Genomic DNA, 57,671 nt, shown 5'->3' on the forward strand with positions numbered 1-57,671 from the left:
CCGCCGATATCCTGCCTTTTCCAGATTGCCATAGAAATCTGTTGTGCTCCTTGCGTACTCGCCACTCTGGAAACAGATCGCATGGTACTGCTGGTACAGGTCCCCTGATTTTTCTGAATATGACGGATCAACATCGCAGTACTCGTCGATGAACTGACCAAGCCAGTCATTGTCTTCGCGATACTTATCAACGGCATCCCTGACTGCCTTCGGCTCTTCGATCTTGAATCCTTTCTGAATTGCAATTTTTGCGCCTTCAATGATCCACGAAAGAATTGCCGGACCTGCATGCTCAAAGAGATAGTCAGAGTAATTTTTGATGTCGGAGGTTCCGGTGATTTTTGCGTTGAAGGGAATCACGATCAATCTGCGCCAGGTTCCGTCATCATTGGCTGACACCTTTGGCAGGTAGTTTGTGTAAAGGACTAGCGTATGAGAAGGATCAAAATGAAACGGATCTTTATATTTCTTTTCTGCCTCAATCGGATCAACGCTGCAAAGCTGCTTTACCATGCCGGTGTTGAGTCTCTGCCCTTCCTCTAGCTCTGATGCAATGATCAACCTCTTTCCCTTCAGTTCTGCCATCTCTGGCTTCACGTTTCTCTTGCAGTTCATGGTGAGAGCTTCCGCCGAGATTTTTCCTGAGTAGTTTCCAAGGACTCTTGCAATGGTGTTCCAAAAAGTGGACTTACCATTTGCACCACCGCCGTAAGCAATGATCATTTGCTCTGCATATACACGGCCAACCGCTGCCATACCGACGATCGCCTGTACATAAGCAATCAGCTCCTGATCGCCACAAAAGAACAGATTGAGGTTCTGGATCCACAGCTCCTTCCCTTTTTCTCCCGGAGAACATGCCGTGATCTTAGTGATGAGATCATCCGGATCATGTGAATGACAACCAGAGATACCTTTTGTCAGATCGTAAGTGGCATCTGGCGTGTTTAGAAGTTCAGGATCATAATCAAGCTCAGAAACATCCAGCGCCATCATCGGCTTTGCAGCATTCTGGGTGTTGACAATGTTCTTGTAGTTTCGATATTTCATGACAAACTTCTTGTAAGTGTCTGCTCCAACCAGAGCGTAGAAAAGTCCGACTTTGTTATCAGGGACGGATGCCGCAAGATTTTTGCTTCTAGCTTTGACTTCTTCCTCAGGAATTCCGAGCGCGGTCAGATTCTCTTCCGCAATGCGGATTGCTTCCGTTGCATCGAGAAGCTGATCGTCCATGAAGTTTTCTACAATTCCCAGAGATTTCTGCTTGTCTTCATACCAGCGGTCTCCACCGAAGGCAATGAAGTCAGTAGCGCTCGTAAAACGAAGCTGATTCATGCATTCCTTTGCCAGCACTTTTGCTTCACCAATATCGGAGTAATCTTCCGGCTTCAAAAAGCAGGTGCCAAAGGTATCTTCATACTCGTCCGGCGGAACGTAGCCTTCGCTTCTCTCCACCTTGTTCTTGTAAAACTTTAGAGCGCTATGCCAAATGGTGCGCAGCTCTTTCGCGAGCAACGGAGGATCGCATTTACCGGCGCGCTCCAGATAAGCCTCATAGGCTTTTTCCGTTGGTCCGAAACGCTTTAACACCCTGCCGGCAAAGTGAGACATCGTATTGTTACGACTGCCTTCCGGAATAGATCCGCCAGTATATAAAGGTTCCTCCACTTCTTCTGCATCCGGCTTCTCTGGAAGGATCTCATCAATCGTAAGCGCGCCTTCATGCCAGAACACATCTTCCGGATTTACCTTCGTTCCATATAGAAAGCGAGCAGCATCCAGAGCCTTTGAGTCAAAAAACGGAAACTGCTGCATTCCAGCCTTCTTTAGTGACGCAAAAGCAGCGGAATCAGAGCAGATCGTGATTGGTGCAATTAAATGAAATCTCGGCCGAGGGGAGAAATTCTCTTTCCGCAGCATGTTATGCCTGCTTGGAGACGCCGCAAAGGAAACGTCAGCAAGTGCCCCCTTGGCCAGTTTCTCCGGGGTCACCCAGTCATCCGGATTTTCCGAAAAGTCGTTGTCACAGTCCCAGACGATCGCATCAGCGGAAAGGAAGTTGTCATTCGAGCGATAGTTACCCTTGTAAGCGGCTGTCACATGATCCCGTGCAACTGCTGATGCAAATTCCTCTGGGCTATTGATGATGACTTTATGGGGATAGAGGCAGTTAGCCTCATTTCCTGTGCAATCAGCGGTATACAGCGTAAACTTCATCATCAGTCATGAACCTCTCGTGATTCCTCCTCGAGCACTTTGGTAATAAACTTGAGCGCCTTGATCATGGTCTCCAGTTCGCAATCACCACCGAGCGCAACTTCAAATCCCGTTGCGTGTCCATAGCGATCATGGAAAACATGAACGTCCATATCGGTGCATGCCTCATCACAAATCCGGAAATAGGTCCTGCCACCGTTACCTGTATCTCCACCCCGATATCCAGTGGTCCCGGCTTCTACTTCGAGGATATTGGCACTCACAACTTCTCTTGTGAATGTACGCATCGTTTCCCCGCGATCGGTGCGTTCTCTTTCTTTCACCTCGTACATTAAAATGTCTCCTTTGAAAAGCACTTCACCATCACGCTTTTCTTTTTTGCATTGCTAATCTCTGCAGTCATACGACCATTAATTCCGTCTCGGAATACGAATTTTTGTTGATCACGCATCGCTATTTCCTCGCTTTCTAAAGGCCATTAGCCCTTCTAAGTCACAGTCAAAAAAAGCGGAGGTTTGTTAACCCACCGCCTGTAACTTTTTGAACATTAATTATTGGGCTGAAACGCTGACACTAACCTCTTTGTTTAATCCTTCATATAGAAGTTGCACTCGTAGCCATCTGCACGAAGAAGCAATCCAGGAACCCAGGGTGGTGTTCTGCCCATTTGCTTGCAAATCGCATCTACTGCCACATCTTTACCACACTCGATTACAAGTTCGTCATGAATATGAGCGACGATATTACAATCTCGAAGTGTCCGCATTGCATAGCAGAGGATATCCCTGCAAATTGCCTGAGTAATATTCTCAACAATCTTTCCGCCGAAAGATTCGATCCGATTCCAGTGTTTGGTACTATCCAGTCCCAAATAAGTGATCGATTCTCCGCCAAAGCGATTCTCCCCTATCTGTGGTTTTACGTAGGATAGGTGTCGTCCTGACGGCAGCTCAACAAATAACATGCCAGAGCGATACACAAAACGGATACCATGCGTTTCCACACTGCCATGACCTTTGATCACGGTTCTAACAGCCGCGTCCGCGTCGTACCAAAGCTGAACGATATTGGGATTTGCAGCTCTCCAAGAATCCACAATGGGTTGCAGTTCTTCCTCCCTTAACCCCATATCCAGAGCACCCATCGCCTTAAGCGCTCCGACACTGCCGCCATAACCACAGGCCAGCGTTGCTATTTTCCCTTTTTGTCTCAAATCGCCGTTGATGCCATGCTTTACAACCGGCACGCCGAACATGGCGGATGCTGTTGCGCAGTACAAATCCTCGCCTCGGGCAAAAGAGTCGATCGTATGCTGCTCACCCGCTAGATATGCCAATGCTCTTGCCTCAATGCTAGAATAGTCGGCAACAACAAACTTCATTCCCTCTCTTGGCACAAGGGCTGTACGAATCAGCTCCGATAGAACCTGCGGAATGTTGTCGTAGAGCATATCCAGTGATTCTATATCGCCGATTCTAACAAGATCTCGTGCCTGCTCAAGGTCAGGAATGGAGTTTCGAACGAGATTCTGAAGCTGAACAATGCGTCCTGCAAACCGTCCCGATCTCGATGCGCCATAAAACATGAACATGCCGCGAATCCGATCATCGCTACAGACAGCATTCTCCATCGCTTGATATTTTTTCACTGAGGACTTTGCTGTCATCTGCCGGAGCCGCAATACTTCCTTCACCTCTCCACCTGCCGACTTCCGCAGTTCTTCTACATGCTTTTTATCTAGTGAATTTGCATCGACTCCGTGACTTTCAAGCCAGTCAAGCATCTGTACCACACTATTCGGATTGTCGAGATGCGTGATCTCTTTCATTCTCCCAAGCAGCTTCTCTCTTGTTTGAGAATCAATGGAGATAGCATTCCCCACTAGTTTTCGGTCTATGCGTACGCCTCGATCGTTAATTTGCTGATCGATCCAGTACTCTTCCCAAACGCTCTCTGGTACGGGAAACTTGTGCAGTCGTCGTTGAATCTGCATCTCCACCTCTACATCTCTCTTGTTGTACGCCTTAAATGCTGCCCACTTCTCAGGAGCATGCGATGGTAGATTCCTTGTCCTTCCGCCGTTTGTCTTTGTCGGTCGACAAGGCTTACAAAAATAGGCGATCAAGTCTTTGCCTTCGGTCATCTTCTGTTTTTCGAACCCGAGGACAGCGCCTGCTCCGGCAAGTGACATCGGAAGCCCCATATAGGCAGACCACACCATGGAACAGTACCAGCCCTCCGGGTTAAGGTACTTACTACATGGGTCATCCGGAGCACTGTATCCAACGAAATAATCCGGGTGTACTCTTTGTAACCACACCGAAATGCACACCCTTTCAAAGTTTGCATGAAAGGCCCATTTTCTAACAGCCGGATCCGTTAATGCCCTGAGAATATCTTTTGGCAGCTGATCTCCCGAAGCAATATCGTAAACTACAACATCACCGCTATTGATGGATACGCCAAACAGTAATATTTCAAAATCAGTGCTTTCCGCATACTTATACACAGAGCACTTTCCAATATCGACGCTGCTAAACGTCTCAAGGTCAATGCTCATGGTTTCGATCTTTTCCATAAGTCCCTCCAATACAAAGACAGAGCGGAGAATCACCTCCGCCCCATCCACCAATCAGATCAGTGTTCAGCCTTTTCGCTCTGTTCTTTTCTCTCCTGGGCTAACCGATCCTTATGGTCATTGACCATCACAGTGATGATCCAGACAATTTCGACAGCCATAAGAACAATAAAGAAGCAATACAGAATGCTTTCAAGCAGTACATTCATATTCATAGGTTTACCTTTCTGCAAGCGGAGGTTTTCCCACCCCCAGCCTTACCCCGTTTGATTTGCTAAGCAAGGAAATCGTCGTCATCATCAGTAGCAGCAAAGTCATCCTCGGCACTACTACGGCTACCCAGCGGTTCCCCATCTTTAATCTTCTGAAGATTCCCAAGGCCGCAAGCAATCCCACGATTTCCATTGCTGTTGAAGGCGTAAAAATTGACACTCGCTCGACCATAAACGCCTGAGTAAACTTCGCTGTGATCGATGATTTCCTGACGATTTGCATCGACAATCTGCGGTGCATTATTACTATTGGCGTTGATGAAGAAAGAGTTTGCATACGCCGGATCATCCGGTCTTTCCGCATCTCCATCACGCAGCGGAAGCTTGATTGCTGACATAGCAGGCACGCTCTTGCCGTTGCCTTTCAGCTTGCTTTCGCCTTCTTCATAGGCTGCCTTGATGGCGGCACGAACCCTTGCCACAGTCTTTTCATCATCCTTCGGAATAATGAAGGATACGCTGTACTTCGGTTTTGAACCGTTGATACTCTTCGGTTCCCACGCGTTGCAATAGCTCCATCTTGTTCTCGGGCCCAGAATGACCTTTGTCGGAATAGTGTTCTTTGTCATAGTGATTCATCCTCCTTGAATTCTTCTTTCGCTGTTTCGATATCCAGTTCCGGTCTTTTATCGCTTTCCGGTACAAGCGTCGGTTTTCCTGCAGGCTTTTCAACCAGCCTGCCAAGCAACTCATTGAACTGCTTTCTACCAAGTTCCGAAGTCAAGGTAGTGATACCTTTGATTTTCTTTTCGTAAGGGTCGTATCCAGCGGCTTCGACGGCAGCAGCTACAGCTTTCTCGTCCGTATACCGTCGAATGGATCTACCTTCCACAAGTTTCCAGTGATCAAAGTGTTTTCCGCTAAGAGCCTGCTTCAGAGCATATTCTTTGATGTCCGTTGCCCAGGCCGTCAGTTCATCGATTCTTGAAAGGATCTCCGCAATTTCTGCATCATCAAGATGAACTGGATCTTGGAAGTCATACTGGGCTAATTCCAGGTTGTATCTGGCTCTTTCCCGACAATCCTTTACTCGACAGAATTTGCAATGTTCTCCTGCTTTCAGCGCACCGTCGCCACGGAAAGCAAGCTGGGCAGCCGGTTTCAAAACCTCGTCACCCCACCTCAGGAGTTCTTCCTTGGTCATTTCGTTGATGCTGATATTAGCTAGTCTTGGCTGGAAGATCGCCATACGCACGCGCTGGATGTCATAGACACCATCAAACATTGCAATGCATCCAAGTCCATAGCATTTAAGCTGTGGTGATGTGGCCTCTACCTTCACGCCTTTGCCGTGTTTGTAATCGCAAATAACCAGAAGATCATCACCGGCAATCAGCGCATCTGCGGTTCCGAACCCTTGCGGGATCCAGTCTGAAAGATCGAGTTGCTGTTCCACCAGAACGGTCGGATCCTTACAATATTTCTTCACCTCTGCGATTTGCTCCATAACAAATGCGGCATAATCCTGTGCGCACATCTCCATTTCGCCGTCGTACCAAGTGAGATCCTTCGTCGGGTCACGGACCCTTACACCGAGTGCCTGCTTCAGGTGATGTTCGCAAAGCGTATGTGCGTCCGTCCCCTGCTGAGCATATTCGGATGGCGCTTCTCCAGCTTCAAGATTCAGCAGTGCTGATGGCGGACAAGGAATCCACCTTGGACTTGCGGAAGCAGGAAGCTTTGCATGTACCTCAGGCATCGCCGATACCTCTAGCTTCTTCGATCAGGGTTTCATACTCTGACGGATTAATATCTGAGAGTCTTTCAACTCCGTGCTTTGTCAGAAGTTCCTTCACTTCAGCCCTGTGTCCTTTACGAGATTTATCTGCCAGAACAGCGCGAACATCTTCAAGCGAGATCTTCTGTTCTTTTTTTGCTTCCGTCTTATTCAATTCCGGTGCTGACTTGGGCTTTTCGATCAACATACCTTCTTCAGTAAGTTTCTCGATTTCTGATGCAACAGCCTTCAGATGATCTGCAATACTGAGCAGAACTTCTTTATTCATTGTCATTGGCTGCCTCCTTTCCTAATTCATGAACTTCGATTGACTCAATTGACTGTCCCGGTTTCAATACCAGAACCGTGGCTGCATCCCCGAAGAGGAAGTGAATAATCTTTTGCGGAAGCCTACGCGTTCCGGCGTGCATGACGTTCATATTCCCGCCTCCGGGATCCACCACGTTGATGCTGACTCTGTGTTTCAGTCCCATCATTTGCTCCTTTCTGTAAGGGCGTTTCCCTTACATGTCCCAGTCAAAGAAACAGATGGTTTGTTAACTCAGGTCAGAAGTATTTCTTGATTTTCTCTTCCAGACGGTTAACCCGTTGCGTGATATTGGCGCGGCTCGTGTGGTACTTCTCAGCAATCTCCGCCTTGGAGTATTCCTTGATGTAATAGAGCTCATACAGATCAATCTGATCATTTGGAAACGTAGCAACGACCTCATGGATACTTTCGATAGCTAGTCTCTTCTTCAGATCTGGTTCTTTTGACAGATCGGAAAGTCCACGGAATTTATCACCGTAGCCACCCTCGTCTTCATTTGCAGTCATCTGGTCGAGAGAAAGATTCCAGTTCTTTGCTGGTTCCTCTCCGGGATGACTGTTCTTCCATTCCTCGATTGCCTTCTTCTGCCAATCCTCAACTGGAGGACGGGTATTCTTGATGTTGTTGTAGACTTCTGCATCATCCAACGCGTGAAGCATCTTGATGTCGAGTTCTGTAACACCGTCCTTTCCGGGATAAATGGTTACCCTTGTCCCGTCATTTGATTCATATGTGTACGTGCTGCGCTCATTTGACTTTGTTTTTCTCAATTTCATCTTTTTGCCTTTCCGCTGAGTGCCTGCGGCGGGGGCAAAAAGAAAGACCAGTGGTTACGCAATCCACCGGTCAGCATCTGGGCATGCCAAAGTACGGTGGAAGCATAAGAGAGTAGAGATCTCCTGATAGAGATTTCTGGCTTTCTTTATGCATCCCGCCGTCTTATGGCCATCTCAGACTTTGAGATTTATTTGGGCTTTGAACACCCAGATGGCATCACAACTACTTGTGGTGTCATCTCGATGCTCAATGATTGAAACTTCAGTTTTCCGGGCGCTATTTCACTACGTCTATTGCCTTTTTCCTTAAAACATTCATGCATTGAATTGATTGGATCATGCGATGTCTCCAACGCATCCAATAACATCGAGAAATGATTTTTCCCGTGTAGCTTTGTAGGCTCTCTGCACTCGTTTAAGATTACTTGGAACCATCAAACATGTCGTCGAACTGTCAGTTCGTGTTTCGGGCAAAAAAAAGGCTTCACAACCACATCAAATTAATGATGCAGGCCATGAAGCCTTAGAATATATCCACAATTTTTAACGAACTGTCAGTTCGACTTTTCTTCAAAATTATCAATTATTTTTTCATCACATCCCCATTCTGGGTAACCTTGCTTCCGCAAACGAGCATTAACGACTTTCAAAGATTCACGAAAGTGATAATGCAGGATAACCTGAGCATTCAATCCCTCTTTTGTTTGTGGATATTTACCTACTGCTTTTGCAATCATGTCATCGCTAAAAACCGGGTGAAGATGCATACCTTGGCACAGAGCACATACCGTTTCGAACTGAATATTCACATTTTGATGTCGTAATTTTCCGATATAGTCTTTGCTGATTCCCGTCCGGAAAGATAACTCTTCATTTGTCATCTTCTTGCCATTTTCTTTTTTCACTCGTTTCATATGAGCATTGAATGTCCCATAGAATGATCCTGGCAGTGTGTCTAGTTGCTCCAGAACAGACTCATAACTCTCGTCCAGCTCTCTCAGATTTTTCTCCTGATCCTTAACTGACTGATTGCATTCATATTCAATATCACGCGTTTCAGAGAAATCCGCCGAATTGATATCCCGGCTGAGAAAACATTCGTTATAGTACTCTGTGTACGCATTTTCCTGAGTGTAATGCCGAGTGAATTTTAAACAGCATTCATCTACATGATTTCGAGCATATTCTGTAAGTTCAAACCCTTCTGGGCAAGAAGGATCATCCGTCCTTTGAACGTACAGCGGATCCTTAATACAGACAAGGCAACCAGTATAAATAAATCTTTTACTATCAATCAGCTCACGGAATTTCGGGTCACTGTTATACAGCCTGGTACCATTTCTGTTATCCAGAATGAAGGTTTGATAATCACCCAGTGCATCTGTTTGAAACGTAAACGGCTCTCGTTTATATCCTTTGACGCGAATGAAGGCCCCTTCTGCTTGTTTATAACCTAGCTGGAGAGCTCGGAGTTTTGCCTCATATTTGGTAACTTTAAAAACGCCAGCAATCTGTGAGAGCGCCTCCTCCATAATCTGTCCTTCGGATGCTCCACTTCCTTCCAACATTTCTCGATTTTCTTGAAGCATCTTTGGAAAATAGTCAGTGAAAATCCAACGTGGCATCAGATATCGTGGAGCAAGAGCATTTGCTTGCCACTCTGCCCACCAGCGTGCTTTTGCAAGTCCTTCTAAATTTTCCGGTGAATCAACTGGCGATGATTCGCAATGAAGTGATTTCTCGTCTTGATTAAGCAAAGAAATAATCTCAAAGAATTTATCGTGCTTATCCCAATGCACTATTTCATGAGAAATGGTATCAGCTTGGCTTCCATACCCACGAATAAAAAAATGGTCACGGCTAATAAGCATAGTTCCCGGGTCAATAACTCGCTGTACTGTAGTTCTTTTGGGGAGCCTTTCTCCTGGACTCGTGATAAATTCTTCTACTGACTCTACCTGTTTTCTGAAATACATCCGCCCCATTTCACCTTGTGGAAGGTCAGCAACATAACACTTCAACCCCATCTCCTTGAGGATCTGTTTCAAAGGTGAATTCCAACCGTTATATTGTTCTTTGTCACAGCAGAACCGCGTAAAATCATCAGCGATATCCTCGAGTTGCTCTGATTTAATGTAAGGCAACATGTATGCATCTAAGGCGTTTTCGATATCAAATTTACCGTTGTAGTATTCATCAACATTAATGACTTCTTCGTGATGAAGACCATTCTGAAGAACTGCTTCCATGTAGACGGTAAACCATCGCGTTTTTCTTCCGGCTTCTACCTTAGATGTCCCCAGGCTCTGCATTACAATGTCGGCTTTAACATGTACATCAATTTCCACTTTTGGTCCAAGGACTTCATGACAAGATAGGCTCATTACCTGCATGTTCTCAATTTTTTGATCCAGCAGAGAGACTACCCCATATGCATGAAATCCCTGGCCATCGTGACGCTCATCGATGTATTTCTGGATTTTTTCCTGAAGCAGATCACCGTAATTTACTTGGATATAAGACTTGAAATCCTTATACACAGGCAATCACCATTCCCAGCATTAGTAGTACTCCTCGATGTAGCTGTATGCCTTATCAAAGACTTCCTTGTCCTTGATCTTATACTTGATCCAAACAACGCTTCGGAGTGCCTTCTTTATCTCCTGCTGGCCAGTTGTTGTATTCTGCCACCCATCAAAGCGGACAATCTTTACAATATCGTCGATATCATTGACAACACGTTCCACAATAACAGGTGTGTTGTTGTTCTTTACCCCATTGAAGAGCTCCGTCAAAGCAGCTTTTCCCTTGTCGATCTCTTCCTTTGGAACAACCTCTTTCTCGGCCTGAGCAGCTTCTTTCGCTAGTTCCAGTAACATCTTAAGGAACTCAATGCTATTAATAAGTCCCTGTTCATGCTGTTCACGTAGTCTTTCAAGCCGATCGCCAAGCTTCTCAAACTTGGGATCATTACTGTGTTTCTGAATTTTTGCAACCAGATCTATTTCCACTCGCTTTGCTGCATTTTCTGTTCCGTGGCTCTTATTAATGAAATCATCGATCAGATCCGGATCCAGAGAAATAATTTCTTCATCCTCATGAACTTCGCCAACCGTCAGATTCTCATTGACGATGTTTAGTGTCTTTGGCCCAAGTGCTGCCCAGATTAATCCGCCGCTACCATCAGTAGGTTTAATGGATTCGTATACGTTTGTCAGCCAAGTGTAATCTACCTTCATCGGCTCTAGTATCGGATCAGGCGAAACAGCGTTCCATGCGCGGTTCAATACCTGATAATCCGCAGCAAACTTATCTTTCATGTCATTCGTAGGAAGACACTCCTGTGCTGCCATTAAGCCTTCCCAGCCAGTTACCGTTCTATCGATTCCCATAAAATAACTCAGACACTTGCGCAGGAGCGCAGGAACCTGTTTCTTCACTTCTTCAATATTAGTAATGACTTTCTTCATGCTGCCTTCATCGAAATTCAGTGCTTTGGCAACATTATCGAAGATACCAATATAATCTACGATCAGTCCAAATGTCTTGCCTTCATCATAGGTGCGGTTCGTGCGACAAATGGCCTGCAGAAGAGTATGGTCCTTCATCGGTTTGTCCAAATACATGCATTGCAAAATCGGTGCATCAAATCCGGTGAGGAGCTTTGCCGTAACGATGACAATCTCTAACGGGTCATTAGGATCCCGGAAGCGATCGAGCACCTTTGCTTCCTCATCCTTAGTGCGCTTATATGCCTTGTACACATCTGCCTTGTCGTCATTGGTATCCATGACGATCGTCGAGCATTTAGGTCCAAGGAGCTTATCAAGCTCTTCCTTATACTTAATACAGCAAGGGCGGTCATATACAACAACCTCCGCTTTATAGCCGTTCGGCCTAACCTTTTCAGTAAAGTGCTTTGCAATATGAGCACAAACCTTGTGAATTCTCGCCGGATTGTACATGATGGCCTTCATATTTACATGCTTTGAAAGCTCAGCTTTTTGTGTATCAGAAAGATCATCCGTGAGTACATCAAATTCACGATCCATCGTGTCCTTGTCCACTTTAAGATCGATCGGAACCGGCTCAAAATGAAGCGGAAGTGTCGCATGGTCACGAATAGAATCTGAAAATGAGTACTTGCTCATGTATCCACTGCGATCTTCGATTGCCCCGAATGTAACAAATGTATTTTTATCGATACGGTTAATAGGTGTGCCAGTCAGACCAAAGAAGAATGCATTCGGCAGAGCAGTTCTCATTTTGATGCCAAGATCGCCCTCTTGGGTACGGTGACACTCATCAACAAGCACGATGATGTTATCTCTTGCGCTAAGTTCGCCATCAACTTCCTGAAAGCGGAAAATTGTTGTGATGATAATCTTCCTGATGTCCTGACGGAGCATCGTCATGAGCTGATCTCTTGTTGAAGCTGATTCCAAATTACCAACAGCAGAAGAATGGAACTGTGCAGTAATCTGAGACTCAAGGTCAAGGCGGTCATCAACAATAATGACTGTAGGATTTTTCAGATCTGGCAGCATACGAAGCTTCACTGCAGCAAATTCCATAAGGTAGGATTTACCAGATCCCTGGAAATGCCATATCAAGCCTCTCTTGGGATAACCAGTGCGGACACGATCTATGATCATGTTGGCTCCCTCATACTGCTGATACCTGGCAATCACCTTGAATTTTCTATACTTGCTATCTGTCGTATATAGAGTGAAGAACTGAAACAGGTCCATCACCTTGGCAGGTGTAACCATATCGGACACACTGACATTTACTGCAGCCAGACTACCATCCGATTTATCTTCGTTCGTATGCCAAGGCCCCCACTTCTGAGCAGGCATACAAACAGACCCATAGCGATAGCACTTTCCCTCAGTCGCAAAATTGAAGACATTTGTCACGAACATCTTAGGAATACTCTGCTCATACTTGTTTATGTCCTGAGCTCCATCTAACCATGTAATTGCTGCCCGGACAGGGGTCTTCAGCTCGCCAATAACGAAAGGAAAACCATTCACAAGAAGGACAACATCTAGACGTTTGCCGCTTTCCTTCTGGGGATAAACCCATTGATTTGTGACAACATACTCGTTCTTATCGAGCTTTCCGTTAATTTCCGTGCCAAACAGGTCAATAGACACGGACTTCCCATTTTTACCAAACGGGAAAGAGTTCGTTTCAAATACCAGCTTCTTAAACTCTTCATTCTGAGAGACAAGATTGCGGCTATTAGTCTTGTTGATCAGTGTTCTTATTTTAGTAATGACATCATCGGCGCGAGATTCATCTTCTGCGATTTCAGGATTGAGACGAATTAAGGCGTTTTTTACCATTGGCTCTACCATAACATCGTCATAAGAGCGTTCAAGGTTCTCAGCCGGAATATATTTCCAGCCATTTTTCTGAAGAGAGGAAATCAGCATCTGTTCAGTTGTATTATCTTCATTAAACATAATCATGTACCTCCTGGTATAAGTGGTTTCTGGCCTTTAATATCTTTTTATATCATCTAGCTCGTTAGCAATTTTTTAGGCATAGGTTGAAGTATAAATTTTGATTTATCGCTCTGTTGAGCAAGGTTCACAAATCGATTCTGCTTTTCGGCTGATGGAATTGGAATACTTGTATTTTTCAAATACTCATCAAGTCGAAGATTATGTATGCCAGTTGTTTTCCCTTCAAAAAGCTTTGTCCCTCCCCGCTTATAATTCACAAACATAAAGTAAAATGTGTAAAGCCTGCTCAGGTTGTATTTGCCGTTAAGATGAAGCCTTGCGGTGAAATTGTTGTTGAGGTACTTGTTCGGTTCTCGCTCATACAGAACAACACGCCCTACAGGTTTATCCCCGGAGCCACCTGATTTCTCAATGAGAATATCTCCAGGTTGAAGAAACTTGTCCTTCGCTTTATCCCTATCAATATCTCTTGTTGCAACATCTTCGTAGGTTATATACCCGTCGTCAGTGAAATTTGTTGTACGTAACACTGAAACGCCATTGCCATCTATATCATCGTTTCCCCATTCACCTGACTGTGGCTTTTCAAAGACCGCTGATAGCACAGCAGATTCATCTTCGTAGTAATCCGATAGCGGATCGCCAAACATCTCGATAAATTGAGATTTGACCAGCTCATCCGTCTGACGAATCAGATCTTCATATGCCTCTTTTGCATCTACGAAGCTCCAGAGCAGTTTTGCTAATTTTCTCTGCTGTGGCAGGCTTGGCAGATTAAATTCATACTCTTTAAGCCTTGACCATTTCACACGTGGTGATAGGGAACCAGCAGATTTTCCGACAGCAAAATCAAAGAAGTCATCATTCTGTATAACAAACGGAAGGAGCTCTGGCAGAATTTTATCCGGCTTGGCACTGATAACAGTAATATCTCCTGAACAGATTCCGTCCACCGGCGCAACTGCTGCCTTCTTCAGATATGCACGCCGGCGTCCAAAAAGAACCTGTCCCTTGTGAAATGTCTTCGTAAATGTCGTATTGATATCCTCACTCCAATCCTTTAAACGGATTTCACCCGGGATCAAATGCTCCAAACCTACAACAGCTGGATTACCATTAGTCTCCTTGTAATTTTCCCTTACTTCTTCAGCGACATCGCCGAGTAATACTTTATTCATCTTCTGCCGCTCCTTTGCTTATCATCTCATTCAGCGCCTTATAGTAACTGAATGCGCGTCTGGTTCTTCCGTCCCATGATTCATAAATGCTTTCGAGGGGTCTGGTATCTTCTTCGTCTTCATTGATTTCCGGCTTCACATATAACGGAATGCTTAGCGAGTAGTCATTTTCGCTGATTTCTCTTACAGTCACGACTCTAGAAAAATTCTCGATCTCCTCGTATTTCTCATAGGCTTCTGCGATCTTTTTAATATGCTGATCTTCGAGATAGCTTTGCGCATTCTTTCTCGTGACCTCATTCACAGCATTGATGAACAGAATCTTTCCAACATGATCCTTTGGCTTGGTCATCCGGCAAATCACGATGCATGCTTCCATTGGTGAGTTATAAAACAGATTCGCAGCCAGACCGATTACGCATTCCACATAGTCTCCTTTTACGAGCTTTTCTCGCATATCCCGTTCTTCATTACGGAATAATACTCCGTGCGGGAAGAGAATCGCGGAGCGTCCGGTATCCTTTTTAAGACTCTTGATAATATGCTGGAAGAAGGCATAGTCGGCTCTGCCCTGCGGAGGCGTCCCTAAGAAGTTCCTCCCATATGGATCTTTTTCAAACGCATCTCTATTCCATTGCTTAATCGAATATGGTGGATTGGCGAGACAGATATCAAACTGTTTCAACTTCCCACTCTCTAGGAATGCCGGTCTTGCAAGAGTGTCATCATTTACGATATGAAAATCCTGTATACCGTGAAGGAAAAGATTCATTCGACCAATAGCAGCTGTAAGTGCATTGATTTCCTGCCCATAAAGCGAAACATTTCTCCATTCAAGATTATGCTCCTGCAAATATGAAATTGAAGAAATCAGCATGCCAGCGCTGCCACACGTCGGATCATAAATAGACTCACCTGGCTGAGGCTTCAGTATTTCTGCCATCAGATGGACAACAGTACGGTTTGTATAGAACTCCTGAGCCGTGTGGCCACTATCATCTGCAAATTTCTTGATAAGATATTCATATCCCTGACCCAATTCATCCTCCGGACAATTTGCAAGAGATAAAGTTTTTTCACTAAAATGCTCCAATAGATCCTTCAGCAAGGTGTCTGGAAATTTATTTTTGTTAGTCCACGCCCCCTCGCCGAATATCCCAGTTAGTTTTTCAGAGTTTGCTCTCTCGATTGCGCGAAAAGCACTTACGATGGCTTTTCCAACATCCTGTGTTGTATTGCGGACATCATTCCAGTGAGCACCTTTGGGAATGATAAATTTATGGTTTTCTTCAAAAGAGAGGGCTTCCTCCCCATACTCTTTCAAAATTTGCTGATTCTCTTCATCGTATACATCACACAAACGCTTGAAGAAAAGCAGAGGAAAGATGTACTGTTTATACTCACCGGCATCAATATGGGTCCGTAATAACACGGCTGCTCCCCATAAATAGTTCTCAAGCTCATCGAGCGATATCTTACTCATCAATGTATCCTCCCTCTTTAAGCAAATCTTTCAGTTTTTTCTCGGCATCCAATGCGTTCTGGTATGCTTGGAAATACTGTTTCTTCACGACTTCTGGCGGGACAGTCTCCACCGGTTTCTTCTCAATATAAGAATTGACAGCAAGAGTGTAATCGTGGTCACTGATTTCTCTATTCGTGACGATCTTACATTTCTCTATGACGTCTTTGTAATCAGTGTACAATTTGTACACTTCTTCAATGTTCTCTTCTGACATATAGTCCTGCGCTCTTGCAGCAGTGTAGATATTGCTGGCATCGATCATGCAGACCCGTCCAACGTGATCTTTCTCCTTATCCTTTTTTAAGAACAGGATGCATGCTGATACACCGGCGCCATAGAATATCCCACCCTTAAGGGTAATAACAGCTTCGACAAGACCAGATTCGACGAGTTTTTCTCTCATCTTTCCGTCTTTTCCACCACGGAACAAGACACCCTGCGGAAGGACAACAGCGACTCTTCCATTCTTTGAATCCATTGATGAAACCATGTGCTGGATCCATGCAAAATCCGCGTTATTATCAGAAGGGCATCCCCAGATATTTCTTCCGTACTTATCATTTTCAAACGCTGTTGCACCCCAGTGTTTAAGTGAGAAGGGAGGATTAGCAAGAACACAGTTAAAAGTGCGCAACTTGTCGCCAGAAAGGAACTGCGGGTCACGAAGCGTGTCGCCGGTCATAATCTTCACATCCTTTGCGCCATGCAGATATAGATTCATTCGTGCAATGGCGGATGTTGTAAGGTTATTCTCCTGACCAAAAATTCTCCCGTAAGTCAGCTGGTCATCATGAATATGGTGGATTGCCTCAATAAGCATTCCTCCAGTTCCGCATGCGGGATCATATACCGTATCACCGGGCTTTGGATCTAGCAGCATAACCATCAATCTTACGATAGTCCTTGGTGTGTAGAATTCCCCAGCATTCTTCTTGGACAGATCCGCAAACTTCTTGATAAGGTATTCGTATGCATCCCCCATCACGTCCGCTGAGTAGTTCTTATTTCCAATAGTGATCTTGGACATATGTTCAAGAAGATCTTTCAAGCGATCATCATCGAGAACATTCTTATTGGTCCAGTCAGCATCATCAAAACTAGAAAACAAGCCTCCAAGCGTTTCCGGATTTGCACGTTCTATACCTGTCATGGCTTTCGCGATTGCTTTGCCAACGTTTGTCGTAGTATTTCTAACATCATTCCAATGACAGCCATCCGGAATCACAAAGCTATAATTCTCCGGGAAGTTTGCATATTCCTCATCTCCACCGGAAGCAGCAAGCGCAGCCGCATATTCTTCATCATGAACGTCTGAGATTCTTTTAAAGAATAGAATCGGTGTGATGTAGCTCTTATATTCATCCTGATTGATAGGTCCACGCAGGATATCGCAAGCCGCATAAAGGTGGCGATAAAGCTGCTGACTAGAGATTTCCTCAGATGAGGAATCAGCGTTCAAAACATCCTGATCTACTGCATCCATTGAAGACTCCATCAGTTCTTCCCTCGTATTACCTTCCACTTTGACTTCTCCTTTCCGCTGTACAGGAATATTTGTATCTTTAGCAACATTCTTTTCCATGACTGGCTCGTACTTATTTTCAAAATCCGTAAGTATCTTGAGCTGCCTTTCATCAAGAAATGTCAGCGAATGTTTCCTAATCTCTGAAGGAATCCCATAGTATGCTTCTGCAACCCCACCTGTAATGGATGCAAGCGTATCGCTGTCGCCACCGATCGAGATCGCATTGCGAATGGCATCTTCAAAGCTCTTAGATTCGAAGAAAGCCATTAGTGCCTGGGGCACGGTTCCTTGGCATGTTTCATTGAACCGATAAGTATCCCGGATCCCATCCAGGGTGAAATTCATCGGGTAATACTCTTGGTCAATAACATCTCTGATTTCAAGCATGCTTTTTCCAGTACGTGCCAAATAAATAGCAACTACTGTAGCTTCCGCACCTTTCAACCCTTCCGGATGATTATGTGTGACTCGGGTTACCAAGTTAGACATGTGCTTTGCGTCATCCAGATCTTTTGCTGCAAATCCTATTGCACTTACTCTCATTGCAGCACCATTACCATAGCTTCCATAGGGCTTCGGATCCGTCGATCTCAACCATTCCCGGAATTCGCCACCATACCCGGCGTCCGGATACAGATTTCCGAGTTGCTGCATGGATAGAATAGTCTTTTCAGAAAGATCACTATGGTCTGGCTTGCTCTGTAAAATAGCCTTTGCTATTGCTAGGGTCAGGATACTGTCGTCTGTCGGTGAACACTTATAGGTAAGGAATTCAAAGTCCTTAGATTTGTGGTTATGCCTCTCATATCGAGATCCGACAATATCTCCAATAATTGCTCCAAGCATGATTCTTCTCCTTTATGCCGTCGCCGCATGCTGCTCAAACAGTTCTGAAAGTCTACGCGGTGCGTAAACTCTATCCTTCATATGCTCAATCTGTGAGAGGCCCCGATGGACTTTGATATCAAACTGCTTGTCCAAAAATGTGGATCTCATCACATCAGTCTTTTCCAACTCGTCTTTGATTACGCGCCGATGCCGTCTACGCTCCTGCAGCATTTCTGCTGTCCTTAGCATCTCGTCATCAGTGAGCTCGTTAAGCTCCAGGTAGTGAAGCAGATCACAAACCTCTTTATCAACATCAGAAAGCATCAAATTCAGGTTTCTCTGATACTCGGCGATATGAGCACTCATATAGCAGAGCTTAGAAAGTGTTTGTTCCCAGTCGGTATCCATACTGTCAAACATTGTCGGCTTTGTGATGTGGTCATATTCCGGAGCGCTGTAAGCAGTCTGCACATCATCAACTTCGATTTCAACGAGGGCGTAGAATCTGGATTTTCGGCCGGAACCGATTCGCTCATTTGCCTGCTTTAGCGTGAAAAGTGTTGCCTCATCAGAATTTTTCGCTACTACGAGATTGCTGTTTGCGCCAATCTTGTAATAATTTCCATTTGTATCCGTTATGTAATACATTTTCGTCATGGCGCTCTCCTTTTAGAACTTCTGGACTTTATCGAGAATCCGCTGCCAGCGCTGTTCCGCTTCAGATATGCTTTTCTTATACTCGGCATAACCTTCGCTGTATTCCTTGGCCACTTTTTCCTGTTCTTCCATTGATGGGGATGGAACTTCCATCAGTTTCAGATCGTTGTAGCTCACATTAATGATTGTCATTCCTTGCTGCAGGCCTGCGATAATACTCCGCCCGATTGGACTATCCAGAAAGATCTTTAGGTAGACACTATTCAGCTCTTTCTGATTCGGACGGATCACAATCACGTTTGATGAGGCGATGCAGGTATAACTCTGTTTATGAAAGATAGCAGTCCGTATAGCTGTTCCTCTTGCTGGTAGCAGAACATCCCCTTCCTGCAAGATATATTTCTGAACTCGTCTGTCCTCGTCATTAATCTTGTCGAGGTTGTCATAATCAATATCGTAATCTCTAATATTTGAAATATTAACAACGCCAATATCACCGCTGTCGTCCTTCTTGGTTACAGATTTTCCACGGAAGATTTCCGCAATTTGGCCCAAAGCTATCTTTCTCGTCGCAGAGGATTCAAACTTCAGGAATTCCTCATTCTGCTGCCGAAAAAAACGATCAACATTCCAATCAGGAGCACCTGCGATTTCATCCTGAAGAACAAACGTATCATCTGACTTTTCAATCTGCTTTATTTGATCTCTCCTGTTGCCCTGATCTACTGCACGATATCGACAAATATCGACATCTTCTGTGCGGCCGCTTGAGATAACAAGCAGATATGTTTTAATGCCGGTACCTTGGAAAATTCCATCTGGAAGTTCCGCAATCATTTCTAGCTTATACATTTGCGTAATGAAGTTTCTCAACGCAGCTATTGAGCCGCCAGCGAAGGTAACTTTCCCTGGCATGATAATGGCCAAGGTTCCGCTTGGGCTCATGTGCAGCAGAAGATTTTCTAGCGCAATCATCTCGAACTCTTTACACATGAAGTGCTCTGAGCCGCTTGCTAAACCACGCAATCCAAACGCAGGCATCGAGAGAATGAAATCAAACTGTTCTGGTAAGAACTTCTCAGTATATATGCTGTCAATCTGTACCTTTACATTGCCATACTGAGATAACGCTTTTTTAAGTGCTTCAGAATAAATGGCATTCTGGGTAGTTACAGTGATTGAACAATCAGAATGCTTTTCAACGAACTTTGTCAGATTCGGCACAAAGCGCTCGCCATCAGCAATAAGGATCGTCTTTGCATCAGGTTTGATTTGTGCGTTCATTTCATTAAGAAGGCATTCCGGAATAACAAACTGACCCCGACGTGCATAGGTTTGGTCCTGATACAAAGCCATTTCCCAGTCCATTTCCACTATGTCATTCTCAAGAACACGATATGCCTCAAAGAACTGATCTTCATCCTTGAACGGATTTAATATATGTAATGTGTCCGCCGCCCCAAGCATCTCTTGGTAAGCGATCTCTTTAGTTAATTCACCTGTGCTCCTCGATTTAACTTCCGAAATAAGGAGCAGGCTTTCCAGAATACTGTCTGGCACCATCGTTTCGCGAAGCGCATTCATGTAAGCCCACATTTTGTTTTCCGAGGTCGTTTTCATCTTTATTCCTCCCATAATCGGATAGATATTCTCTCTTGGCAATTGTAGAATATCATTTTAAAATTCTTATGTCAATTGTTTTGGTATTTAAATACCAAATTTAAATTAAGCGAAAATAAAGCGATACAGCACCGATACTGTATCGCTCCTGTTTACCACCAATCTTCAATTCGCCCCTTAAGGAGGATCTGATTTCTCAGCAATCCCGTAGTCACAAGCCTGCCGAAATTCATCTTATAGCCTCTAACCTTCCTATCGATTTTGCGGTTGATCAGTTCCTGAAAGCAGAAAAAGCAGGTCATTCGTTGCTATCAGTCATCCACCTGGTTGTTACGAATATTCCCGGAAGCCCTAGATTTCTATACTTTTCCTATTCAGCTCTTGACATCATAACAACAGTCTCGACATGTTTCGTCCAGGGGAACTGATCAACAGGTACGATCTTCTTCACCTGGTATCCGCTGCCAAGAATCTTCAGATCCCTTCCCAGCGTTTCCGGATTGCATGAAACATACACAGCCCGCTGCGGCTTCATCTTCAGAAGTGCATCACAGAACTGCTGACTCAGACCGCTGCGCGGCGGATCCATCAGCACCACATCAAACGTCTCGCCGCACTCTTCCAGATATTCTCCGGCATCTGCAGCATAGAATCTTGCATTATGAATCCCGTTGATTCTGGCGTTGGTGATCGCATCCTGAACCGCCATCGCATTCACTTCAACACCAACCACCTGTTTCGCCTGCCTGGACGCCAATAGAGAAATCGTACCGATGCCGCAGCAGGCATCGAGAACCGTATCCGTCTCCTTGATCTTTGCCATCTCCAGTGCCTTCTGATACAGCACCTGCGTCATCTCGGGATTTACCTGATAAAAGGACTGCGGCGAAATACGGAAGCGGACATCACCGATCCTGTCCTCAATGGTCCCCGGGCCCCACAGCGTCTTGAACTTCGGCCCCAGCACCATCGAATTCGAACCATGGTTCCAGTTCAGGACGATTGTCGAAACATCCGGACAGTGCTGATGAAGCTGCTGCACAAAATACCGCGAGCCGGGCAGCTCACGCGAACCGATCACGATCACAACCATCGCCTTGTTCAGCGCATGGGAAACACGGATATATACATAGCGCAGCGTCCCCGTTCCGCGATCCTCGTCATACGCATCCAGGTGCATACTGTCGGCGATATGGCAGATCTGCTGCAGAATCTTGTTCGCAAGCGGATGCTGAATGGCACAGTCAATCACCGGAACAACCGTATGGCTTTCTTCTTCATACATACCTGCCGTCATCTGATTGCGGCGGTTCTTATGAAAGGCCGCAAACACCTTGCAACGGTAGTGAGTGGGATCCTTCATTCCGATTACCGGCTCCACCATCTGCGTCCCCGTCAGCTGACGAACCTCCTCGCGCTTTCTCTTCAGAGTAAGGTCATATTCCTCATTCATCCCCGAGCAGCTTCCGCACTGTTTCCGATATGGACATGGATTCATAGAACAACCTCCCTCATTGTGTGCACCGTATTGGGCCAGCGATCCTTGAGTACATCATATGCCTGATGTCCCTGGGCAACCAGAGTACAGTCATGGACGCCAATCGCCATCGACGTCTCCAGATCATGAAGCGTATCACCGATCATGTGGCATGTATCCGGATCGGTACCGGTTTCTGACATCCAGGCCTTTGCCTGCTCCACCTTGGAGCCGGCCAGCAGATTGTCGATTCCGATCAGATCCGCAAAATACGAACGCAGACCAAGGCTCTCAATCTGTTCCTCCAGCTTATCCTGACGGCTCGCCGAAATAATGACGTTGCGATAACCCTTTTTCTTTGATTCCGCCAGCTTTTCCCTGACACCATCGACGCAGCCGCACTTTGAGAAGCCGGCCGCATAAAGACGGTGAAACTCCTCGGCAACCTCTTCAAACGACTCCGTCTCAAACGTATAGCCAAGCTTTCTGTAATAATCAAGAACCGGGAAACAGAACAGATGCCTGTAGGCATCCATTGAATAGTTCCCCTTCATTCCCCGCTCTTTCAGCAGCGTGTTCTCCACGTCCAGCGTCAGCTGCGCATCATCGAGAATCGTACCGTTATAATCCCAGAGTATTGTCTTCATCTTTCGTTTCCTGTCACATTCCCTGTGCTGCCTATCGTTCGTTTCTGAAAACAGGGCAGGTATCTCTCCTGCCGCTGTCCATCAGCCGTTTGTTGACGGCGTTGAAGCTGTCTTTGTAACGGTGACCTTCTCATAGTCAATATCATCCATATTGACCACCAGCAGCCACATGTTGCGCCCGATGCAGTACCACTTGTTGCCCGAGCCATCCATGTAGATCTGCGAACAGAGATAGCTCTCACCCTTATGCGCATAGCCGACCAGCAGCGCAGCCGTACCGCCATACTGACGGATCTTCAGATTGTCACCAACAATCGTAATCCGTCCAATGATATCCTTCGGTAGAACGCCGTCTACTGCTTCCCAGGGCGACGTCTCCACATCGGTCGCCAATTCTTCTTCCTTATCATCCGAAGAAGGAATCGTATCTGCCGGGGCGCTGGCTTCTGCCGCTGCGGCAGCCGATGCCGAAGCCTCCGCCGCCTTGCGGGCATAATACTCCGGTCCGATATACTGATTCAGAAGTTCACTCACTTGACTGCCGATCTTACCTCCACAGCCGCTCAACAGAAGACTGAGGCACATCACAAACCCAATCAATTTCTTACTCTGTCTCATCAACGATTCGCATCTCCCATCAAATCACATTCTGGAACATTGTCTGAAATTCTTTCGGCAGCGGAGCCTTCACCTTCAATATCTCGCGCGTCTTCGGGTTTTCAAAATCCAGCTCACTGGCATGGAGACCAAGCCGGCCGATCGGATCACTGCCGTCCCCATACTTATCATCCCCGACAACCGGATGACCATGGAACGCCATCACGACACGGATCTGATTCTTCCGTCCCGAATCAATTGTCACCCGCACCAGCGAATATTCACCGTTTTCCGCAACCACCTGATAGTGTGTCACCGACTTCTTGCCATTACGGTCATGGCTCACATAGACAAGATGATTTTCGTTCTCCCTGAGATAAGCAACCCAGGTACCTTCCTTCTCTTCGAAGCATCCCTTCACGATCGCATAGTACTCACGCAGCGAAACATCTTCATTCCAATGCATCCGAAGCATCGAGTGGATCTGAATATCCTTTGCAAACACCAGAACCCCTGAAGTTTCCTTGTCAATCCGGTGCAGAATGTACGGCCGGCTCTTAGGATCCTTCGACTTCAGATACTCCAGAGCACGATAAAACGCACTGTAGCGAACCGTATCACTTTCCACCGCCAGCATCCCGGCCGGCTTATTGATCACAAGAAAGGCATCATCTTCATACAGGATCAACGACTTGAAGCGGATCGTCTCACCCGAACCGTGCGTAATCTCTGCACCAATCTTATGCGGCTCCTCATGAACCGGATTACGGGCAATTTTCACTTCATCATCCTTGGCCAGAGGAAAGTCAAACTGCGTCACCGAATGACCGTTGACCAGAACCTTATGACTGCTCAGCAGCGACTTCACACTGTTGCGCGACATCCCGTGGATCTTATTCAGAAGAAACTCCAGCAAAGTATCACTACGCGGCACGACGAATGTATAGGTATATTCCATCCGCGGACGCCGCTGAGGCCGTGCGCGGCCTGTGTCTTTTGGTTTCCTGCTTTTTCCTGTTCTCTCGTTCCTCATAGCCTCCTCATTCTAGCAGACCGTTTCCTGCTGTGGTACCATTTGCACGAACACCAGGAGAAATGAACAGATGCACATGCAGATGGAATATGTACAGGAACTGCCGACGCCCGAGGAACTGAAGCGGCGTTTTCCGGTAAGTTCTGCAATTGAAGCAATCAAAGAAAAACGCGACGAAGAAATCGCCGCGATCTTTGAAGGAAAGGATCCCCGTTTTATTCTGATCATCGGCCCGTGCTCTGCTGACCGCGAAGACGCCGTCGTTGATTACATGCACCGGCTTGCAATCGTCCAGGAAAAGGTCAAGGACAAGATTCTGATGATCCCGCGCCTTTATACCAACAAGCCGCGCACCAAGGGCATCGGCTATAAGGGGATGCTTCACCAGCCCGATATCCATAAGAAGGAAGATATGTACGCCGGGATCGTAGCGATCCGCCACCTTCATACACGGGTCGTCGAAGAAACAGGCTTTACCTGCGCCGAAGAGATGCTCTATCCCGAAAATCATGCCTATCTATCGGATCTTCTCGCCTACGTTGCCGTCGGCGCCCGTTCCGTCGAGGATCAGCAGCACCGTATGGTAGCCAGCGGCGTCGGTATCCCGGCCGGAATGAAGAATCCGACCTCGGGCCAGCTCGATGTCATGATGAACAGCATCCTTGCGGCCCAGAACCCGCAGACCTTCATTTACCGCGGCTGGGAAACGGAAACAACCGGCAACCCTTATGCCCACGCCATTCTGCGCGGCTATACGGACAACCTCGGCAACACGAAGCCCAACTATCACTATGAAGATCTGCAGCTGATCAATCAGATGTATGCCGAAATGAAGCTCAAGAATCCGGCTGTCATCGTCGACTGCAACCATGCGAACTCCGGCAAGAAGCCCCGTGAACAGATCCGCATCGCCAAGGATGTCATGCACAGCCGCCACTGCAATCCGGATCTGGCCAGGCTGGTCAAGGGCCTGATGATTGAAAGCTACATTCTCGGAGGATGCCAGCACCCGGGCGGAGACACGTATGGACTATCAATTACAGACCCGTGCCTTGGCTTCGAGGACAGTGAGAAGCTCATCTACGATCTTGCCGATCTGCTGTAACAACCTCAGGCCTTGTGCAGAAGCGGAGAAATCTTCTTGTAAATCAGGAACGTAATCACAACATCGATCATTCCCTTGATAAACGTAAACGGAACATTGAAGATCAGCAGACTCTGCTCAATGCTCGTGACCGACGGCAGAATCAGCTGATAAGCCGCAAGAATCGTCTCCTTGGGCATGAAGTTGTAGTAGATCGGATACACAAGGAACAGATTGCACGGAAAGGAAAACAGCGCCATCGCCGCAGCTCCCGCAAAGGAAGCGGTAACGGCGCCTTTTTTCGTCTTATGGTTCCGATAGACCAGACCTGCGACACCGGTAAACACCATTCCCAGAAGCGCATTGGATATTTCACCGATACCGAACGACTGTGACACCGTACAGTGCAGAAGATTCTTCACAACCTCCGTCACCATGCCGCAAACAGGCCCGTACGCAAAGGCACCGATCAAGGCCGGCATATCCGAAAAGTCCAGCTTAATGAAGCTCGGCATCAGAGGCACAGGAACCTCAAAATACTGAAGCACGAATGCCACTGCCGAAAGAATTGCGGTTACTGCAAGAACACGAGTACGATTGGAAGATTTAGAAGCTGTTGTCATGGTTTTCTCCCTGGCCCCACAAAAAAGGAGGCAATAGGATAAAGCCTCCGGGTAGATCAAACATCTCTTTCATCCAGACTTTACTGTCGCCGCTGGAGTTACACCAGCTCATGCCGTAACGGCTCGCGGGGTATACCGCCGGTGGGGAAGTACGCCCCGCCCTGAGATTTTATCTGAAGTTATGTTAGCACCCCTTAAATAAATGTAAAGCAAAGTGATTACAGAAGCGAAATACTGTAGACCGATGACCATGACGCACCCGGCGCCAGCTTGCGGATCCCTTCACGTTTTTCAAAGGGAACGTCCACCTTTTCAAAGTCAGTGTGCGTATACCATGGCTCGATGCATACAAACGGCGCCCTGGGACTCCAGAAGGCAACCCACGGATAGCCTTCCGCATGGACCGAAAGGCCTTCCGTCCCATCGCTCAGCTCATAGTCCGTATATACCGGCTGATCCAGAATGATCGTCTTCTCCAGCGCCTCACGGTCAAGAAGAATAACCTTATCCTCTACGCCCTTGGCTTTGCAGCGAATGACATAACGATCAAAATCAGACACATTGAAGGCAGGATGATAGCCAAGCCCAAACGGCAGATCCACATCGCCCGTATTGCGCACCGTCGTCGTAATCGTTACCGTAGATCCCGAAAGATGGTAGCTGTTCTTCAATTCGAAATGGAACGGATACTGGGCAAGCGTCGCTTCGCTGTCCCGCAGCACCATTTCAATCGTCGCATCATCAAGCTTGGATCCGGTGAATTCCGAATGACGCGCAAACCCGTGGTTGCCGATGGCATAGGTCTTCCCGTCGATGTGAAGTTTCTTGTCATACGTCGATCCAACCAGCGGGAACAGCGTCGGATTGCGGCCGGACCAGAATTGCGGATCCCCCTGCCACATCCACTCCCGTCCACCGTTCTTGTGAAACGCATGGATTTCTGACGCCTTCGTACTGACGCTCAGTGTCACTGCATCATTGGTAATTGTGAATTCGCTCATATCTCCTCCTGGTTTCCTATGCAAGCAGCCCTTCCGTTTCAAGCCGCTTTCTGCCTTCATAAAAGTCATGAACCGCCCCGATGCACGAGGGATACTGACGCACATACGGCCGCATCGCCGGCGAATCAATCAGAAAAATCCTTGCGCCGGCAACCTTCGATGCCGCATCCAGACCGGCCAGCGCATCTTCAAAGATATAGGCCCCCTCGACCCCCAGACGCCGGAATGCCGTCTCATACATCGCCGTCTTGTCGCGGTAGCTGCCATCATCATAGACGATGAGGTCCGGGTCCATCCATTGATCAAGATGAAACACCTCAACAAAGAAACGGATATTTTCAATAATCGAGGCACTGGCAATGGTAAACGGAACCTTCTGGTCCTTGAGCGCATCAAACAGCTCGACGGCCCCCGGCGCAAGCTTCGCGCCACCGGGCATCTGAAGTACCGCATCCCGATAGGCTGCCTCCTTGTACCTGGACCAGTGGGAATAGAAGGCATCGTCCATGCCCGGCTTCATCAGCTTCAAAATCTCCGCGTTGGGAAGACCGGAATATACCGTCGCCATCGTGTGGGCATCCACATGTCCCGCCCCGATCGCCTGCGCCGTCTCGTCCCAGGCAATCACATGCAGAGGCGAATCAAAAAACAGCGTCCCATTGAAATCAAACACAACTCCCGTCTTTGAATCAGGCATGGAGCTCCTCCTCTTCCGCCCTACGGATACATGGATAAAACACAAGCGAACTCAATGCCCACGTAAACGGATAAATCCAGTAAACAAGCTCAATCACATGAACCGCCCTGCCCAGCGTAAACAAAATGACAACCCGGACCAGACACCAGCACACCAGCATCACAACCATCGGCGTCCGCGGCCTGCCAAGCCCCCGCAGAATGCCGCTGGCAATATGCGAAAAACCAACCAGAAAATAATACAGCGACGTCACCCGGCTGCGGCCCACGCCATAGAAAATCACCTGAGGATCACTGCTGAAGATTGAAATGACCGGGCCGGCAAACAGGAAATACAAAATCCCGAGCACCTCAACTACCAGGATCGCCGTCACTGTCCCGAAACGGATTCCCTTCCGCACCCGCTCATATTCCTTTGCGCCCATATTCTGTGACACATAGGTCGTTAACGCAAGGGCAAACGACGTAATCGGCAGGAAGATAAAGCCCTCCGCCTTAACAGCGGCACCGACGCCTGCCATTGCCGAAGAACCAAAACTATTGATATAGGACTGAATCAGAATATTGGAGAAATCAATCACGCAGCCCTGCAGCGCACCCGGAAAACCATAGTTCAGGATCTGCCGCAGAGAACTGCGGTCAAAGCGGATCCGCCGAAGATCCAGATGCACCAGCGAATCAGACCGCATCAGCCGCCGCATCACAAGAACGGACGTCAGGATTTCCGCAAAGATCGTCGCATAGGCAGCTCCCTCAACCCCCATGCCGTAGACGCGGATCAAAACAATATCCAGCACGATATTCAATAGCGAAGAGAAGATCAGATAGTACAGTGGATGTTTCGCATCCCCTGCCGCCTGCAGAATCCCCGTAAAAAAATTATACAGAATCAGGCCGCTGATGCCCGCAAAGTAAATCGTCAGATACCGCGTCGCCAGAGGAAGGACATTGTCCGGCGTCCCCATGGCCACCAGCATCGGCCGCGCAAAAATGACGCCGACCGCCGTCATCAATACGCAGAAAAACAAAGCCAGCGCCGTATCCGTATGAACCGCAGCTTCGGTACGCTGCGCGTCATTGGCTCCGATGCGGCGCGCAATGATGACGCCCGCTCCCGTAGAAAAGCCAAGAAAGAAGCCCGTAAACAGATTGACCAGCGACCCTACGCTGCTCACCGCCGCCAGCGCTTCGGCGCCGAGATAATTTCCGACAATCAGAGAATCCGCCGTATTGTAAAGCTGCTGAAACAGATTGCCGATAAAAAGAGGGATGGTAAAAAGAAGAAGCTTCTTCCGATAATCCCCTACTGTCATTAATGTCGTTGTTTCCCGGCTGTCCATTCGGCTATTGTAGCACCAGGAATGCGCCGTAATGCAGGCACCTGGCCATGAGCTGCTCCCCAGCCAGCAGCGCAAACATCATCCCGAAAGATAACGAAGGTCCAAACGGTATTTTGCGCTGACGTATCAAAGAAACAGACACAACCCCCGCAAAGCATGCCGCCAATAATGCTGCCCAGATCTGCAGCGGGCCAAGATAGAATCCCATGGCAAGCATCAGCTTCAAGTCTCCGCCGCCCAGTGCCGGCTGCCTCAAGATCCGGTTCAAAAGCTGCGAAAAACAATACATCACGCAAAAGACCAGGACGCCGCCGATAATTCCCTGCACCAGCATCTGTTTCCAGGAAGCTGCCGCAAAAAAGTACAGCAGCCGCAGCAGGATGAGAATGATAACGCAGCCATCCGGGATGATGAAGGACGCAAGATCCACCAGAGACGCAGTCAAAAGAACTACCGCGGCCGAAGCATAACAGACTGTTTCCTTCGTAAAACCAAAGCGGACAACAAGAACCGCAAACACAATTGCGCAAATAAGCTCCGCCCAAAAGGAAGCAGATGAAATCTTTTCGCCGCAATATCGGCACCGCCCTTTCAGGCAAAGATAGCTGAACAGCGGAATCAGATCATACCAGCCAAGCGCATGGCCGCAATGATCGCAGACACTTCGTCCTCTGTAAAAACACGTTCCTTTCACTATGCGAACGGCGGCGCAGCAGGCAAAGCTTCCCATCACGCTTCCTGCCAGGGTAAAAAACAGAATCGCCCGGACGGTCAGGGCCGACAGTTCAACTTCCATTGATCAATCTCTCCTTTTTCTTTGAAATACTGCCTCACATTTTTCTATATCCAATCAGGCCGACGATTCCCTTATGTCGGCCAAAAATCATCCTGCAATGCATTTTGTTGTAAGATATCGTGGTAGTTTCGGGGAGACAGGAATGATGGAAGAAACAAAGCATTGGAAAACAAGTGATTTTGATTATGAACTGCCGAAGGAGCTCATCGCCCAGACACCGCTCACTGACCGCAAGAGCAGCCGCATGATGGTCGTACATCTGGACAGCGACGAGCTGGAACATAAGCATTTCTATGACATCGTCGATTATCTGCATGAAGGCGATGTTCTGGTGCGCAATAATACGCGGGTCATTCCGGCCCGTCTCTATGGCATCAAGGAAGAAACCGGCGCCCATGTCGAAGTTCTGCTGTTAAGACAGATGGAAAACGACGTTTGGGAATGCCTGTGCGGAAACGCTCATGTCATCAAACAGGGAACGATCATCACCTTTCATGACGGACGCCTGAAGGCAGAATGCGTCGAAGTGGAGGAACAGGGTCTTCGCAAGATGAAGATGATCTACAATGGCATCTTCAACGAGATTCTCGATTCACTTGGAGAAGTTCCCCTTCCGCCCTACATTCATGAAAAGCTCAATGATCCGGAGCGCTACCAGACGGTTTACTCCAGGGTCGAAGGTTCCGCGGCCGCTCCGACGGCAGGTCTTCACTTCACCGAGGAGATCTTTGCCAAACTGAGAGCAAAGGGCGTCACCATCGTCGACGTCACCCTCCATGTGGGCCTTGGCACCTTCAAACCGATGGATACGGAAAATGTTGAGGACCACGTGATGCACAGCGAAGTCTACTTCATGTCCAGGGAAGCCGCCGATACCCTCAACAGGGCAAAGGCCGAAGGAAGACGGATCGTTGCCATCGGCACGACTTCGGTACGCACACTGGAAAGCGTCTGGAACCGGTTCGGAAGATTTGAAGAATGCTCCGGAGAAACGAAGCTCTTCATCTACCCCGGCTATCAGTACCATACAATCGATGCGATGCTCACGAATTTCCATCTGCCCAAGAGTACGCTGATCATGATGATCTGCGCGCTCGGCGGCTATGACCGGATTATGCATGCCTACAAAGTTGCAGTCCGGGAAAAGTACCGCTTCTTCTCCTTCGGCGACTGCATGTTCCTGACCCATGAATGAGAAAGAGAAACAGGAGTACATCGCCTACCTACAAAGCCGCAAAAGTTCGTCGCGCCATAACTACTACAAAGAATCGCTGAAGGTCATCGAACACTGGAAGAAAGACCATCCCGATCAGCAGCCAAGAATCATCCTCCACGCCTGCTGCATCGTCTGTGCCTGCTGGCCGCTCGACTTTCTGAAGGAAAACGGCTTTGATGTCACGGTCTTCTTCAGCAACTCCAACATCTGGCCCAAAAGTGAATATGATCATCGCCTCAACGAGGTGAAGCGCTATCTTCATGAGCGGTGGAACGATGACATTTCTCTGATTGTTTCGTCCTATGATTATGAGAAATATGCAGAGACCGTAATTCCTGAGCGGGAAAACGATCCCGAAGGCTGGAAGAGCTGCTTTGGCTGCTATGCAAAGCGGATCGATGAAGCCTTCGCCTACGGTGATGCCAACGGCTATGATTTCTGTACCACAGTCATGACCTTCTCGCGGCAGAAGGATTCGGAAAAGATCAACGAAATCGGACTCAGGCTGGCAGCGAAATACAGCCGCACCAAATGGTTTGTCTCCGATTTCAAAAAAGCAGACGGCCAGGAGAAATCAGAAGCCATCTGCGATGCCTATGACATTTACCGTCAGGATTACTGCGGCTGTAAAACAAGCTACTACGAGCGTCATCCAGAGAAGATCAGCGAATGATCTTCTTTTTCATATGTCCGACAGCTTTCATCCGAAGACCCGATGGAAGCAGCCGCATCAGCTTATTCCCGACTCCCGGAACAATGACTGCCTTCTTCCAGTTTGCCTGATACAGGTTCTTTGCAGCGACGGCTGGCGATACTGCACCAATCGTCGGCTTCACGCCTTCCTTGTCATAAAAAGCCGTCTTCACCGGTCCCGGGCAATAGCAGCAGATCTCTACGCCATAGGGCTTTGCCTCCTCATGAAGCGCACGCGAATAGCTGACGACAAACGCTTTGGACGCATAATAGGATGCCGCATACGGACCGGGCTGAAAGGCCGCCGTACTGCCGATGTTGAGAATCGTTCCCTTTCCCGCCGCAATCATTTCGGGAAGGTACCGGCGGCATAAAAGAACCAGCGCTTCCACATTCAGCTGAAGAAGACGCTGTTCCACGGCGGGATCAAGCTCCCAGCTGCTGCCGACGGTTCCCATGCCGGCATTGTTGATCAGAACATCCACGGGGCCGCTCCAGCGGTACACCTCTTCCGCCGCATCCGGCTGACAAAGATCTACCGGTAACAGATGAATGCGGCCATCCGCCGGCGGCGCCTTCTCAGCTGCGCAAACGGCAGCGATCTCCTTTTTTGCAGCCAATAGCGTCTCTTTGCGGCGGGCAGCGATATATATATGGTGGCCATCCTTTGCGAACAGCTTTGCCAGCTCCAGTCCAATGCCTTCCGATCCGCCTGTAATCAATACGTTCATACGGTTATTGTACAAAAGGTGCCGGTTTCCACAACGGCTTTTCGCGCCAGTTCATGGTACCCTGAATGTACAAGCTGCCACTGGCAGCGAAAGGAATCGCCACATGAACCATCTGCTGTTTCTAACCGGAGTCATTCTGATTTTCTGTGCCATCTTCCAGAAACTTTTCCGTCGGACGGGCGTTCCCGGCCTCTTTCTTTTCATTGCGGCCGGCATGATCTTCGGATCCGACGGCCTGTTTCGCATCCCCTTCGAAGACTACGATGTTGCCGGCACCCTGTGTTCGGCGGCCCTCGTTCTGATCATTTATTACGGCGGTCTGGGGACAAACCTCAAAGCGGCAAAGCCTGTTCTCGCCAAGGCAGTTCTGCTGTCCAGTGTCGGCAGTCTGCTGACGGCGCTGCTGGTCAGCAGCTTTGCGATTGTTGTTCTTGGGATGACGGTTTTGGAAGGTCTGCTTCTGGGCGCCGTGATCTGCTCGACAGATGCGGCTTCCGTCTTCTCGATTCTAAGGTCAAGGAAGATGGACCTGCGCTATGGAACCGCATCGCTTCTGGAAGTGGAGAGCGGATCCAACGATCCTGTTTCCTATCTTCTGACCATGGTGGTGCTCAGCCTGCTGCAGGGAAACGGCCTTTCCACAGGGCAGATCATAAAGATGCTCCTATTGCAGATTGTCGTCGGTGCTCTGATCGGAGTGCTGGTTGCCTGGGTGGCGCTGCGACTGCTGCGGCTGTTCCATTTGAAAGATGCGGTATTGACGGAAGCACTTCTGCTTGGCTTCGGTCTGCTTTCGTATGCTTTGGCGTCCGGGCTTGAGGGCAACGGGTATCTTGCCGTGTACATGGCCGGCATCCTGATCGGAAATCATACGATTCCGGATAAAACCGAAAGCATCCGGTTCTTCCACAGTCTCACGAGTCTCATGCAGATGCTGCTGTTCTTTCTGCTCGGCTTGCTTGCCTTTCCTTCCCGTCTTCCTGCAGTCGCGTTCCAGGCGCTTCTGGTCGCTCTGTTTCTGACGTTTGCGGCCAGGCCGGCGGCCGTCTTTCTTCTGCTGGCGCCTCTGCACTGTCCGCGGAACCAGCGCCTGTTCATTTCATTTGCAGGCATGCGCGGTGCCGCTTCCATCGCCTTCGCCATCATGGCGCTCAGCCCGGGGATCACGCTTTCCTATGATCTGTTCCATATGGTATTCTTCATCGTCCTGTTTTCCATTCTGTTTCAGGGTTCCCTGATTCCATCGGCGGCCCGAAAGCTCGATCTCATCGATGCCGGGGAAGATGTCATGGCGACGTTCAACGACACGGTTGAGGATCTGCCGGTACAGTTCGTGCGCTTCCAGCTTCCTTCAGGACATCCATGGAACGGGCGGACGGTCAGTGAAATCACCTTTCCTCCGCAGTCGATCCTTCCGGTCATTGAACGCAATCACCAGCAGATCGTTCCCAGGGGCGATACCCGCCTGCAGGCCGGCGACATCCTGATCCTGTGCGGTGCGGAAGGCGGCGATGCCGACAGCAGCGGCATGCACGAAATCTGTCTCACGGCCTTCCATGACTGGACGGGACGAAAACTTGCGGATCTGGCGCTGGAAGACGAGCTGATCATCTTCATCCGCCGCCATGGCACGACGCTGATTCCTTCCGGGGATACGGTTCTTGCGGCCGGCGACCTGCTTTACGTCATCAGTAAACCCGTTTCCGGGGCATAAAAAAGAACGCAGGGCTCTTCTTCAACCCATGCGTTCCCTGCATTCCCAAAGCTTCAGTCAATATGAATTTCGTTTGAATCGGAAGTGTCCGGCTCACTCTTCTCCTCCGGTGCAGCAGCTGTTTCCTGCGCTGTCGTATCGGATGCAGCCGTTTCTGCAGCTGCTTCTTCCTTTTCTTCCTGCGCCTGCTGCTGATCCAGGGCGGCAAGCTTTTCGTTGAGCAGCTGAATCAGTTCGCGGTTGGACTTGATCAGATTCAGAACATCATCCATGCCCTCAACCGGCTTGCCGGCTGTCAAAGCGTCATAGTAAGCTTCACCAAGGCGAGCATAGGACTTGTTCAAAGTCCGTTTATGTTCGCCGATCTGGCTCTTAAGCTCAAGCTTCTGACGCATTACGGACGCGTAGTCGGCAGCGCTCTTGGCGCCGTCATTTACCAGCTTTGCAAAGGAAGTTGCCGTATCGCTTACAAAACGTGTGAAATCATCAGTCGTCTTTTTCCAGTCATTCATAGGTTTTATCTCCTTCTTTCTTTTTCCTGGTTATTTGTTTATTTCAGTTCATCGAATGCAGATAATCTTCAATGCGCTTCGCGATTTCGTCGAAGCCGTCTCTGGTGTACCGGGCAAGATCTGCCAGCCCTCCGATAATGGCATCGGCATAGGCATCCGGATCATCGACATGGAGCTTTGACAGGCGGTTGCCCTCCTCGAGAAGTTCTCTCAGACTGTCACGCGCCGTCTGCTTGGCTTCATCGATCGTGCGACTGCTGAGAAGTGTCAGATCGATGTTTGCCCGATGGGCATCCAGGTTTTCCCACATCATCCGGAACGACTCCATCGTCCCGGTCAGAAAGCTGCGCAGACGCTCATCGAAGTCGTCCGACGCGTCGATTGCCTTCTGCAGCGAGCATTTCATCTGGCGGTTGTATTTCTGGGAAATCGCTTCGATGACATCGTCCTTGGAATTGAAGTAGTAATAGAACAAACCCTTGGCAACATTCATTTCCTTGACAATCGCGGCAACGGTCGTATCAACGACGCCATGTTCCTTGAAGAGCTGTTCAGCGGCGTTGATGAACTGGTTACGGCGGTCATCGCTATCATGCGGCTCGCTCATTTGTTCACCTCCTATGCTTAGATATACATTTTGACTGACCGTCGGTCAATACAAAACAAAGATTATGGGAAACTTCACAAAATTCGATACAATAAAACCATGAAACTATTGTGCCCAATCTGCGGAAAACCGCTGAAGAAAGTAGAAAAGGCAGCCGTCTGTGAAAACGGCCATTCCTATGACTATGCCCGCCAGGGCTATCTGAATCTCTATCTGAAACAGAGTGTGGATCATGGCGATAACAAGGCAATGGTCCAGGCAAGAACCGCCTTTCTTTCGACAGGTTCCTATGCCTTTCTGAAAGACAGGCTGGTGGAGAAGGTCAAAGAGGCGCATCCCGGTGTCCTTGTCGATCTTGGCTGTGGGGAAGGATGGTATACCAGGGATCTTCCCGCCGATGAAAAATACGGCTTCGATCTGTCCAAGGAAGCGCTCAAGCATGCTGCGAAAAATGATCCGGCTTCCCAATACGCCGTTGCCTCGATCTTTCACCTCCCTTTGCCGGATGAATGTGCCGATGCGGTACTGACCTGCTTTGCGCCGGCGGCGGAGGAAGAGATTGTGCGCATTCTGAAACCGGGCGGAATTTTCCTCTTTGTAACACCGGGGCCGGACCATCTGATGGAGATGAAGAAGGTACTCTACGACGTGCCGTATCAGAATGAGCTGAAGGATCTTGGCATCCAAATGACATTGAAGGATACGGAAACCATTGAGCATTCCTTCCATGTGAGTCAGGACAATCTAATGAATCTCTTTGAGATGACGCCGTACGCGCACCGTACCCCTGCCGAAGCCATTGACCGTCTCAGGAAGCTGGATGGCATGGATCTGACGGCACAGTTTGTAATCCGAACCTATCAGAAGTAAGAATAACTATAAAACTGCCCTTTCGGGCAGCTTATTTGATATCGAAATCCGGTTCTTCGTCGAGATGTTCGGAAACGTATTTTCCGTTTTTTTTGCGCTGCTTGACGCATTCTGTAAGAAGGTATTCGATCTGGCCGTTAACGGAGCGGAAATCATCCTCCGCCCATGCTGCGATGGCATCATACAGCTTATCATCGAGTCTCAGCGGTATCTGTTTTCTGGCCACGTTGTTTACCTCCTGCTTTGATCATCAATAGAGACTTCCGGAATTAACCACCGGCTGGGCATCATGGTTGCCGCACAGAACAACCAGAAGGTTGCTCACCATGGCGGCCTTGCGCTCCTCGTCGAGATCAACGACGCCGTTTTCCTTGAGACGTTCCAGTGCCATTTCAACCATGCCTACAGCACCATCAACGATCATCTTGCGCGCGTCAATGACGGCACTTGCCTGTTGTCTCTGCAGCATGACAGCTGCTATTTCCGGAGCATAGGCAAGATACGTGATCCGTGCTTCTAGAATTTCAAGACCTGCGCCATCGACCTTCTTCTGAATCAGGTCGCGGATTCTGTCGGCGACAACTGTCGTTGAGCCGCGCAGTGATCCATCATCCGCCTTCCCGTCGCCTGTCGTATCGACATTTGGCGCAACATCATATGGATAAATCTTAACAATATCACGAACCGCCGTGTCTACCTGAAGTGAAAGATATTCTTTGTAGTTGTCGACATTGAAGACGGCCTTTGCCGTATCCTTCACCTGCCAGATGACGGCGACACTGATTTCAACCGGATTGCCGAGAACATCGTTGACCTTCTGTTTCGCGTTGGAAAGGGTCATTGCCTTCAGAGAAATCTTCTTACTGACATTCAGAGATGACTGAGCAGATGCGCTGCGGACGCGCAGTCTTGTTCCGCCGTCATCGACGTCACCGCTCTGTCCCAGTTTTGTATCTGCGGCAGGATTGACGGCTACCGAAAACGGATTGACATAATAGAACCCGGGCTTCCGCAATGTCCCCGTATATTTTCCAAACAGCGTCAGTACAAGTGCTTCCTGGGGATTGACCACCTTCAGTCCGCAAAGAGGGATCCAGATCAGGCACATCAGAATGACGATGACAGTGATCAGCCAGTCAAGCTCAAAACGGGCTGCCGCAAAGATGCCGAGAGTCAGCAACACATACAATGCGAGGATGCCAAGCAGAACAGCCATGCCGTTCTGTTTGATGTTGAGTTCTTTCTCTTCCATAATCAGTTATCCTTTCTGATATTATTTTGATATCACATTGTATACACTGTTGTCAATACATACGCCAAAAAAAGACGATCGAATGATCGATCGCCTTTTCTTTGAAATGATGGAATTACTTAGCAGAACGAGCAACCGTAGCTTCTTCGTTGTGCTTCTCACGAGCCTCACGGATGTTCTTCTCTTCTTCCCAGAGCTTAGCTGCACGCGGAGCCCATGCGTCTGCATACGGCTTCGTCTTAGCGCAGAGGTGCTCAGCAGACTCCGGCGAAGTCAGGTCTGTGCTGTGAGCGCCGGAAGCCTGAACCATCTCGGTCAGACGGCCGGAGTTCTCCAGCATCGGGCACGGCATCAGCATATCCTGGTTGAACGGCTGGTTCTCACGATACTGCATGAACAGCGGCTGACGCAGGCAGTCCAGCAGATCCTCGTTCTTGATGTTTGCAGAGCTGTAGTGGATGAAGACGCACGGCTCAACATCACCTGCCGAGTTGATATGGCAGTAGTTGCGGCCGCCGGCGATGCATCCGCCAATATACTCACCATCGTTCTGGAAGTCGATCGTGAAGATCGGGAACGGAGACTCTTCGGAACGGATGTAACGAACACGGCGGTATACAAACTCACGCTCATCCGGTGTCAGCAGCAGATCCGGCGAAGCATCGTTTCCTACCGGCATGTAGTGGAAGAACCAGGCAATACGTGCCCCCTTCGAAATCAGAAGGTTGATGAAGTCATCCGAAGTAACTGCCTTGTAGTTTGCATGCGTATAGCAGATCGAAACTGCAAACGGAATACCACGGGCATGCAGCTTGTCGAGAGCCGTCATAACCTTGTCATAGGTGCCGGCACCACGGCGGGCATCCGTCGTCTCCTTGGAGCCTTCGATGGACGGTGCGAAGGAAATGTTGCCCAGACGAACAACTTCATCCAGGAACTCATCCGTCATCAGCGTCGTATTCGTGAAGATGTGGAAGTAGCAGTCATTGTGCTTCTCCGCAAGCTTCAGGATATCGTCCTTACGAACCAGCGGTTCGCCGCCTGTCATCAGATACAGATAGATACCGAGATCCTTACCCTGCGAAATGATCTTGTCCATTTCATCATAGGTCAGGTTGTTCTTGTAGCCGTATTCAGCAGCCCAGCAGCCGATGCAGTGCATGTTGCACGCAGAGGTCGGGTCAAACAGAATCGTCCAAGGAATGTTGCACTTGTACTTGGCAGCCATCTTACGCTCACGCGGCAGACCAAGCATCGACGCATTGATGACAAAGTTGTTCATGAACTTGTCCATGCAGTTCTTGTCGATTTCCTTGAAGATCGTCATTGCATACTTGTACCACTTGTTGTCCTTATCCGAAAGAACTCTGCGGACATAGGCAATCTGCTTCGGCATAGCGACATCGCCGCCGTACTTTTCCAGCCAGTCCAGAATCTTCGGAATGTTGTTCTCCGGATCCTTCTGCAGGTACCCAAGAACCTGTTTAACTCCGAAAGCCTTAACACTCTCACTAAAAGAAGTCATATCTCGTTCTCCTTAACCGGATTCATTAAATCACCAAAAAATTGATGTGAAAAGCACCCTAAAGCCGATTTTGAACAGATCGAAGAAAGTGTATACCGCGGGCTTTTCTTGCGAATATTCGTGATTGCGTTTACATTGATGACAGTGAAAAAGGAGTCTATATGATCTATCCCAATTTTCTGAAAAAGGGAGATACCATCGGCATCTGTGCACCCAGTGCAGGGGCTGGCGACCACGGGAGTCTGCCCAATTATCTGATGTCCCTTGATACCCTTCACTCGCGCGGGTTCAATACCGTGGAAACGCCCAATGTTCGCCTCGAAAGCAACCGCGGCGGAAGCGCTGAAGAGCGCGGCGAAGAATTCACGAGCCTGTTCGCAAATGAGAAGGTCAATGCCGTTATGGCAGCGGCGGGCGGCGATTTCAACTTTGAAATGCTCCCCTTTGTGGACTGGGAAACAGTATCCAGGCACCCGAAATGGACCATGGGCGCATCGGATCCCACCAGCCTCCTTTACACAATGACAACGCGCTATGACATTGCGACCTTCTATGGTTACAATGCCGGATCCTTTGACGAGATGAATCCCTATAAGGAAGTAAATCTGATGATGCTCAAAGGTGCCTCCGTCAGTCAGCAGTCCTCTCCTGTCCATGCAGGCAAGGCACGCTGGATGGAAGACTATGGCGGCGTCGATACGCCGACCATCTATGAAAGCAGCCAGGAGACTCTTTCTCTTTCCGGCCGCTGTATCGGCGGATGTATCGACGTTCTTAAGGACATGATCGGAACACCCTATGACGGCACGGCTCAGTTTATTGAACGCTACGCAGACGATGGCATCCTGTGGTACTTCGATGACTTCTCGTTCTCTGCCGAAGTACTCTATCGCACCCTTCTGCAGATGAAGTATGCCGGCTGGTTCCGCCATTGCAGAGGCGTTCTGATCGGACGTGTACTCATTCCGCATTCCGATACAGGAATGACTTACAGAGAAGCTGTAGAACTTGCATTCGCCCCATTGTCCATCCCGTGGGTCATGGAGATGGACATCGGTCACACCGTACCGGCCTGGACAATGATCAACGGCGCCATCGCCGATGTTTCCATCACCAATGGCGAAGGAAGTATTTCCTTCCGGTGCATCTAGTTTCCTTACCACTCCAAACGATTCTGTGGTAACATAGTTCTGCTGAATCGCATGGGGTTGTAGCTCAGCTGGGAGAGCGCCTGGTTCGCAATCAGGAGGTCAGGAGTTCGATCCTCCCCAGCTCCACCATTCAGAAGCACTTGAAAAGCCGCATAACAATGCGGCTTTTTCTTTTCTTCAAGATGCGGCTTGAAATCAGAAAAGAGGCACTCTGCACCGGCCGGTACAGGAAATGCCTCCATTACTTTGATCGTTCTGATTGATGATTTCCGATCCTTCAAAGCACCTGAATTGATACCGGTGAAGGGACCGCAAGAGCCTGCAGTTCCCTGCCGATGCAGCCATCATCTTCAAGTTCAAACACTGCGATATTGTCACTGTAGCGATTCGCTGCAAGCAGGTAATTGTCTACCAGGAAAATGTCACGCGGATGACGGCCACCGCTGTAAACCGCCTGCTTTACGGTCAGACTGTCGACAGGGATCACCGAAATCAGATCTATGCCGCGCGTCGAAACGTACAGCGTCTTCTCATCCGGGGAAAGACGTACTGCCGCCGTTCCTCTGCGGCGCTGCTCACCTTCCGGAAGAACACTGGCCCTGCGCACGATGGACCAGTTATTTGTTTTGATCTCAAAGAGCTCATTGCTCAGTTCCGATACGGCATAAAGCGTCGAACCATCCGCCGTAAACACACCATGACGAATACCTGTACCGAAGGCAAAGCGAATCGACGACTGATAATTCAGATCACGGTCAAAGATCATGATCCGGTCCAGGAACAGACACGGAACAAGCACCTGATCCCCATGGAACAGCACCTGATGACAGCCGGCCCCGTCCCGGACCAGCACACGGTTATCCAGATGAAGCTCCTGCTCATGCAGAGAAATCACCGATACCGTACCCTCATGGTAGTTTGCCGTATAGATTCTTCCACCATTCCAGGCAACATAGCAGGACGGCGTCGTCTCAACGCGCAGCGCCGCGACAAGCGAACCATCACGTTCAAACACCTCGACACCAGCCTCTTTGCCTTCCTCCATGACCGAGGCAACACGTCCGCTGTCCGGATCCACGACAATCGCCTTGGCAGCCTTCACTTCAGCGAATACCGCCGGCTGCTCCAAATGCCCATCCGCGAACCTGCACGCATAAATACCCTTACTTCCACGTTCCGAATAAGTTCCTGTAAGAATAGTCTTTTCCATATGTTCAGTTTAGCACCGCCGCCCCTGCAGAGACAAAAAAATGACGGCACCGAAGCACCGTCACCCGATCGATTGCTTACTTGACAAGATCCTTTAAGGTCTTGGACGCCTTGAAGGCCGGAACATTGGCAGACTTGATCTCAATCTTCTCCTTGGTCTGCGGATTGATACCCGTACGAGCAGCTCTCTTCTTGACCGAGAACTTACCAAAACCGCTGATATCGACAGAGCCGCCCTTCTTCAGCGTCTCAGCCGCCTCATCAAACACATAGTTGACGATTTCTGCAGCCGCCTTCTTCGTCAGCCCTTCCTTTTCGGCAAGACCTTCCGCAAGATCTTTCTTAGTCAGAACCTTAACTTCCTTAGCCATACTGATTGATTATCTCCTTTTAACTTTCTGTCATATCTCTGACATATTTACTGTAGACCCACCGTTGCCCTTATGCAAGAAAAAACGCATAAATATGCCTTTTCAAGCAATTTATGACAAATAGGAAATCCACTGCTGAAGGTCGCACGACGTCAAAATTCCAACCGGCTTCTGATTCATCTTTCCGTGTTCCGTAATCAGAATCACCGGCGTCACATTCTTCTCACGACGGGCTGAAGCAAACACATCCGCCGCCTTCATGATCGAATCATGCCGCGCAAGAAAGACAACACGATCACTCTTCTTTGCCTTGATGAGCTGCTCCACCCGATGCTCGGGATTGCGATCAAACAGACCCCAGGCCGCAATCTCCGTCATTGTAACCAGCCCCTGAAACATATTGTTTTCAGAATAGACCGGCAGCTTATCAGCCCCCAGATGGTTCAGTTTCTCAAATGCCTCTTCCACCGAATCACCCGGTTTTGCGGTCAGAACCGGCGAACTGGCAAAGCGCATCACTTCCAGATCCTGATCCAGCAGCTGTGCCAGATGCTCAAAGCGAACCGTCACCGCATCCGTCGGCTCCGCAATGATCTCCAGATACTGATCACGCTGATGCACGATCGCATTGCGAAGCTGCGCATACTCCTTCAGCTCCTCCAGATGATTGCGTACAACCGGATTCTTCTCGGAGCATTCCTTCAGCAGAACATTGAACGTCTTGTATTCCAGGGAATTCTGCATCCGGTTCAGCGCCTGCTCACAGCGCGCATACGCATTCAGAAACCGCTCGGCATTGCTGAGATCAGCCATTGTCCACTCCAAAATAGGCGTCAATCGCCTTCACATAGTAGGACGCAAGCTTCTGACATCCCTCTTCACTCATATAGGCATCCACATCACTCTGACTGTTGACGTCGATCTGGCGCACCACGACGCCAGGCACCTCTGACTGCTCCAGAAGGGCGAACGTCTCTTCCCCGTAATCCGTCGCATCAGACACATCAACAATGTGCTCCGAGCTGCGGCCGTTGGCCAGCGGATGATAGTAAAAATAGGAAACCGAACTGCTGATGCCCGCATCCTGAAACCCCTGATTCAGATCATTCGCAAAGGAGACACTGTCCCTGTTCGTCCTGCTCGAAGGCTGATCCGCAAAGATTTGAGGACCCGTCACAGACATATAGGAGCTGTCCCAGCAGCCAATGGAAATCAGAAGATCCCCATTACAGTCATTAACCACTTCTGCCCGTTCCTTCACACTCATCATCGTATCCGCATCATGCGTCTCAACGACCTCGTAACGTCCTGTCGCCTTGAGCTGCGTCGAAATCTCATCGCAGAGCTGACGGCTGAACGCATCCTCATTCACAAGCCCCTTCAACGCATAATCATCCATCCCGTGTACCGGATCCAGAACGATCACCTTACGGCTGTTTGAAGGACGAAGCCACAGCGTATAGATGCCGAAGATCAATACCGCAAGGATAATGACCGCACTCAGAAGACCAGCGGTCCGATTGCCTGAAGCGGCCGCCTTTTTTACTGCTCTCTTCGGCTTCCTGTTTTTTCCATTTTTAACCGGCTTCTTCATCCGTCTTTCCTTCCCGATCATCCAGAACGCTTTCTGCACCCATGGCATTGAGGATTTCCTGAACCAGCTTCTCTGTCCCGCTTCCGGCGTCGTACCGGGCAGCCGTCATGAAATCGGCACGGCCCTCACGGATCAGACGCGAAGCCGTCGATCTTGCCTTGGAAGAAGAGGGATCATATACCGCAATCGAGCGGCCCCCGTATTCCTTCACCAGGCGCATGCACGGCACATCTGTCATCCCGTCCGCGATATAGATGATCCGCGAAAATGGAACCGCCCGCTCCTTGAAGGGAATCCATGTATTCAGATCCTCTTCATCCGCCTCATCCAGCACCTGTTTGTTGATGCGGAAGAGATACTGCGTCTTCGTCGTATAGTTGACGATCACCGCCGGCCAGACGGCCTCACCATTGCCATCATAGAAATACCGGCACGCATAGATCCTGCGGAAATTGCGGGCAATTGAAGTTTCCTCCAGAATCTCCGCCATCCCGCTGGAAATGATATAGTGCTCCACTTCCAGCCCCTGCGTACGGCCGTAGTCATTGATCCTGTCAAACCATGTCTCAACACCCGGGTACAGTTGAATCCCCTTGCCGACCTCGGCAAAGTTTTCTCTCCGCAATGGCTGTCCCTGTTCCCTGAACTTCTTCTGCAGCAGATACAGATAAGCCGAAATCGGATCCATCGTCTGATCATGCGAAAGAGCCGTCACTTCCTTCCAGAAGTCGGTGGCACGTTCGTAGCCAAGCGACGGGATCAGGGAAAACTCCTGCATATCACGCGGACTCAGCGTCTTATCAAAGTCGTAAACAATCGCTGTTTTCTTCATCCCTCAATTTCCATCAGCTTCAAAACAGCCAGCACATAGATCTCCGCCTGCAAGAGCAGCTCATCGACGCGTACCCATTCATCCGCATCATGAATCCGGTAATCCACATCCGGAAACGCACAGCCAAAGGCAATCGTATTGTGAATCGTCTTCGCATACGTACCGCCCCCGATCGTCATCGGCTGATGCACCGTATCACCGGTCATTTCAACGTAAGCTTCCGCAAGCTTGGAAACCAGCGGCGAATCCGGCGCAAAGAACAGCGGCTCAACCGCATTATTCACCTCAATGACACCGCCCTCATCTTCCAGATGTTCGCTCATCGCCCTGGTTACCTGACGCGCCGTCATCGTCACCGGGAAGCGGATATCAATACTGCCGCGGATCACGCCGTCGCTCATATGAATGACACCATTGTTCAGCGTCAGAGCACCGTATTCATCCGAAAGCCTGATGCCGAGCGAAGCACCGTCCGTCTCCAGACCGAAGTGACTGTTATAGAAATTGACAAACGGATCCTGGAACCCGGCTTCCCTCAATCCCGCAAACAGCCAGGAAATCGCATTGACACCCTGGTCTGGCGTCGAGGCATGGGCCGCCTTTCCAAGCACGGTAATCGAATCGCCGTCTTCGCCGCATTCGATCGAAAAGCTGATGTCATTATTGTTGAAATAATCGCTCAGCGTCTTGCCGGAGTATGAATTCTTCGCCACCTTGCAGGTCACCTTGGCACAGACGATGTTGGTCGCCGTACCCCCGTCAATCGCAAGAATCGAAGTCTTCTTCGATGAATAGGAAGCTCCCATGATGCCCTTTTCCCCATAGACACCAGGGAACTCGCCATCCGGCGTAAAGCCATAGTCCGGATGTCCTTCCTTCTGAACATAGTACTGGATGCCTTTGGAGCCGGTTTCCTCATTGGTTCCCATGATCAGACGCACCCGCTTGTTCATCGGCACACCAGCATCCTTGAGCACCTTCATCGCAATCATGCTTGCGACAACGGCACCCTTGTCATCCGAAACGCCGCGTCCATACAGAATGCCGTCCTTCTCCACCATCGTAAACGGATCCGTATGCCAGCCGTCTTCCCTGTTTGCCGGAACAACATCGAGATGTCCCGTAATGCCGATCAGTTTGTCGCCGCTGCCCATTTCCGCATAGCCTGCGTAATGGTCGACGTTGCATGTCCTGAACCCGTCCTTTGCCAGCATGTCAAGTGCCGCATCCAGAGCCGCCGCCGGCCCTTTCCCAAACGGCGCATTCTCTTCAGCAGCACCCTGCACCGAGGGAATCGACACAAGGACCCCAAGCCGCCTGACCAGCTCGTCACGGTAACTTTCAACCCGGCTTTTAATCGCTTCTTTATTCATCTTCTTCTCCCCTGTCGGTGCTGTCAGAACCGCACCTTCAACCCAATCGGACAGTGATCGCTGCCCTCAACGGAACCGTAGATCATACTGTCCCGAACATGATCCATCAGCCGCTGAGACACCACAAAGTAGTCAATCCGCCAGCCGATGTTCTTTTCTCTCGCGTGGAAACGATAGCTCCACCACGAATATTCCACCTTTTCCGGATAGAGGCTGCGGTACGTATCCGCAAAGCCTGCATCCAGCAACTGCGAAAACTTCGCACGCTCCTGGTCCGAGAAACCGGCGCTCTGATGATTCGTCGCCGGATTTTTGATATCGATCTCCTCATGCGCAACGTTCAGATCACCCGTATAGATCACAGGCTTCTGCGCATCAAGCTTCAACAAATGCGCCCGCAGAAGATCCTCCCATTCCATCCGGTAGTCCAGACGCACCAGACCTTCCTTGGAATTGGGAACATAGGCAGCGACGAACCAGAAGTCCGGATATTCCATCGAAATGACCCGGCCCTCTCTGGTCGTATCGCCCTCAATTTCATAAAGCACCTGCAGAGGTTCCTTCTTCGCATACACCAGCGTACCGCTGTAGCCCTTGCGCTCCGCGCTGTTCATATACATGTGGTAGCCGTCAAAACGCAGGTCATCACTCAGCTGGTCTTCCTGCATCTTGGTTTCCTGAATGGCGAAGAGATCCGCCTTCTCACGCAGAAAGAAATCCGCAAATCCCTTTTTCGCACAGGCGCGCAGCCCGTTGACGTTCCAGCTGATCAACTTCAGCGAGTGATGGGTTCCGTGGCCTGTCTGAGCCATGTCTTTACCTTTCCTTCCACGAGCGGCGAAATCTTTTCATAGACCACCGCATGATATGCATTGATCGCTTCCAGCTCCGTATCATCGAGCAGACGCACATCAATCGATTCCCGATCATAAGGAACCAGCGTCATCGCCTCGAACTTCAGGAACTGGCCATAGAAGTTGTTTACATCCTTCACAACCAGAAGATCGTTTTCAATCCGGATACCGAGCTCATGCGGCAGATAGATACCCGGCTCATCGGTCACGATCATGCCCGGCACAAGAACCTCCGCCGGCGAATTGGTACGGCTGCGGCCCCAGCGGATCCCGTGAGGACCCTCATGGACACTCAGCACATGGCCAACACCATGTCCCGTTCCGCACTGGTAATCAATGCCGATGTTCCAGAGCGGGCGGCGCGCAAGAATGTCAAGGTTGTTGCCGATGGTACCCTGCAGGAAGTGCGCCAGCTCCAGATCCAGATGTCCCTTGAGCACCAGCGTATAATACTTCTTCTCAAGTTCCGTCGGCTCACCAAGGGAAATCGAACGTGTCACATCGGTCGTACCGTCTTTGTATGTTCCGCCCGAATCTACCAGCAGGAAGCCGTGCGGCTCACATTTGGAGAACTTTTCCGGTGTCGCCTCGTAGTGCATCATGGCCGCATTGGGCCCATAGGCACTGATCGTCGGGAACGAAGGTTCAATGAAATCGGCCTTCTCCGCCCTGCGCGCATCGAGATACTGTGCCGCCGAAAGCTCAGTCAGCTGTGGATCATCGTGATGTTCCTTGACCCAGCAGATGAATTCGGCCATCGCAGCGCCATCCTTCAGCTGCGAACTGTGCATGCACCGGATCTCTGTCTCGTTTTTCACGGCACGGAACAGCGTAACCGGCGAATCCATGTTCAGGATCCGGTTGCTCGTATCAAGGTGCGCATAAAGATAAGCGTTGAATGTACGCAGCTCCACCCAGATCGTTTTGTCCTGGAAACCGGTCAGTTCATCCGCAAGCGCATCGTAATCCTTGACCGTTACACCATTGGCTTCGAGGTCCGCCTTCACATCGGCCGGCATCTTCTTCGGATCAATGAAGTAGCATGCCCCGTCCATTGTGATGATCGCAAAGGCATAGGCAACCGGCGTGCAGGCAATATCGTTGCCACGGATGTTGAACAGCCAGCACGGATCCTCAAGATGCGTCAGAATCAGGACATCCGCCCCGTTCTTCTTCATCGCTTCCCGCACACGGCCCATGCGCTCGGCCGCCGTTTCACCCGTATACTTCGGATCGAGCAGATATACCGGCTCCATGGGCATATCGGGGCGATCCTTTCCCCATACATCACCGGCAAAGTCACGGCTCAGATCAATCGTCGCCTTCTTGGCGGAAAGGGCCTTGGAAAGCTGCTGAACCGCCGCCGTAGAAACAACATTGCCATCAAAGCCAAGCACACCGCCCTGAGGCGTATGTTCAATCAGGAACGGAATCGGATCCGGAACACCCGGCTGACGCAGACGCATCAGTTCGACGCAGGTTCCCTTCAGCTCATCCTCCGCCTGCGTAAAGTAGCGGCCATCCGTCCAGAGACCCGCAAAGTCCCTGGTAATAATGACGCAGCCCGCATCACCGGAAAATCCGGAGATGAAGCTCTTGCACTGAAAATACGGCGCCGTATATTCATCGGAAAGATGATCGTCCTCATTCGGAATGTAATAGACATCGATGTTCGCTTCCTTCATCCGTGCCCTTACAGCTTCAATTCTCTCATTTACACTCAGCATATTTTCCCTCAACTAACTGTTTTTCATTATATATCGAACGCCGTGCGCACATCAAAAAAGAGGCTCTTTCACCCTCTCAGGCACTGCGTCTGCACTTGAGGCCAAGAACAATCTGAAGCAGCCCCACCACGCAGAGGATTCCCGTCAGCAGGATCAATACCGCTTTCCCCGTCTCTGATTCCAGAAACGCGTTCACCTTCCAGTTCCTGATGCGCTCGGGAATACTTCCGGACAAAGCCGTCAGCGGAAGCTTCCAGAGAATGGTCCTTGACGAGGGCTCCATCCCGATCATATGCACCAGCACGTTTTCAAAGCCGGCCGGTCCCTTTGCGGCAATACCATCGTATGCGAACCGTCGGCGGCCAAAGCCGCACTTTAGAGTGCCAGGTTAGCACCCTTGGAATGGCCGCCGAACAGAAGCCGTCTGTCCCGGTGAAGCTGATCATGAAGTCTTCCTTCGCTGCCACCATCGTAGCATTTTCCTGCGCAACAGAAAAAGAGGGGTCTCCAAAATCCTTGGGGGAGTGAAGTTTGGGGGAGCACTTTGGGGGACCGTCTGAATTCAACTTTGGGGGACCTGGTTTTTACTGCATTCAACGTCCTACCGAAGGATCTCAAAAGACAATCCAGAGGTGTCAGTAACTTCGAATACACCCGCAACAGAATCCTTTGGGCAACACGTGAGCAGACATCCATGCTTGCCGTGCCTCGCATCCGTGAAGACGTTCATACGTTCACAGGAAAGAAGCGCGGACCATACAGAAAGCAGAACCGCGAGCAGGAAAACTCATTAGATAAATAAAACGTAGGAACGTCGTTGAAACAGTACGCCTGCCAGTTCGCTGACAGAGGAATCATTTCTACTGTCACGCTGCCCCACAAGAAAATCCGGAAGCCCAAAGTCATATTACTGTAACTCTGGTAAATTCCGGATTTTTCATTGCAGGGTCATTTCAGGGCTTCTCCCCCAAAGTGTCCCCCAAAGTTAACAGGCCATCTCCCCCAAAGTCTCCCCCAGAGTTTTTGGCTTCTCCCCCAACTTTTTTGGAGAGCCAAAAAGAGGCTTTACAGCCTCCTGGATGTTTTACGAGATTTCCTTCTCATGAGAAACGAAGCAGCGCGCCTTACTACCTTTCCAATGCGCTCTTATCTTCGAATCCCGCATGGATCAATCATCCACTTCTCTCCGCTGTCCAAAGAAGAAGACACCGGTATTCAAAAGCGATTCAATTGTAAATGTGTAATGTTCTACGGTCATGACGAATAGGGAATTCGCTTCCGTCCCGCCTGCGGCGGGTCTTACCTGTAATTGAGCAGTACTTTTTTCATAGCCTGTACCTACTTTCTTACTGCACCCTTACTATAGTTGAATCACACAGAATTACCAGTCTTTAAATTCAACGGAGAATCACCTATACTGATTTTGTTGGGCGCGATTGTTCGGCCCGTTTTTCTATGGAGGTTCCTATGATTCAGGATATCGCTCCCGCTGTATTTCATAATGAATTTCACCCCCGTCCCCCGAAGGGCAAAGATATTCTTCTTGACTTCAAAGGACATGAAATTGCGCTGAAGAAGGACGGCGGTTTCTTTACCTGGCCGCTGGCCGGTGTCACTGACCCATTGTGGCTGTTTGACATTGACGATACCGGCATCTTTCTGAGTGACCTCTCATCCTTTGCACCAGACTACCGCAGCATCTTTGAGATGCGCTACTTGCGTCCTTTAAAGGATGCCTTCCTGGCGGTGACGGCCTGGCACCTTTCCTGCTGGTACAATGACAACCGTTTCTGCGGGAGTGACGGTACACGTCTCGTGCCGTCAAAGACGGAACGCGCCCTGCAGTGTCCCCATTGCGGCAGGATCATCTACCCAAGAATCAACCCCGCCGTCATCGTGGCGATCATCAATGATGAGGATGAAATCCTCGTCACCCGCTACGCCAATGGGCCCTATCGCCGCGATGCCCTGGTGGCCGGCTATTGCGAGATCGGCGAAACACTGGAAGACACCGTCCATCGTGAAGTAAAAGAAGAAACGGGCCTCGACGTCGATGAGCTGCATTACTACAAGTCGCAGCCATGGGGTCTCTCCGGCTCGCTGCTGGCCGGTTTCTGGTGCCGCACCCATGGTCACAGGGAAATACGCCTGCAGCGCGAGGAACTGGATCGGGCTGTCTGGCGCAAGCGCACCGATACATTCAACCTCAACGACAACCCGTCCCTGACGGCGGAAATGATTCACGTGTTTCAGGAAGGAGGTTACACGTAATCCATGAAAACAGATACTGTATATTATCAGATTTTTCCCATTGGAATGACCGGGGCGCCGCACCGCAATGATTTCAAGCAGGCCCATCGCATCCTTCAGGTCAAGGACTGGATTCCCCATCTCAGGAAGCTGAATGTGACCGGAGTGCTGTTCAACCCGGTATTCCAGAGTGAAAGCCACGGGTACAACACCATCGACTACCGGAAAATCGACGATCGTCTCGGGACAAATGAAGACTTTGCGGATGTATGCAATGCCCTGCACGAAAACGGGCTGAGCGTCCTTCTTGATGGTGTCTTCAACCATGTCGGAAGACAGTTCTGGGCCTTTCAGGATGTGAAGAAAAACAAATGGGACAGCCCCTACTGCGGCTGGTTCCATATCAATTTTGATCAGGACAATGGCCGCGACGGCTTCAGCTACCAGGACTGGGAAGGCCATCAGGAGCTGGTCAAGCTCAACCTTTCCAATCCCGATCTGCGGCAGTATCTCTTCGACAGCGTCGATCAGTGGATTGAGCAGTTTCATATCGATGGTCTGCGGCTGGATGTGGCCTACTGCATCGATCACGATTTCCTGCGTGCACTGCGCGATCATGTCAAGTCAATCAATCCCGAATTCTTCCTGTTTGGAGAAATGATCGGCGGCGACTACAACAGCCTGCTGCGGGAGGATCTGGTCGATTCCGTGACCAACTACGAATGCTACAAGGGCATGTATTCCTCAATGAACAGCCACAACCTCTTCGAGGTCGGCTATTCCCTGAACCGGCAGTTCGGCAAGGATCCCTGGGATCTGTATACGGGCCGCCATCTCTGGAACTTCGTTGACAACCATGATGTGACCCGGATCGCTTCCCAGCTGAGTGACAAACGGGATCTGCCCCTCATCTACAGCATGCTGATGACGATGCCGGGCATCCCCTGCATCTACTATGGCAGTGAATGGGGAGTTCACGGCACCAAGGGCAAATGGTCCGATGCCCCGCTGCGCCCCGCAATCGAAAAACCCGAATGGAACGAGCTGACGGATGTCATTGCCAGACTCGACAGAATTCATACCTCAAGGGCATCGCTTTACGATGGCGACTACACCGAAATCTACAAGCGCAACGAACAGTGGGCCTACCTGCGCAGTGTCGAAGGGGAAGGTGTCTTCTATCTCATCAACATTGCCGACAGCCCGGTAACGATCGATATCGGTGAACCTGTCAAGGGTACGGACCTGATGAGTGACACCGATGTCAGCTATGAAAACGGCATCCCGATGGATGCCAAGAGCTTCAAGATCATTCTTCTGAAGTAAGCAGCCTCTGCATATCTTCCGGAAGATCTTCCTTTATCACAATTGTATTTTCCGTAAACGGCTGCACAGCACGGATCGTTGAACAGTGAAGTGCCGGCCGTTTTATTTTTGAAATACTGCCGCCATAAAGATCATCCCCGGCAAGCGGATGGCCGATCGCCGAGAGGTGGCTGCGGATCTGGTGCGTACGTCCCGTATCAATCTGCACTTCAAGAAGCGACAGGTTCCCATTGCTTCTCAGAACACAATAACGGGTAAATGACGGCTTGCCTTCTTCGTCCGTCACCCTTCGCCTCTGCCCCGTTACTTTCTGCAGCGGAAGATCGATCACGCCTTCTTTATGTTCAAAAGTTCCTTCCGCGATTGCCAGATAGGTTTTCGAGAGCTTTCCTGCCTTTTTTTCCTCCCAGAGAATCTGAGCCGCAAAACGGTTTTTGGCAAATAGCACCAGGCCGCTGACATCCTTGTCAAGACGCCCGATCGCCCGTACCGTAAAGTCCATGCCTTCCTCCTGATACTCCTTCTGCAGCAGTGTTCCAAGGGAATCATCGAGATGCCCGTGGCTGGCATGGACCGGCATTCCTGCCGGCTTATTAACGATCAACAAGTCTTCATCCTCGTAACGGATGAGCTCCCTGATCTTCCGCTTTTCAGCAATCCGATCGCTGTTCTTCCTGTTTTCGTCCGTGCTTGCGGCCGCATCACGTTCCAGAATGATGCGGATCTGATCCCCCGGCTTCACGTTCATCGACACATGGGCGGGCTGATCATTGATGAACAGGCTGTCAGAAAACTTGAGACGCGAAATGCTGTGGCGGGAAAGGTGCAGATCAACGCTCAAAAAGCGCCTGAGACTATGATTCTCAGACGCCCGGTACTCTTCTTCGCTGACGGTATGGACCAGTACCCGTTCCATCGTGTTTTGTTTATCCCTGAATGCGCGAACGCAGATAGCTGTAGATGAACTCGTCCAGATCGCCATCCATCACGGCCTGAATATTGCCTTCTTCATGCTGGGTACGTGCATCCTTGACCATCGTATACGGCTGGAAAACATAGGAGCGGATCTGAGATCCCCACTCGTTGGCCTTCACTTCGCCGCGTACTTCGGCAGCCCGCTGCTCCTGTTCCTTGATCTTGAGCTGCAGCAGCTTACTCTTGAGCATCTCCATGCACTGTTCCTTGTTCTGCAGCTGCGAACGCTGGGTCTGGCAGAAGACGACGATCCCGGTCGGCTTATGGGTAATGCGGACCGCAGAGTCCGTCTTGTTAATGTGCTGACCACCGGCACCGGAGGAGCGCATCGTGATGACATCGATATCCTTGTCATCAATCGTGATCTCCATATCATCTTCAAATTCCGGCATCACTTCCACCGAAGCGAAGGATGTATGACGGCGCGCATTGGCATCGAACGGCGAAATGCGTACCAGACGATGAACACCGCTCTCACTCTTCAGATAACCATAGGCCATCGGCCCCTCGATCTTGATGGAGCAGGACTTGATGCCCGCCTCTTCACCTTCTTCATAATCCAGGACTGTTACCTTGTATCCTTTGCGCTCGGCATAACGTGTATACATCCTATACAGCATGCCTGCCCAGTCCATGGCTTCCGTTCCGCCGGCACCCGGATGAATTTCCAGAATTGCATTGTGGTCATCATACGGACCGGACAGCAGCACCTGAATCTCAAAGTCATCGAACTTCTTCTGCACCTCTGTGTATTCTTCGTTGACCATCTCGGCCAGCTCATCATCAAAGGTAGAGGAAAGCTCATTGACGCTGTCACTCAGATCGCTGAGCGACTTTTTCAGAGCCTCATAGTTTTCCAGCAGCGAACGCATACTGTTGGTAGAGCGGATCAGGGCCTGTGCCTTCTTCTGATCATCCCAGAATCCGGGCTCATTCATTACTTTTTCGTTCTCGGCAATTTTCTCTTTCTTAGACGCGAGGTCAAAGAGAGGAGCCAAGCTGCTCCAATTTGGCCTGGCTGCGGGCTACGCCCTGCTTCATTTCAAATAATTCCATCGGTCTCCTCCTGTCGGTTTTTCGTTTCCATCCATATCTGATTAATCAGGTTTCTGATCACTGATCCGCTTCCGTTTTCTTTTCTGCGGCAGCGGTGCTGGCGTTATCGCGGGTCGTCTCGGTACCGTCGGCCTGCTTGACAACAACCTTCAGGCGCATGCAGTAGCTGACGATCGATTCAGCAATCGAGCTCATCATGTTTTCAAAGAGCTCATAGCCTTCCGTCACATAAGCCTGCAGAGGGTTGGACTGCGCATAGGAACGCAGACCGATACCGTCACGCAGCTTCGACATCGTATCAATATGGTCCACCCAGGCGCGGTCGATCATCTTCAGCGACATCTCCCGTTCCCAGCGCATAATGGACCCGCGTACCGGCTCCACCTTGCGGTCATACACTTCCCAGGCACGCTCGTTGACGATCCTGCCCGCCTCTTCGCTGCTCTTGCCGCGCAGCTCATCTTCGGTAACGATGTCCTGGAAGCCCATCTTATCGAGCGAATCGACGAGTTCCTTCGCATTGACTTCCATATCCTTCGATTCCGGAATGATATGGGAAGCCACCACGTTGTTGATGACGCGCTCGAACATCTCCTTGATCACCGAGTGAACATCCTCATGATCCAGAATGTAGTTGCGCTGCTCATACATCACTTCACGCTGCTGACGCATCACATCGTCATACTGCAGCAGTGTCTTACGGGCATCAAAGTTCACGCCTTCAACACGCTTCTGGGCCGACGAGATGGAACGGGTCACGAGCTTGTCCTCGATCGCATTGTCGCCAAGACGCTTGAACAGATCCTGATACCGCTCACTTCCGAAACGGACCATCAGATCATCTTCCACCGAAACATAGAAACGCGACATGCCCGGGTCGCCCTGACGTCCCGCACGTCCGCGCAGCTGGTTATCGATACGTCTCGATTCATGACGCTCCGAACCCAGGACACAAAGACCACCGAGCTCCTTCACACCTTCGCCCAGCTTGATATCGGTACCACGTCCGGCCATGTTGGTCGCAATCGTGACCGCACCCTTCTGACCGGCCTTGGCAATGATCTCAGCTTCCCGTGCATTGTTCTTGGCGTTGAGAACCTCATGCGGAATATGTTCCTTTTTGAGCATCTGCGAAATCATTTCCGAAGTCTCGACCGCGATCGTACCCACCAGTACCGGCTGGCCCGTCGCATGACGCTCCTTCACCTCGTTGACAAGAGCCGCAAACTTCGCCTTCTTCGTCCCGTAGACAGAATCCGGATAGTCGATACGGATGACCGGCTTGTTGGTCGGCACCACGTCTACGAGCATGTTGTAGATCTCGAGGAATTCCTCTTCCTCTGTCTTCGCAGTACCGGTCATGCCGGCCAGCTTGTTGTAGAGACGGAAGAAGTTCTGATACGTGATTGTCGCAAGAACGGTCGTCTCCTGACGGATCGAGATGCCTTCCTTGGCACAGACAGCCTGATGCAGACCATCAGACCACTCACGGCCCTTCATGAGACGGCCGGTGTTGGGATCGACGATGACGATCTCATCATTTTCCGTGTCGACGACATAGTCGACATCCTTCTGCATGATGTAGTTGGCCTTGAGAGCCTGATTGATGCGGTGCAGCAGCTGCGTATGTTCCAGGTTGAACAGGTTGTCGACGCGGAACACCTTTTCCGCCTTGGCAACACCCTGCTCACTGAGGGTTACGACCTTGGCCTTGATGTCGATGACATAGTCACCCGGCGTAACGATTTCATCGTCTTCGCCCATGACCTGTTCCTTGAGACGTTTGACAAAGCGGTCCGCCTGCAGATACAGGTTGGCCGTCTGCTTCATACCGCCGGAAATGATCAACGGTGTCCGCGACTCATCGATGAGAATGGAGTCAACCTCATCGATCAGCGCAAAGTTCAAACCGCGCAGAACACGGTCCTTCGCATCCGTGACCATGTTGTCACGCAGATAATCGAAGCCGAGCTCCGAATTGGTTGTATAGGTAATGTCGCAGTTATAGGCGGCACGCTTCTGGGCAGAGCTCATTTCGCGCGCATTGTATCCGACACTCAGGCCGAGAAACTGATGAATGCGTCCCATCCATTCCGCGTCACGCTTCGAAAGATATTCGTTGACGGTGACGATATGGACACCTTTGCCCGAAAGCGCATTGAGATAGGCCGGCATAACGGAAGTCAGCGTCTTGCCTTCGCCTGTTTTCATCTCGGCGATATCGCCGCCCTGCATCACGGCAGCACCGATGACCTGCACCGGATACGGATATTCACCAATGACACGCCGGCACGCTTCCCGCGCCGTAGCGAACGCTTCACACATAATGTCATCGAGCGTTGCGCCATTGGCGAGCTTTTCCTTGAGCCGCGGCGTTTCCGCCTTGAGCTCTTCGTCGCTCATGGCCTTGTATTTATCTGCCATTGCAAGAACCGGCTGAATGGACTTTTCTATCTTCTTCAGGCGCCGTTCATCTTCGTTGAACAGACGGGTCAGTACATTTGCCATAAAAAAACCTCCTGATTGCAAATCAGCCTGCTCATTATAGCCGAAAGAATAGGGAAAATGCCACGTACCTGTCTATAAAACGGTGAAAGGAGCCAAATATGCAGTGTCCACGCTGCGGGAATACGGATTCCGCCTGGTTCTATCAAGGATCAAGGGGCTTTTACTGCCGCCGGTGCATCCGTTTCGGACGCATCATGCTCGAAGAGGAACAGGAACCGGTATCGCTGAACGAAACCGGCGACGATGTTTCGGAATATGTCCTCAAATATCCCCTGACCCCTGCCCAGAAGCGGATCGGTCACGAAGCCGCCCTCAAAATCCGCAGCACCGACGTGATCCTGAAAGCAGCCACGGGAGCGGGAAAAACTGAGATGACCGTTGAAACCATTGCCGATACCCTGGCCAGAAAAGAGAAGATCATCTTCGCCATACCCCGGCGGCAGGTCGTCCTCGAACTCGCGGAACGGTTCCGGCAGATTTTTCCGAAAGCCAAGGTCGTAGCTGTATGCGGCGGACATACAGAGGAAACGGATGGCGACCTCATTGTCTGTACGACGCACCAGCTTGCCCGCTATACGCCCGGGGGCTGCGATGTTCTGATTATTGACGAGCCCGATGCCTACCCCTTCAAGTCCAGTTTTGTTTTAATGGGCATCTCCCGATCCGCAGTCAAGGGTCACACAATGTTCCTTACCGCAACGCCAGACGCGGAATTAAAGGCCCGTGTACGAAAAGGTGATCTCTATCAGCTGGAACTCAATGAGCGGCCCCATGGCCATCCGATCCCGGTACCTCAGCTCAAAACCGGATCCCGTCCTCTTCTGTTTCTGTATCTGATCCGCTGGCTGCGCAGCCATGCGGAACATCCGCGGATGGTATTTGTTCCGACAATTGCGATGGCCAATGTGCTCGCAAAACTGTTGAAGGCGGTCTTCCCCGAAACGATGGTACTGACTTCGAAAACAGAAAAACGGGATGACGAAATCGCACGCTACCGAAAACAGCGCCATGGCATCGTTGTAACGACGACGGTGCTGGAGCGCGGAGTAACAGTGCCTGGCGTCGATGTATGTGTCTTTGAGGCGGGCCACCGCGTCTTTGATGAAGCGGCACTGATTCAGATGGCCGGACGCGCCGGAAGATCGTTTCAGTTTCCGACCGGCTCCGTCCTGTTTCTGACCCGGAAGCGCAGCACCCTTGCGGAACAGTGCATCAGGGAAATTGAGGAGGCAAACAGATCATGCACAAAACAGGATGTCTGATGTGTGGCAAAGAACAGGAAAATGATACCCTCCTGCGCCTGCTGTTTTCCGATGATCCGATCTGCGGAGAA

53 protein-coding genes, 1 tRNA gene and 1 riboswitch (2 of these 55 only partly in view) are annotated in these 57,671 nt (G+C 49.7%); of the genes, 11 read left to right on the top strand and 43 right to left on the bottom strand.

What is annotated here, in order from left to right; all coding sequences use genetic code 11:
- The 20 genes from C1714_RS12755 to C1714_RS12845 all read right to left on the bottom strand — a co-directional run.
- Positions 1-2,220: the 5' portion of a phage/plasmid primase, P4 family gene (locus C1714_RS12755; protein ID WP_210115347.1), read on the bottom strand. Its footprint begins 69 nt before the window's first position; 2,220 of the gene's 2,289 nt are visible here — the first part of the coding sequence; it begins with the start codon at positions 2,218-2,220; its stop codon lies beyond the left edge, outside the window.
- Entirely contained in the window at positions 2,220-2,549 is a 330-nt protein-coding gene (locus tag C1714_RS12760) for a hypothetical protein (RefSeq protein ID WP_102343585.1), read from the bottom strand. Before C1714_RS12760 ends, C1714_RS12755 begins: the two co-directional genes overlap by 1 nt.
- Before the next feature lie 254 nt (positions 2,550-2,803).
- Positions 2,804-4,795 (bottom strand): DNA polymerase, encoded by a 1,992-nt coding sequence (locus C1714_RS12765; protein ID WP_102343586.1) that lies wholly within the window; start codon positions 4,793-4,795, stop codon positions 2,804-2,806.
- A 59-nt stretch (positions 4,796-4,854) separates the two neighbouring features.
- The gene (locus C1714_RS14155; RefSeq protein ID WP_210115348.1) at positions 4,855-5,004 is read right to left on the bottom strand and encodes a hypothetical protein; all 150 of its coding nucleotides are present in this window, start codon (positions 5,002-5,004) and stop codon (positions 4,855-4,857) included.
- A gap of 65 nt (positions 5,005-5,069) precedes the next feature.
- Positions 5,070-5,636, bottom strand: coding sequence for a DUF2815 family protein (locus C1714_RS12770; RefSeq protein ID WP_210115349.1), 567 nt, complete (start codon positions 5,634-5,636; stop codon positions 5,070-5,072).
- Complete coding sequence (locus C1714_RS12775; protein ID WP_102343588.1) at positions 5,633-6,766, bottom strand: DUF2800 domain-containing protein; 1,134 nt, start codon at positions 6,764-6,766, stop codon at positions 5,633-5,635. Before C1714_RS12775 ends, C1714_RS12770 begins: the two co-directional genes overlap by 4 nt.
- The gene (locus C1714_RS12780; RefSeq protein ID WP_102343589.1) at positions 6,759-7,079 is read right to left on the bottom strand and encodes a hypothetical protein; all 321 of its coding nucleotides are present in this window, start codon (positions 7,077-7,079) and stop codon (positions 6,759-6,761) included. The genes C1714_RS12775 and C1714_RS12780 overlap by 8 nt, the downstream gene beginning before the upstream one ends.
- On the bottom strand, positions 7,066-7,278 hold the full coding sequence (locus tag C1714_RS12785) for a hypothetical protein (protein WP_102343590.1): 213 nt from the start codon (positions 7,276-7,278) through the stop codon (positions 7,066-7,068). Before C1714_RS12785 ends, C1714_RS12780 begins: the two co-directional genes overlap by 14 nt.
- A gap of 73 nt (positions 7,279-7,351) precedes the next feature.
- Complete coding sequence (locus C1714_RS12790) at positions 7,352-7,891, bottom strand: sigma-70 RNA polymerase sigma factor region 4 domain-containing protein (protein WP_102343591.1); 540 nt, start codon at positions 7,889-7,891, stop codon at positions 7,352-7,354.
- Between the two features lie 554 nt (positions 7,892-8,445).
- Positions 8,446-10,431 (bottom strand): ImmA/IrrE family metallo-endopeptidase, encoded by a 1,986-nt coding sequence (locus tag C1714_RS12795; RefSeq protein ID WP_135567950.1) that lies wholly within the window; start codon positions 10,429-10,431, stop codon positions 8,446-8,448.
- 21 nt (positions 10,432-10,452) lie between these two features.
- The gene (locus C1714_RS12800) at positions 10,453-13,362 is read right to left on the bottom strand and encodes a type I restriction endonuclease subunit R (RefSeq protein WP_102343593.1); all 2,910 of its coding nucleotides are present in this window, start codon (positions 13,360-13,362) and stop codon (positions 10,453-10,455) included.
- 56 nt (positions 13,363-13,418) lie between these two features.
- Positions 13,419-14,543 (bottom strand): restriction endonuclease subunit S, encoded by a 1,125-nt coding sequence (locus C1714_RS12805; protein WP_102343594.1) that lies wholly within the window; start codon positions 14,541-14,543, stop codon positions 13,419-13,421.
- Positions 14,536-16,026, bottom strand: coding sequence for a type I restriction-modification system subunit M (locus C1714_RS12810; protein ID WP_102343595.1), 1,491 nt, complete (start codon positions 16,024-16,026; stop codon positions 14,536-14,538). Before C1714_RS12810 ends, C1714_RS12805 begins: the two co-directional genes overlap by 8 nt.
- Positions 16,019-18,439, bottom strand: coding sequence for an N-6 DNA methylase (locus tag C1714_RS12815; RefSeq protein WP_102343596.1), 2,421 nt, complete (start codon positions 18,437-18,439; stop codon positions 16,019-16,021). The genes C1714_RS12810 and C1714_RS12815 overlap by 8 nt, the downstream gene beginning before the upstream one ends.
- A 12-nt stretch (positions 18,440-18,451) precedes the next feature.
- Entirely contained in the window at positions 18,452-19,078 is a 627-nt protein-coding gene (locus C1714_RS12820; RefSeq protein WP_102343597.1) for a hypothetical protein, read from the bottom strand.
- Between the two features lie 12 nt (positions 19,079-19,090).
- Positions 19,091-20,698, bottom strand: a complete 1,608-nt coding sequence (locus C1714_RS12825) for a restriction endonuclease subunit S (protein WP_167850070.1) — start codon at positions 20,696-20,698, stop codon at positions 19,091-19,093.
- A gap of 370 nt (positions 20,699-21,068) precedes the next feature.
- A complete protein-coding gene (rlmD, locus tag C1714_RS12830) occupies positions 21,069-22,196 on the bottom strand; it encodes a 23S rRNA (uracil(1939)-C(5))-methyltransferase RlmD (RefSeq protein WP_102343599.1) in 1,128 nt (375 codons plus the stop codon).
- The gene (locus C1714_RS12835; RefSeq protein WP_102343600.1) at positions 22,193-22,822 is read right to left on the bottom strand and encodes an HAD family hydrolase; all 630 of its coding nucleotides are present in this window, start codon (positions 22,820-22,822) and stop codon (positions 22,193-22,195) included. The genes rlmD and C1714_RS12835 overlap by 4 nt, the downstream gene beginning before the upstream one ends.
- An 81-nt stretch (positions 22,823-22,903) precedes the next feature.
- Positions 22,904-23,440 (bottom strand): hypothetical protein, encoded by a 537-nt coding sequence (locus tag C1714_RS12840; protein WP_102343601.1) that lies wholly within the window; start codon positions 23,438-23,440, stop codon positions 22,904-22,906.
- Between the two features lie 19 nt (positions 23,441-23,459).
- On the bottom strand, positions 23,460-24,452 hold the full coding sequence (locus tag C1714_RS12845; RefSeq protein WP_102343602.1) for an RluA family pseudouridine synthase: 993 nt from the start codon (positions 24,450-24,452) through the stop codon (positions 23,460-23,462).
- A 70-nt stretch (positions 24,453-24,522) separates the two neighbouring features.
- On the opposite strand from C1714_RS12845, the gene C1714_RS12850 reads away from it, so the two are divergent.
- Complete coding sequence (locus C1714_RS12850; protein ID WP_245305141.1) at positions 24,523-25,557, top strand: 3-deoxy-7-phosphoheptulonate synthase; 1,035 nt, start codon at positions 24,523-24,525, stop codon at positions 25,555-25,557.
- 5 nt (positions 25,558-25,562) lie between these two features.
- On the opposite strand, the gene C1714_RS12855 is transcribed toward C1714_RS12850, so the two are convergent.
- From C1714_RS12855 to C1714_RS12875, 5 genes are all read right to left on the bottom strand, one after another.
- Positions 25,563-26,159 carry an ECF transporter S component gene (locus tag C1714_RS12855; RefSeq protein ID WP_102343603.1) on the bottom strand — a complete coding sequence of 199 codons (597 nt, stop codon included), beginning with the start codon at positions 26,157-26,159 and terminating at the stop codon, positions 25,563-25,565.
- Positions 26,160-26,216: 57 nt separating this feature from the next.
- A riboswitch (FMN riboswitch) is annotated at positions 26,217-26,332 on the bottom strand.
- Positions 26,333-26,377: 45 nt separating this feature from the next.
- Positions 26,378-27,160: an aldose epimerase family protein gene (locus C1714_RS12860; protein ID WP_245305142.1), complete on the bottom strand. Its 783-nt coding sequence runs from the start codon at positions 27,158-27,160 to the stop codon at positions 26,378-26,380.
- A 16-nt stretch (positions 27,161-27,176) separates the two neighbouring features.
- Positions 27,177-27,857, bottom strand: a complete 681-nt coding sequence (locus C1714_RS12865) for an HAD family hydrolase (RefSeq protein ID WP_102343605.1) — start codon at positions 27,855-27,857, stop codon at positions 27,177-27,179.
- A complete protein-coding gene (locus C1714_RS12870) occupies positions 27,850-29,196 on the bottom strand; it encodes an MATE family efflux transporter (RefSeq protein WP_102343606.1) in 1,347 nt (448 codons plus the stop codon). Before C1714_RS12870 ends, C1714_RS12865 begins: the two co-directional genes overlap by 8 nt.
- Before the next feature lie 4 nt (positions 29,197-29,200).
- Positions 29,201-29,992 (bottom strand): prepilin peptidase, encoded by a 792-nt coding sequence (locus C1714_RS12875; RefSeq protein WP_102343607.1) that lies wholly within the window; start codon positions 29,990-29,992, stop codon positions 29,201-29,203.
- 145 nt (positions 29,993-30,137) lie between these two features.
- On the opposite strand from C1714_RS12875, the gene queA reads away from it, so the two are divergent.
- Together queA and C1714_RS12885 are read left to right on the top strand one after the other, a co-directional pair.
- Positions 30,138-31,187 (top strand): tRNA preQ1(34) S-adenosylmethionine ribosyltransferase-isomerase QueA, encoded by a 1,050-nt coding sequence (gene queA, locus C1714_RS12880; RefSeq protein WP_102343692.1) that lies wholly within the window; start codon positions 30,138-30,140, stop codon positions 31,185-31,187.
- Positions 31,180-31,881: an epoxyqueuosine reductase QueH gene (locus tag C1714_RS12885; RefSeq protein WP_102343608.1), complete on the top strand. Its 702-nt coding sequence runs from the start codon at positions 31,180-31,182 to the stop codon at positions 31,879-31,881. Before queA ends, C1714_RS12885 begins: the two co-directional genes overlap by 8 nt.
- Here the strand turns inward: C1714_RS12885 and C1714_RS12890 are convergent.
- On the bottom strand, positions 31,871-32,632 hold the full coding sequence (locus tag C1714_RS12890) for an SDR family NAD(P)-dependent oxidoreductase (protein WP_102343609.1): 762 nt from the start codon (positions 32,630-32,632) through the stop codon (positions 31,871-31,873). The genes C1714_RS12885 and C1714_RS12890 overlap by 11 nt on opposite strands.
- Before the next feature lie 103 nt (positions 32,633-32,735).
- Here C1714_RS12890 and C1714_RS12895 point away from each other — a divergent pair, with 103 nt between their 5' ends.
- Positions 32,736-34,346 carry a potassium/proton antiporter gene (locus C1714_RS12895; protein ID WP_102343610.1) on the top strand — a complete coding sequence of 537 codons (1,611 nt, stop codon included), beginning with the start codon at positions 32,736-32,738 and terminating at the stop codon, positions 34,344-34,346.
- Between the two features lie 53 nt (positions 34,347-34,399).
- Here C1714_RS12895 and C1714_RS12900 read toward each other — a convergent pair whose 3' ends face one another.
- Together C1714_RS12900 and C1714_RS12905 are read right to left on the bottom strand one after the other, a co-directional pair.
- Positions 34,400-34,858: a hypothetical protein gene (locus C1714_RS12900; protein WP_102343611.1), complete on the bottom strand. Its 459-nt coding sequence runs from the start codon at positions 34,856-34,858 to the stop codon at positions 34,400-34,402.
- A 43-nt stretch (positions 34,859-34,901) separates the two neighbouring features.
- Positions 34,902-35,465 (bottom strand): TetR/AcrR family transcriptional regulator, encoded by a 564-nt coding sequence (locus tag C1714_RS12905; protein WP_102343612.1) that lies wholly within the window; start codon positions 35,463-35,465, stop codon positions 34,902-34,904.
- Between the two features lie 99 nt (positions 35,466-35,564).
- On the opposite strand from C1714_RS12905, the gene C1714_RS12910 reads away from it, so the two are divergent.
- Positions 35,565-36,335: a methyltransferase domain-containing protein gene (locus C1714_RS12910; RefSeq protein WP_102343613.1), complete on the top strand. Its 771-nt coding sequence runs from the start codon at positions 35,565-35,567 to the stop codon at positions 36,333-36,335.
- 31 nt (positions 36,336-36,366) lie between these two features.
- Here the strand turns inward: C1714_RS12910 and C1714_RS12915 are convergent, their stop codons facing one another.
- The 3 genes from C1714_RS12915 to C1714_RS12925 form a co-directional block, all read right to left on the bottom strand.
- On the bottom strand, positions 36,367-36,561 hold the full coding sequence (locus C1714_RS12915) for a type II toxin-antitoxin system antitoxin (protein ID WP_102343614.1): 195 nt from the start codon (positions 36,559-36,561) through the stop codon (positions 36,367-36,369).
- A gap of 24 nt (positions 36,562-36,585) precedes the next feature.
- Complete coding sequence (locus tag C1714_RS12920) at positions 36,586-37,587, bottom strand: SPFH domain-containing protein (protein ID WP_102343615.1); 1,002 nt, start codon at positions 37,585-37,587, stop codon at positions 36,586-36,588.
- 115 nt (positions 37,588-37,702) lie between these two features.
- On the bottom strand, positions 37,703-39,112 hold the full coding sequence (locus C1714_RS12925; protein ID WP_102343616.1) for a radical SAM/SPASM domain-containing protein: 1,410 nt from the start codon (positions 39,110-39,112) through the stop codon (positions 37,703-37,705).
- 161 nt (positions 39,113-39,273) lie between these two features.
- Between C1714_RS12925 and C1714_RS12930 the strand changes: the two genes are divergently transcribed.
- Together C1714_RS12930 and C1714_RS12935 are read left to right on the top strand one after the other, a co-directional pair.
- Positions 39,274-40,263, top strand: coding sequence for a S66 family peptidase (locus tag C1714_RS12930; RefSeq protein WP_102343617.1), 990 nt, complete (start codon positions 39,274-39,276; stop codon positions 40,261-40,263).
- A 53-nt stretch (positions 40,264-40,316) separates the two neighbouring features.
- Positions 40,317-40,392, top strand: a tRNA-Ala gene (locus C1714_RS12935).
- Positions 40,393-40,540: 148 nt separating this feature from the next.
- Here the strand turns inward: C1714_RS12935 and C1714_RS12940 are convergent.
- The 9 genes from C1714_RS12940 to C1714_RS12980 form a co-directional block, all read right to left on the bottom strand.
- On the bottom strand, positions 40,541-41,473 hold the full coding sequence (locus tag C1714_RS12940) for a beta-propeller fold lactonase family protein (RefSeq protein ID WP_102343618.1): 933 nt from the start codon (positions 41,471-41,473) through the stop codon (positions 40,541-40,543).
- 76 nt (positions 41,474-41,549) lie between these two features.
- Entirely contained in the window at positions 41,550-41,843 is a 294-nt protein-coding gene (locus C1714_RS12945; protein WP_102343619.1) for an HU family DNA-binding protein, read from the bottom strand.
- Between the two features lie 111 nt (positions 41,844-41,954).
- Positions 41,955-42,656: a CBS domain-containing protein gene (locus C1714_RS12950; RefSeq protein ID WP_102343620.1), complete on the bottom strand. Its 702-nt coding sequence runs from the start codon at positions 42,654-42,656 to the stop codon at positions 41,955-41,957.
- A complete protein-coding gene (locus C1714_RS12955; protein ID WP_167850071.1) occupies positions 42,649-43,437 on the bottom strand; it encodes an N-acetylmuramoyl-L-alanine amidase family protein in 789 nt (262 codons plus the stop codon). The genes C1714_RS12950 and C1714_RS12955 overlap by 8 nt, the downstream gene beginning before the upstream one ends.
- Positions 43,421-44,269, bottom strand: a complete 849-nt coding sequence (locus C1714_RS12960; RefSeq protein WP_102343622.1) for an HAD family hydrolase — start codon at positions 44,267-44,269, stop codon at positions 43,421-43,423. The genes C1714_RS12955 and C1714_RS12960 overlap by 17 nt, the downstream gene beginning before the upstream one ends.
- A complete protein-coding gene (locus C1714_RS12965) occupies positions 44,266-45,642 on the bottom strand; it encodes a Sapep family Mn(2+)-dependent dipeptidase (RefSeq protein ID WP_102343623.1) in 1,377 nt (458 codons plus the stop codon). The genes C1714_RS12960 and C1714_RS12965 overlap by 4 nt, the downstream gene beginning before the upstream one ends.
- A gap of 23 nt (positions 45,643-45,665) precedes the next feature.
- A complete protein-coding gene (locus C1714_RS12970) occupies positions 45,666-46,421 on the bottom strand; it encodes an exodeoxyribonuclease III (RefSeq protein ID WP_102343693.1) in 756 nt (251 codons plus the stop codon).
- Positions 46,418-48,223 (bottom strand): aminopeptidase P family protein, encoded by a 1,806-nt coding sequence (locus C1714_RS12975; protein WP_102343624.1) that lies wholly within the window; start codon positions 48,221-48,223, stop codon positions 46,418-46,420. The genes C1714_RS12970 and C1714_RS12975 overlap by 4 nt, the downstream gene beginning before the upstream one ends.
- 76 nt (positions 48,224-48,299) lie before the next feature.
- Positions 48,300-48,506: a hypothetical protein gene (locus tag C1714_RS12980; RefSeq protein ID WP_135567951.1), complete on the bottom strand. Its 207-nt coding sequence runs from the start codon at positions 48,504-48,506 to the stop codon at positions 48,300-48,302.
- A gap of 1,184 nt (positions 48,507-49,690) precedes the next feature.
- On the opposite strand from C1714_RS12980, the gene nudC reads away from it, so the two are divergent.
- Entirely contained in the window at positions 49,691-50,494 is an 804-nt protein-coding gene (gene nudC, locus C1714_RS12985) for an NAD(+) diphosphatase (protein ID WP_167850072.1), read from the top strand.
- A gap of 3 nt (positions 50,495-50,497) precedes the next feature.
- Positions 50,498-51,799 (top strand): alpha-amylase family glycosyl hydrolase, encoded by a 1,302-nt coding sequence (locus tag C1714_RS12990; protein ID WP_102343627.1) that lies wholly within the window; start codon positions 50,498-50,500, stop codon positions 51,797-51,799.
- On the opposite strand, the gene C1714_RS12995 is transcribed toward C1714_RS12990, so the two are convergent.
- The 3 genes from C1714_RS12995 to secA form a co-directional block, all read right to left on the bottom strand.
- A complete protein-coding gene (locus C1714_RS12995) occupies positions 51,783-52,715 on the bottom strand; it encodes an RluA family pseudouridine synthase (RefSeq protein WP_167850073.1) in 933 nt (310 codons plus the stop codon). The genes C1714_RS12990 and C1714_RS12995 overlap by 17 nt on opposite strands.
- A gap of 10 nt (positions 52,716-52,725) precedes the next feature.
- Positions 52,726-53,830 (bottom strand): peptide chain release factor 2 gene (gene prfB, locus C1714_RS13000; RefSeq protein WP_135567952.1). Its coding sequence is split into 2 segments (ribosomal slippage): positions 52,726-53,757 and positions 53,759-53,830, totalling 1,104 coding nucleotides; the frame shifts between segments, so codons are not numbered across the junction.
- A gap of 57 nt (positions 53,831-53,887) precedes the next feature.
- Entirely contained in the window at positions 53,888-56,338 is a 2,451-nt protein-coding gene (secA, locus tag C1714_RS13005) for a preprotein translocase subunit SecA (RefSeq protein ID WP_102343630.1), read from the bottom strand.
- Positions 56,339-56,436: 98 nt separating this feature from the next.
- Between secA and C1714_RS13010 the strand changes: the two genes are divergently transcribed.
- Positions 56,437-57,600, top strand: coding sequence for a DEAD/DEAH box helicase (locus C1714_RS13010; protein WP_102343631.1), 1,164 nt, complete (start codon positions 56,437-56,439; stop codon positions 57,598-57,600).
- Positions 57,579-57,671: the 5' portion of a ComF family protein gene (locus C1714_RS13015; protein WP_102343632.1), read on the top strand. It continues 549 nt past the right edge of the window; 93 of the gene's 642 nt are visible here — the first part of the coding sequence; its start codon is at positions 57,579-57,581; its stop codon lies off the right edge, out of view. The genes C1714_RS13010 and C1714_RS13015 overlap by 22 nt, the downstream gene beginning before the upstream one ends.

The sequence above is a fragment of the Galactobacillus timonensis genome (assembly GCF_900240265.1).
GTDB classification, from domain to species: Bacteria; Bacillota_I; Bacilli_A; order Erysipelotrichales; family Erysipelotrichaceae; genus Bulleidia; species Bulleidia timonensis.

Bases quoted from the DNA above. Each gene is read 5' to 3' on its own strand.
- C1714_RS12895 (WP_102343610.1), top strand. From the start codon at position 32,736: ATGAACCATCTGCTGTTTCTAACCGGAGTCATTCTGATTTTCTGTGCC.
- C1714_RS12780 (WP_102343589.1), bottom strand. From the start codon at position 7,079: ATGACAATGAATAAAGAAGTTCTGCTCAGTATTGCAGATCATCTGAAG.
- C1714_RS12900 (WP_102343611.1), bottom strand. From the start codon at position 34,858: ATGAATGACTGGAAAAAGACGACTGATGATTTCACACGTTTTGTAAGC.
- nudC (WP_167850072.1), top strand. From the start codon at position 49,691: ATGATTCAGGATATCGCTCCCGCTGTATTTCATAATGAATTTCACCCC.
- C1714_RS12805 (WP_102343594.1), bottom strand. From the start codon at position 14,543: ATGAATAAAGTATTACTCGGCGATGTCGCTGAAGAAGTAAGGGAAAAT.
- C1714_RS12995 (WP_167850073.1), bottom strand. From the start codon at position 52,715: ATGGAACGGGTACTGGTCCATACCGTCAGCGAAGAAGAGTACCGGGCG.
- C1714_RS12815 (WP_102343596.1), bottom strand. From the start codon at position 18,439: ATGCTTGGAGCAATTATTGGAGATATTGTCGGATCTCGATATGAGAGG.
- queA (WP_102343692.1), top strand. From the start codon at position 30,138: ATGGAAGAAACAAAGCATTGGAAAACAAGTGATTTTGATTATGAACTG.
- C1714_RS12760 (WP_102343585.1), bottom strand. From the start codon at position 2,549: ATGTACGAGGTGAAAGAAAGAGAACGCACCGATCGCGGGGAAACGATG.
- C1714_RS12885 (WP_102343608.1), top strand. From the start codon at position 31,180: ATGAATGAGAAAGAGAAACAGGAGTACATCGCCTACCTACAAAGCCGC.
- rlmD (WP_102343599.1), bottom strand. From the start codon at position 22,196: ATGAATCCATGTCCATATCGGAAACAGTGCGGAAGCTGCTCGGGGATG.
- C1714_RS12925 (WP_102343616.1), bottom strand. From the start codon at position 39,112: ATGACTTCTTTTAGTGAGAGTGTTAAGGCTTTCGGAGTTAAACAGGTT.
- C1714_RS12835 (WP_102343600.1), bottom strand. From the start codon at position 22,822: ATGAAGACAATACTCTGGGATTATAACGGTACGATTCTCGATGATGCG.
- secA (WP_102343630.1), bottom strand. From the start codon at position 56,338: ATGGCAAATGTACTGACCCGTCTGTTCAACGAAGATGAACGGCGCCTG.
- C1714_RS12845 (WP_102343602.1), bottom strand. From the start codon at position 24,452: ATGAGGAACGAGAGAACAGGAAAAAGCAGGAAACCAAAAGACACAGGC.
- C1714_RS12930 (WP_102343617.1), top strand. From the start codon at position 39,274: ATGATCTATCCCAATTTTCTGAAAAAGGGAGATACCATCGGCATCTGT.
- C1714_RS13010 (WP_102343631.1), top strand. From the start codon at position 56,437: ATGCAGTGTCCACGCTGCGGGAATACGGATTCCGCCTGGTTCTATCAA.
- C1714_RS12850 (WP_245305141.1), top strand. From the start codon at position 24,523: ATGCACATGCAGATGGAATATGTACAGGAACTGCCGACGCCCGAGGAA.
- C1714_RS12950 (WP_102343620.1), bottom strand. From the start codon at position 42,656: ATGGCTGATCTCAGCAATGCCGAGCGGTTTCTGAATGCGTATGCGCGC.
- C1714_RS12855 (WP_102343603.1), bottom strand. From the start codon at position 26,159: ATGACAACAGCTTCTAAATCTTCCAATCGTACTCGTGTTCTTGCAGTA.
- C1714_RS12960 (WP_102343622.1), bottom strand. From the start codon at position 44,269: ATGAAGAAAACAGCGATTGTTTACGACTTTGATAAGACGCTGAGTCCG.
- C1714_RS12875 (WP_102343607.1), bottom strand. From the start codon at position 29,992: ATGGAAGTTGAACTGTCGGCCCTGACCGTCCGGGCGATTCTGTTTTTT.
- C1714_RS12955 (WP_167850071.1), bottom strand. From the start codon at position 43,437: ATGAAGAAGCCGGTTAAAAATGGAAAAAACAGGAAGCCGAAGAGAGCA.
- C1714_RS12940 (WP_102343618.1), bottom strand. From the start codon at position 41,473: ATGGAAAAGACTATTCTTACAGGAACTTATTCGGAACGTGGAAGTAAG.
- C1714_RS12860 (WP_245305142.1), bottom strand. From the start codon at position 27,160: ATGAGCGAATTCACAATTACCAATGATGCAGTGACACTGAGCGTCAGT.
- C1714_RS12800 (WP_102343593.1), bottom strand. From the start codon at position 13,362: ATGTTTAATGAAGATAATACAACTGAACAGATGCTGATTTCCTCTCTT.
- C1714_RS12840 (WP_102343601.1), bottom strand. From the start codon at position 23,440: ATGAGACAGAGTAAGAAATTGATTGGGTTTGTGATGTGCCTCAGTCTT.
- C1714_RS12910 (WP_102343613.1), top strand. From the start codon at position 35,565: ATGAAACTATTGTGCCCAATCTGCGGAAAACCGCTGAAGAAAGTAGAA.
- C1714_RS12965 (WP_102343623.1), bottom strand. From the start codon at position 45,642: ATGAATAAAGAAGCGATTAAAAGCCGGGTTGAAAGTTACCGTGACGAG.
- C1714_RS12980 (WP_135567951.1), bottom strand. From the start codon at position 48,506: ATGGAGCCCTCGTCAAGGACCATTCTCTGGAAGCTTCCGCTGACGGCT.
- C1714_RS12870 (WP_102343606.1), bottom strand. From the start codon at position 29,196: ATGGACAGCCGGGAAACAACGACATTAATGACAGTAGGGGATTATCGG.
- C1714_RS12865 (WP_102343605.1), bottom strand. From the start codon at position 27,857: ATGCCTGATTCAAAGACGGGAGTTGTGTTTGATTTCAATGGGACGCTG.
- C1714_RS12945 (WP_102343619.1), bottom strand. From the start codon at position 41,843: ATGGCTAAGGAAGTTAAGGTTCTGACTAAGAAAGATCTTGCGGAAGGT.
- C1714_RS12790 (WP_102343591.1), bottom strand. From the start codon at position 7,891: ATGAAATTGAGAAAAACAAAGTCAAATGAGCGCAGCACGTACACATAT.
- C1714_RS12990 (WP_102343627.1), top strand. From the start codon at position 50,498: ATGAAAACAGATACTGTATATTATCAGATTTTTCCCATTGGAATGACC.
- C1714_RS12920 (WP_102343615.1), bottom strand. From the start codon at position 37,587: ATGGAAGAGAAAGAACTCAACATCAAACAGAACGGCATGGCTGTTCTG.
- C1714_RS12785 (WP_102343590.1), bottom strand. From the start codon at position 7,278: ATGGGACTGAAACACAGAGTCAGCATCAACGTGGTGGATCCCGGAGGC.
- C1714_RS12975 (WP_102343624.1), bottom strand. From the start codon at position 48,223: ATGCTGAGTGTAAATGAGAGAATTGAAGCTGTAAGGGCACGGATGAAG.
- C1714_RS14155 (WP_210115348.1), bottom strand. From the start codon at position 5,004: ATGAATGTACTGCTTGAAAGCATTCTGTATTGCTTCTTTATTGTTCTT.
- C1714_RS12765 (WP_102343586.1), bottom strand. From the start codon at position 4,795: ATGGAAAAGATCGAAACCATGAGCATTGACCTTGAGACGTTTAGCAGC.
- C1714_RS12810 (WP_102343595.1), bottom strand. From the start codon at position 16,026: ATGAGTAAGATATCGCTCGATGAGCTTGAGAACTATTTATGGGGAGCA.
- C1714_RS12775 (WP_102343588.1), bottom strand. From the start codon at position 6,766: ATGCCTGAGGTACATGCAAAGCTTCCTGCTTCCGCAAGTCCAAGGTGG.
- C1714_RS12890 (WP_102343609.1), bottom strand. From the start codon at position 32,632: ATGAACGTATTGATTACAGGCGGATCGGAAGGCATTGGACTGGAGCTG.
- C1714_RS12820 (WP_102343597.1), bottom strand. From the start codon at position 19,078: ATGACGAAAATGTATTACATAACGGATACAAATGGAAATTATTACAAG.
- C1714_RS12770 (WP_210115349.1), bottom strand. From the start codon at position 5,636: ATGACAAAGAACACTATTCCGACAAAGGTCATTCTGGGCCCGAGAACA.
- C1714_RS12825 (WP_167850070.1), bottom strand. From the start codon at position 20,698: ATGAAAACGACCTCGGAAAACAAAATGTGGGCTTACATGAATGCGCTT.
- C1714_RS12905 (WP_102343612.1), bottom strand. From the start codon at position 35,465: ATGAGCGAGCCGCATGATAGCGATGACCGCCGTAACCAGTTCATCAAC.